Here is a 57,671-nt window from a genome sequence, read left to right on the forward strand (position 1 = left end):
TTTAAAAAGAACTGGTATGACTGGTGAGGTAATGCAAATTAAATGCAGAATCCTCGATGGTAGAGATAAAGGAAGAATTTTAACAAGAAACATTATGGGACCTGTAAGAGAAGGCGACATCTTAATGTTACTTGATACAATTAGAGAAGCTAAGGAAATTAAGACTCCATAAGAAGGTGTAAATACATGAGAACTTGTTCATTCTGTAATAAAGAAATTGAAGAAGGTACAGGAAAAATGTACGTCAAAAAAGATGGATCAATATATTTCTTTTGCAGCAGTAAATGTGAAAAAAATATGATTAAACTCGGAAGAGTTCCAAGAAAAGTTAAATGGGTTAAAGAATGATTCAAAAAAGTTTTGTAATGATGAAACCAGACGCTGTTCAAAGACGTCTTATGGGTAAAATATTATCTCGTTTTGAAGAAAAAGGTCTTCAAATCGTTGCTTGTAAATTAATTCAAATTGATGAAGATTTAGCAAAAACTCATTATGGAGAACATGCTGAAAAACCATTTTTCCCAAGTTTAGTAGAATATATCACTTCATCCCCATCATTAGCTATGGTAATTGAAGGTGAAGAAGCTATTACTACTATTAGGAAATTAGTTGGTGCAACTAATCCTTTAGAAGCAGATCTTGGAACTATCAGAGGAGACTTTGGTATGGATACCGGTAGAAACATTATTCATGCTTCAGATGCTCCTGAATCTGCAGAAAGAGAAATTGCTCTTTTCTTTAATGAAGATGAAATTTGCGATTACAAAATCGTTGACAATGATTTAATTTACGAATAAATTTAAATTATAAACATTTATTATACTGAAAAGATACTATGAAAATCAGATCCCCAATTGTATCCGTTTTAGGTCATGTAGACCATGGTAAGACTACCTTATTAGATTATATCAGAGGAAGTACAATCGCTGATAGAGAGGCTGGCGGTATTACTCAACATATTGGTGCTACAGAAATCCCAAACGATACTATTGAAGAAATCTGTGGAGATTTTATCTCAAGATTAACTATCAAGGATTTAATTCCCGGATTATTCTTTATCGATACTCCTGGTCACGCAGCATTCACAAGTTTAAGAAAACGTGGTGGTGCTTTAGCTGATTTGGCAGTATTGATTCTTGATATTAATGACGGATTTAAACCGCAAACCTTTGAAGCATTAAATATTCTTAAGATGTATAAAACTCCGTTCATTGTTGTTGCAAACAAAATCGATATGATTTTTGGTTGGGAATCACATGAAGGCGCTTCCTTTAGAGAATCTTTCTCAAAACAGGCTCAGAGTGTTCAAACAGAACTGGATACTAAAGTCTATGAGATTGTAGGTACCCTCCACAAGGAAGGCTTCCAGTCTGAAAGATTTGACAGGGTAAGCAATTTTGCTTCACAAATCACAATTATTCCGGTCAGTGCAAGAACAGGAGAAGGAATTATAGAAGTTTTAGCAATGCTTTTAGGTCTTGCTCAGGAATATTTAACAGAACAGCTTGAAATCAATGAAGATGCACCTGCAAAAGGTACAGTTCTCGAAATCAAGGAAGAAGTTGGTTTAGGTCTCACTATTGATAGTATCATTTATGATGGTGTTTTGCGAACTAATGATGAAATAGCTTTAATGACTTCTTCAAATGAAGTTTTAACAACTAAAATCAGATCTATTTTAAGGCCTCTTCCTTTAGAAGAGATGAGGGATTCCAAAAAGAAATTCCAGAAATTTGATGAAGTGGTTGCAGCTGCAGGTATTAAGATAGCAGCTCCTAATCTAGATAATGTTGTTTCAGGTTCTCCTCTTAGAGTATTAAGCGATGAGGAAAACGTTGAAGAAGAAATCTTAAAAGAGATTGAAGATATTACCATCAGTACAGAGGATGAAGGTATTTTAGTTAAAGCAGATACATTAGGTTCTCTTGAAGCTATTGTTAAACTGTTAAGGGAATTGAAAATACCTATTCGTGAAGCAAACATAGGTGATGTTAATCGCAGAGATATAATTAATTCATCAATTGCTTTAAATGAAGATGATGCACACGGTGCAATCATTGCGTTTAATGTAGATGTTCATCCTAACTCTTTAGAAGATCTTAATAATTCTGATGTTAAACTTTTCAAAGGTGATGTAATCTATCAGATTATTGAAGAATATGAAGCTTGGATTGATGAAATAGAACAAGCTAAGAAGAAGGCATTTTACGATGCAATCGTTAAGCCTGCTAAATTCATGGCTTTACCAAAACTTGTTTTCCGTCAAAGTAAACCTGCTATTGTAGGTATCGAATCATTAAGTGGTACAATTAAGCAAGGTCAAACTTTAATCAATAAAAACGGTGAATATGTTGGTGTAATAGCAAGTATGGAAGATAAAGGTGAAACATTGCCTGATATTCCAAGAGGCCAAAGGGTGGCTATGGCTATTAAAGATGCCGTTGTTGGAAAACATTTCGATGAAGGGGATGAATTATATATTGATGTTCCTGAAAAACATTATAAATTCATTGAAAGGGAATTTAAAGATAAATTAACTGAAGATGAATTTGAAACTTTATATGAATTTGTTGAAATTAAACGTAAACAAGATCCAGATTGGGGTAAATTTGGTCTTTTTGAATAATAAATAAGGGTTAAAAAAATTAAGGAGGAAAACCATGGCATTCAAAGTAGTTGTGTCTGAAAAAGCTGATTCTTATCAAGTTGAAATCGATGAAACTAAAGCTTTAAATGGTTTAGTCATCGGAGATGAATTTGATGGTGGAATTGTTGGTTTAGACGGTTACACTTTAAAAATTACTGGTGGTAGTGACAAAAACGGTTTTACCATGAAAAAAGATGTTTCTGGTACTAGAAGAATTAAAAGTTTATTAACTGGTGGTATCGGTTATCATCCTAAAGCAGATGGTGTTAAAAGAAGAAAAACCGTTAGAGGAAACACTATTGCTGAAGATATTGTACAAATCAACACTGTAGTTACTAAAGCTGGAAGCAAATCAATAGCTGATATTCTTGGTGCTGGTGAAGAAGAGGAAGAATAGTTTTACTATTTTTCTTATTTTACTTTTAAGTTGAATTAAAAATTAATAAAAAGGTGGTTATCTGTGAATGTTCAGTCAGATGTTAACATAGGTTTGGTTGGTCATGTAGACCATGGTAAGACTACTCTTACTAAAGCATTATCTGGAATTTGGACTGATACCCACAGTGAAGAAACTAAAAGAGGTATTTCAATTCGTTTAGGTTACGCAGACATTGAATTCAGAAAATGTCCTGAATGCGGAGAACCTGAATGTTACACTACTTCTGAAAAATGTGAAATCTGTGGAAGCGAAACCGAATTAATCAGAAAAGTATCTTTTGTTGATGCTCCAGGTCACGAAACTCTTATGGCAACTATGTTATCTGGTGCTGCAATTATGGATGGTGCAGTGTTGGTAATTGCTGCAAATGAGTCTTGTCCACAACCACAAACTAAAGAACATCTTATGGCACTTGATGTAATCGGTGTAAAGGATGTTATTGTAGTTCAAAATAAAATTGATATTGTTTCAAAAGAAAGAGCTATTGAAAGTTATAATGAAATTAAGGAATTTGTTAAAGGTACTTGTGCTGAAGATGCTTTAATAATACCTGTATCTGCTCAACAAGGTGCAAATGTAGATATTTTAATAGAAGCAATGCTTAAACAAATTCAACCTCCAGAAAGAAATGTTGATGATACTGCATTAATGCATGTTGCAAGATCATTTGATATTAACAAACCTGGTTCAGGTGCTGATAAGATTAAAGGAGGAGTTATTGGAGGAACCTTAGTTCAGGGTAAATTCAAACTTGGAGATACCATTGAAATAAGGCCTGGCCCTACTAACAACGGCGAAAGACTCACTTTAAAATCAGAAATTATCGGTCTTGAAGCTAATGGAGAACAAGTTGAAGAAATTGGTCCTGGTGGACTTGTAGGTATTGCAACTAAATTAGATCCGTCTTTAACTAAATCAGATTCATTATCTGGAACTGTTGCTGGTGAAGAAGGTACTTTACCTGATGTTTTAGACAGTTTCACTATGGAAGCTAATTTACTTGACCGTGTTGTAGGTACTAAAGAAGAACGTGATGTTGCTCCGATTAAAATTAAAGAACCTTTAATGATTAACTGCGGTACAACAACTACCATTGGTGTAGTTACTTCAACCAAGAAAAATGTTGTTGATGTTGCTCTTAAATTGCCGGTTTGTGCAAGCGCCGGTGATAGGGTTGCTTTAAGCCGTAGAGTTGGAGCTCGTTGGAGATTAATAGGTTACGGTATTATTAAATAGAGGGCAAATAATGAACTCTAAAGAAGTTGTAATAGATACCAATTTTTTTATGGTTCCTTTTCAGTTCAATGTGGATATTATCACTGAACTTGAAAATTTATTACCTTCTTATAAATTAACTACTCCAAGCTTTGTTATCAATGAATTGAAGGGTTTGAAAAATAACAATAAAGGAAAAACAAGGTTAAATGCGAATTTAGCCCTAAAATTAGCTAATTCTTCAAAAGTTGAAATAAAGGATATTTCATTACTGGAAAATGAAACTGTGGATGATGCGTTACTTAGAGTTTCAGAAGTTTTAGCTACAAATGATATTGAATTAAAAAATCGTGCAAAAGATAAAGGAATAACTGTTGCATATTTAAGGCAAAAAAAATATATTGCTGTTGAAGGCAAAATATAATATTAATTAACTTATCAATAAAATGAGGGATTATTTTGTATTATAAAACAAAAATTGAGGATACTGTAAGAATTCCACCTTATGAATTCGATAATCCTCTTGAAGAAGTTGCTATCAAGACTTTAAATAAAACCTATGAAGGACGTTTAGATAAAAAACTTGGTTTACTCATCTGTGTTAATGGTATTGACGACATCAGTGAAGGTAGACTCATTATGGGTGATGGAGCTTCATATCATAATGTTGTTTTTGAGGCTATATTCTTCAAACCGGAACAACATGAAATTTTCGATGGTGAAGTAATTGATATTGTCGATTATGGTGCTTTTGTAAGAATCGGACCTATGGACGGTCTTATACATGTTTCTCAAGTAACTGATGATTATATTAATTATGATGCTAAAAGAGGCGCATTACTTGCAAAAGAATCTAATAAAACATTAGATGTTGGCGACTTAGTCAGAGCTAGAGCAGTTAGTGTATCTATTAAAGATGAATCTACTAATAATATTGAAAATAACAGGAATTCCAAAATTCCACTCACTATGAGACAAACCAATTTAGGTAGATTCGAATGGATTCAAGAAGCAAAAGAAAAAAGCAGGAGAGCTAAACAATGAAAGCATGTACTGTTTGTAAAATGATTACATCAAAAGATCATTGTCCAAGTTGCGGAAATCCTACTTCTGATAACTGGAGCGGTCTTTTAATTATAACTGACCCTGAAGAATCTGAATTAGCTCGCGAATTAAATATAACTATTCCTGGAGAATACTGTTTAAGAGTAAGATAGAGGGTTTTTCGTGTTAAGATTAGATGCAGAATTAAATAAAGATATAATAATTGAGCTTAAAAAACCATTAGGTAAATTATATCCTGACTTTGAAGATGCTATTGATGAGATTAAATCTTCCGAGTTTTTAATTTCTGTTGGTGATGCAACTTTTGAAAATCTTACAAAAAATGAAATATACCCGAATATTGGTATAATTGATAATCTTATTCAAAGAAAAAATCATACTCATGAAATTATACGTGCAAATCACATTTTAAAAGCTGACAATCCGGCAGGATATATAACTGATGATCTATGGGAAACCATAGGCCAGGCTCTTGAATTATCTGACAATGGCGAATGTTATGTAATTGAAGTAGCGGGGGAAGAAGATCTTGCAGTTCTTCCTTGCATCATCATGGCAAATCCTGAAACTGTTATCTTGTACGGTCAACCGAATGAAGGATTAGTGCTTTTAAAAGCTGGTGATTTAGTAAATAAAGCTCAAAAGCTTATTAACGGATTTATTGAAGAATAAATTGAATAGAGGTTTAATCATGGAAATCGAATTTATTGAAGAAAAAGAAAATAAATTATTTAACAGAAAAGAAATTAAATTTTATGTTGATTATGAAGGAGAAGCAACTCCTAAAGCTTTAGATATTAAATCTAAATTAGTTGCTTTATTAAATACTAAAAAAGAATTACTCGTAGTCGACAACGTACAACCACACTACGGTGAACCTAAAGCATTAGGTTATGCTAAAGTCTATGAAACAGTCGATGATTTAAAATACATCGAAACTGAACATGTTATAGCTAAAAACGCAGAACCTGAAGAAGAACCTGCTGAAGAAGAAGCAGATGAAGAATAGGTGATTTTAATGGTAAGAAAATCTGATTTATATGAAGTAGATGGCGACAAAATTGTTAGAAAAAATCAAATTTGTCCTCGTTGTGGTGAAGGTGTATTCATGGCTGACCATGGTGACAGAGTTGCTTGTGGTAAATGTGGATACACTGAAATGAAAAAATAAGATTGTTTAAATCTTTTTTCTTTTTTTTATTATTTTTAATTTTTAACTGATTTTTTTAGAAGGGATTTTTTTGGATAATATTAGAAATGGTCGTTTTAAAACTGGAATGACTGATGAAGCAGCCGAGTATACTTCATCACTTGAAGCAGACATGCTTCTTTTTGAAGCTGACATCAAAACTAATTTTGCACATACTTCAATGTTAAAGCATGAAGGAATTATCGATGAAGAAATTGCTGATAATATTTTATGTGCTCTCGATAATCTAAAAGAAGAAGGTTATGAAGCTTTAGTATTCGATCCTTCAGTTGAAGATGTGCATATGGCAATAGAAAATTATGTAACTTCTAAAATTGGTCCTCAGGCCGGTTTTATGCACACTGCCAAATCTAGAAATGATCAGGTTGCATGTGATGTCAGACTGGTTCTTCGTGGAATGATTGAAGAGATGCAGATTGGTATTCTGGAATTTATTGAAGGCTTAGTTGAAATGGCCGGAGAACATCTGGAAGATATTTTCATTGGTTTTACTCACCTGCAGCATGCTCAGCCAATTACAATTGCTCATCATTTAATGGCTCATGTTCAGGCACTTAAAAGGGATTATGAACGTTTGGAAGACACTTATAAACGTGTTAACATAAATCCGTTAGGTTCTGCTGCTATGGCTACCACCAGTTTTCCAATAAACAGACAGTTGACTACTGATTTGCTTGGATTTGATTCATATATGGAAAATTCAATGGATGGGGTCTCTGCACGTGACTTTATTACAGAAACAGTCTTTGATTTAGTGTCTTTATCATCAACTCTTGCAAAAATATGTGAAGAGCTGGTTTTATGGAGTACTTATGAATTCGGTGTTATTGATATGGCTGATGAATATTCATCAACTTCTTCTATTATGCCTCAAAAGAAAAATCCTGATGTAGCAGAACTTGCAAGAGGAAAAACAAGCATTGCTACAGGTGAGCTCATTACTATTTTAACAATACTTAAGGCAATTCCATACACATATAATAGGGATTTGCAGGAAATTACTCCTCATTTATGGAATGCCGTTAAAGTAACAAGAGAAACTTTATCAATTGTAACTAAAATGCTGCTTTCAGTTGAATTTAAAGTTGACAGATGCGCTGAACTTGCAGGCAAAAACTTTGCAACAGCAACTGATCTTGCAGATATCATGGTTCGTGAAAAACAGATTCCATTCAGAACCGCTCATAAAATTGTTGGAAGAATTGTTAATGAAGCTACTTCCAATGATATGGCAGAAGAGGATATCACTTCCAAATTCATTGATGATATAGCTGTTGAATTAGGTTTTGATGAATTGAATCTTGCTGATGAACTGATTCAAAAAGCTTTAAATCCTGCTGAAAATGTAAGAATCAGAGCTGTTCCTGGAGGACCTGCTCCGGAAATGGTTGAAATTGCACGCAGCAAAATTAAAGTATTCTTAAATGAAGAATTTGAGAAAAAAGGAATTTAACTAATTTTCCTTTTTATTTTTTTGTGATTTTATGAATTTAAAAAATATTTTTGTTATTTTAACTATTTTGATTTTAATTTTCAGTGCTTCAGCTGTTTTTGCTGAAAGTTTCAGTTTAAAAAACACTACTTTTGAAGTTCCTCAGGGTTATTCCATTAACAAAACTGGCGATCTTTCTGTAAGACTTGTTAACAATAATAATACCGAGTCCACTATTTTTGTTAGCGTAACTAACTTCACAGATACCAATGCTTCAATTTCAAGCAGGCAGGTTTCAGGTTTTAAGTTTTTAGCTGAAGAAAATTTCCTTACAGATAATAATGTCTCTGTAAATCAGCAGAATTACATGAAAAATGAAACTTATTATTCCTATTATTCATTTGAGGTAAATGGCACAGGTTATCAGATAGGTTATATTTTCCCTGTTCATGGTGATTCCGTTCAGGGTGATGGAAATCCGGTCATGAAAATAATTGAATCAATTTAGTTTAGGTATGCCTAAACTTTATATACTCTAACGAACAAAATATTATTGTGGATATGATCTTCGGATTATTGAAGCAAGATTTTAAAAATAGTGATGTTTTTAGGATACTTGTTAATAGTTCCTCAATGAATTCAATAAGTAAGCTCAGCTCCTATTAATATCACTATTTTAATTTTATCTTCTTTTTTTAGAGCTAGCTTTATTTAAAAATAAGTTAATAATTTCTATTTTGTTTTATAAAAGCTCCAGATTAAATCCAATGCTTCTCCTGGCTCCAGGGCTCCTGAACGTGTTTCTCTTAAAATTCTTTGTATTGAAAATTTTTTCATATGTGGAAATTTCCTGTGAACTTCATAAAGCAGCGGACAGCCGAATCCTTTGAATGTCTTTAAATCATAGTTTTTGATTAAGGATTTTATCTCTTGCTTGCCAACACTTAAACTTGCGGGAAGGTTCAGTCGATATAATGAATCATCCTGAAGATTGATGCATTGACTGCCTGTTGCAAGCATATCTCCGAAGATAATTATAGGAATTTCTTTATCTTTCGCATATCTCTTGACCAGTTCACCTGTGTTTTTGGAACATCTTCCGCAGGGATGGAGTTTTCCTGTAAAGGATTCCTGGATAACGTCTGAATAGTCGGATGAGATATATTCATGCTCAACATCCAGTGAATCGATTAATGTTTGAATATTTTTTTTAAACTGGTTGGGCAGTATTATGGTTCCCGGATCAACGGTAACCGCAACAGGATTGAAACCCAGTTTTTTAGCTAAAATAAGTGAAAAACTGCTGTCAACACCTCCTGAAAGTGCAACAACAGCTTCAGTATCTGGAGATTCATCAAAGATGTTTTCATTAAAGTAATTTTCAAAGTTAAAACTGTAGATATTTTCCAGTTTATTGTCTATAACTTTCCTGAGGTTTTCAAGGCCTGTCAAATTCAAATCAAGATTGTCTATTGTCTTTCCGGAGAGTTTAAGTTTGTAGTTTTTGTTTAAAAAGTCCCCGTAAGATTCGACATGTATACTTTCAAGACCTAACTTTTCTCTGAGTTTGCCAACTACCCAGCCACCTTTACCTATAATGGCTGACTTGTCAGGTCTGTCTTCAGTTATAATCCATAATTCATTGTTTTTAAAGTAAATCTCTTCAATGAAAATGTTTACTTTGTCATGACCGATATCCTCACGGATTCTGTTTACTTCATCTAAAATGAATTCCTTTGTATACATTATAATTAATTATGATACAACTACCTTAAATAATAAACTTTTTAGAAGCTTAACTTCCTCTTTAGTCATATTTGATGTAACTTTTATTTCCCAGTCGTTTATTATTTTAATAAGTTCATCAGTCTTTTCAACACCCTTGTCTGTAAGCTCAACTATCTTCTGGCGTCTGTTGTCAGGATTTTCATGTCTTGTTATATATCCTAAATCTTCAAACTTTCTTAAAAGTTTAGCGGTATAACCTTCGCTGACCTTGAATAATTCCACCAGTTCCTTCTGGGTTGTTTTTTCGCTGAAACGGACTCTTATTAAAAAAGGGATTTCTGCACGGGTTATTTCTGTTTCATCTAATATTTCCTTAATATATCTGCCGTAATTTGCAATCATTTCTTCCACGTAGTGGTAAATGAAGATGTTTTCTGTATTTTCCTTTTGAAATTGCTCGGGTAATGTCATTTTTATCCCTCAATAGTGTATCTGTTTGTTCTAATAAATATTAATATCAAATCGATTATCATAACTGCTATTGCTGCAAGCATCACATACTGAACGCCCATTCCTGCAACAACTGCTCCGGCTATTGTTGTTCCTAAAGTGACCCCTACATTTCCCATACTTAAAAATATTCCGTTTGCAAATTCCGGTGCGTCCGGTGCTGCTGATACCATCCAGTACTGGGCAATGTCGTTTCCGATACCCGCAAGCAGTCCCCAGAATATCATAAGTATTATTATAGGTATTTTAACTCCGCTTAACATAAACACTCCAACCATCAATATTGAAAATATTATAGGGAATGTCAGTACTGTAGTTTTAGTTTTTGAATTGAGCAGTTTGGCTCCAAGCCAGTTTCCGACTATTGAAGCAACTCCGTAAATGAATAATACCAAACTTAATTCAGTTCCGATTATATTTGTCAGGCTGTTTAAAAACTCTGAAATGTATGAGTATGCAGTATACATTCCCCCATTCAGGAATATGACTCCTAAAACGGATATGATAAATACTCCTGTTGTTGCCACTTTAACCTGATTTCCGTAAGACTGCTCTTTTCCTGGAAGTGCCGGGAAGAAAATTACAGTAGCTATAAGTGCAATGAATGTCACAAGAGCGAACCAGAGCATTGAAAACTGATATCCGAAGTTTGTTGCAACAAATGTGGTAATAGGAACACCAACAATCATCCCTGCAGACACTCCCATTATGACTTTGCTTACTGCATCCTGAGCTTTTTCAGGCTCTACTATTTCTGCCGCTACGGTCAGGGCAAGACCGCAGTAGATCGGATGGAAGATTGCAGGAATTATTCTGCATATTAACGCAATGTTAAAGTCGGATACAAATGCTCCGACTGTTGAAAATACTGTAAACACGGCCAAAACCAGTATGAAACTTTTTTTGCGGTCAAACTTTGAAAAGACCAGGGGCATGAATATTCCGCAGACTGCTATTGTCAGTGCAAAGAGACTTACAAAGAGCCCTGCCTGTGTGATGTCTACGCTGAAATACTCTGCAATCTGAGGCAGTATTCCCACCACTCCCATTTCGGTACTTAAAACTCCAAAAGTACCTAACATCATAATGTATATTATTAAATTTTCATTTTTCATTTATAATCTCCAATACTTTCACTAGATAACTCTTTCATTAGGAAAGATTTATATACTATAATTTATAATTTACTATTATATAAAAGTTTAGGTGAAATCATGGAATATGTAAAATTATCAAACGGTGTTGAAATCCCTCAACTAGGATTCGGTGTATTTCAAGTACCTCCTCAGGAAACAAAAGAAATAGTCAAAAAAGCAATTGAAGCAGGATACAGACACTTTGATACCGCACAGGCATACTCAATGAAGAAGGTGTAGGTGAAGCAATTGCTGAAAGCGGAATTGACCGTGGCGAATTTTTCATAACCACAAAAGTATGGCATTCCCATCACGGATATGAAAAAACAAAAGAAGCATGTGAAGAATCCCTAAAAAAACTTCAGACTGACTACATTGATCTGTATCTGATTCATCAAAACATTGGTGATGTATTCGGAACATGGAGAGCAATGGAAGAGCTTTATGAAGAAGGTAAAGTAAAAGCTATTGGTGTGTGCAACTTCACAGAAACCCGTTTTACAAATTTAGCTATTCACAACAAAGTCAAACCGATGGTAAATCAGATTGAAATCAATCCGTTCTACCAGCAGCAGGGAACCGAAGATTTCCATGAAAAATTTGGTGCAAAAATAGAGTCATGGGGGCCTCTGGCTGAAGGAAGAGACGGCATATTTAAAAATCCTGTTTTATCCGAAATCGGTGAAAAATACAATAAATCCGTTGCACAGGTAATCATAAGATGGATCATTCAAAGAGGAATAATCGTATTTCCTAAATCCGCAAAACCTGAAAGGATGGCAGAAAACTTTAATGTATTTGACTTTGAACTGACTAGCGAAGATATGGAAAAAATTAAAGAACTTGAAACCGGTGAGCCGATAGCATACATTGACACACCGCAGTTTATAGAATCAATTTCACAATTCGGGGTATAAAAATGAATTTCGATTTAAATGACAATAAGGAAGTAGTTGTGCTTTTAGGCGCAGGAGACATGGGACTTGCAATAATCAAAAGAATTTCAGCAGGTAAAAAAATACTGCTTGCTGATATCAATGAGGAAAAACTTAAAACCTTAAAACATGACATGATCTATTCCGGTTATGATGTGGAAACTCAGCTAACAGATGCAATGGATAGAGATTCCATCAAAGCATTGGCTGAAAAGGCAGCTTCCCTTGGTCCGGTAATGTATTTCATTGACACAGCAGGCGCATCACCTAACCAGGCAGCTCCGGAACATATCATAAACCTTGATTTGATCGGAACATCCTATGCGCTTGATGAATTCGGAAAAGTGATGGCAAGAGGAGGTTCAGGACTGATTATATCTTCCATGACAGGTTACATGCCTTCACCTCTTACAAAAGAGGATGAACGCCTCCTTAGAGTAACACCAACAGATGAACTCAAAGATTTGGACTGTCTAAGTGAAGAGGTTATTGTAAATTCAGGCGTTGCATACGTTGTATCCAAAAGAGCAAACCACCTAAGAGTACAGTATGCATCAGCAGACTCATGGGCAGAACGTGGGGCAAGAATCAATACAATCAGTCCGGGAATTATTGTAACTCCTTTAGCTTACGATGAATTTGAAGCTAACGGTGAAGGATATCAGGCTATGATTGATGTTTGCGGAGCAAAAAGAGTCGGAACATCAGATGAAATTGCATATGCTGCAGAATTCCTGTTAAGCGAAAAAGCAGGATTCATTACCGGAATGGATTTGCTCATTGACGGCGGTACAATCGCTGCAATCAACAGTGGAAAAATGGATATTCAAATCCAATAATTTTTCCATTACTTTTTTTAATTTTAAACTCCTAATATTTAGTTAAGGAGATTGATTATGGAATATCGTGAATTAGGAAACACTGGCATCAAAGTATCAGAAATTGCTTTCGGTGCAGAATTTTTAGTAGAAAGACCTTATGAAGATACAGAAGAATTGATTAAGGCATGTGAAGCTAACGGTATTAATTTTGTAGACTGCTGGATGAGTGAACCTGATGTACGCTCACATTTGGGCAGGGCAATTAAACCTAACCGTGAAAACTGGGTCATACAGGGACATATCGGAGCAACCTGGCAGAACAACCAGTATGTCAGAACCCGTGAAATGGATAAGGTAATTCCGGCATTTGAAGATTTTATGGAAAGATTTCAAATAGACACACTTGATTTCGGTATGATTCACTATGTCGACCAGATGGAAGACTATGATGAAATAATGAACGGTCCGTTTATTGAATATGTCAGAAAACTGAAAGAGGAAGGTACAATTGCACACATCGGACTGAGCACTCACAATCCTGACATTGGAATTTTAGCAGCTGAAAATCCTGAAATTGAACTTTTGATGTTTTCAATCAACCCTGCATATGACATGTTTGGTTCAATGCCAGATATCGAAGAATACAGAAAGGATGATGCATATGATGAATCATTCTTTGGTTTAAATCCTCAAAGAGCTGAAATTTATGAGTTATGTGAGAAAAACGGCACTGCAATAACAGTAATGAAAGGATTTGCCGGTGGGAATCTGCTTTCAGATGAAACTTCCCCGTTCGGGGTAGCATTAACTCCAGTTCAGTGTATACACTACTGTCTTGAACAGAAAGGAGTTTCAAGCATATTTGTCGGTGTAAAAACAGTTGAAGAACTTGAAGAATCCCTTAAATATTGTGATGCAGGTGAAGCTGAAAAGGATTATGCTGAAGTATTGAAAAATGCTCCGAAACACTCCTTTGAAGGGCAATGCACCTACTGCGGTCATTGTGCACCATGCACTTCTGAAATCGATATTGCAATGGTTAACAAGTTGTATGATCTGGCTAAAAATAAGGATGAAGTTCCGGCAAGTGTTCAGGAGCACTATAACAATTTAAAATTCAATGCAACTGAATGTATCGCATGCGGTGACTGTGAACCGAGATGTCCGTTCAATGTTCGCATTGTTGATGTGATGCTGGATGCACAGGATTTATTTGGCTTTTAATATTATTGTTAATAGATTATAATGGGATATCCTCATAATCTATTTCCATTCCCATCATATGGTATAATGCATAAACTGCATCTTTGCCCTGCATTGGAAAAGTTTCTTTAAAATCTTTAACAATTTTATCTATTTCCTCCAAATCATTTATTCTTTTTTTTACATGTGTATTCAATACTTTTTGTCATGGTGATACTCCTTTTTGGTTAATTGTATAGAATTTAGTTTTTTTATCGTTAATATATTTTGATAATAATTTTCCATATATTTCATCGCATTCATCGTCAATTTTTTGAATATTATCGAATTTTGAACGTGCTTCTGTTAAAGCAATCTTAAAATATATTTTTGAGATTAATTTCAATTCAAAGGTTAATGTTTCATCGTTAATTTTTCCTTTCAAAATCCACAAACAATCTTTCGCAGCTATCAATTCATAATCTTCCCATTCTCTTGAAAAAATTCCGAAGTTTTTATCTGATGGTGAGTGTACATATATTTTGTAGGGTTATGATTTTAAAATGCTCCAAAACATTTATTTAAGACCAATGCACTTTTTGTGGTCATTGTGCTCCGTGTACTTCTGAAATTGATATTGCAATGGTTAACAAGTTGTATGATTTGGCTAAAAATAAGGATGAAGTTCCGGCAAGTGTTCAGGAGCATTATAACAATTTAAAATTCGATGTAACTGAATGTATAGCTTGTGGTAACTGTGAACCTAGATGTCCGTTCAATGTTCGCATTGTTGATGTGATGTTGGATGCACAGGATTTATTGGGAAATATTATTGCTTTCTTTTTTTTAATTATTAACCTTGTAGAAACCATTTTTAAAATACCTGAATTGCTCTGTAAACGTTATATAATACATCTTTGAGTTTTGTTTCTTTATTTTGAAGTTTTGTGCTTCTACTATAGTTTCCTCCGTTGAATCTTCTTTTGATTACCGATATAACACTTTCTACATTCATTCTTCTAGCATATACGTCGTGCCAGAAGATTGTTGAACTATTTAGCCTATAATGTCCAGTTTTTGCTCGTGTTTTTAATGGAATTTGGTCGAATGCACCTACTTCTTCATTTATGCATTTTCTTATCGCTTCTGTATCATATGCTCTGTCTGCTAGTATGTAATGTGGTTTATAGGGTTTTAATTGTCTTATGGATGCTATTGCGAATTGTGTATCATATTTTGGACCTCTATTTGCTGTGTAATTTAGGATCATTCTTGTGTCGACATCAATTGCAATATGGTTTTTTATGTAGCTTTTTCGGCATTTGCCTCTTATTTTTGCGTAATAATGGTCTGCATAGTCACTTGTGTGTCCTGTTCCATCCATTGCTACCAATTCACAATCAATAGGATGTATAAATAATAATAAATTGTTTAAATCTTTTAATTTTGTATCTGACATTCTTACAAAGAATTTTTGGATTGTAGTGTAGTGAGGTAGCTTGTTAAGTTTCAAATATTTGGTTATTTTATCAGAAACATCCAAAATTTCAATTATTTCGCGATAAGTTGTTTTTAAATAAGTTTTCAATGCCAAAATAGTGAATAATTGATGTTGATTATAAAAATGATTGCTATAATCACAGGAATACCTTGGAAATATCCATCTTGCATAGTTAAAGGTTAATTCAACAAAGTTAAGCAACCTATTTTGATTTTGACCAATTTTAAATAGTTTTTCTTCTTGAGTTTTTCCACCAAGTTCAAGTCCAAAATCCAAAAGGTTTAAATGTCTAGAATTCAAATAATAATATGGAGAATAGTTTATTTTAGCGTACATATTAATAATTATTCTCCATTCTACTATTTATAAATTATTATCGGGTTTTTTAATCAATAGCAAGTGTTATTTCAAGTGTAAAAAAATTAAAGACATTAAATCGATTAAAATTAAAATCCAAGCATTTTACTAAAAATTTTTTCACGAAGAACAAAATCAACTGTAAAATAAAAAGAACAAAAAACATGTCAAAATCAAAAATAAGGAAAATATATGAGTTATTTAGTCAAAAACAGCAAAAACATCGATATTCACATAAATTTTGACATGGTTTCTACAAGATTTAATTATTCATTAAATAGTTCATTTAAACTTATATTAATTCCACTAAATTTAAAGATATCTTGAATTTCTTTTTTTAATTCTAGTTCATAGTTTTCCCCAATGTTTTTATGGAATTCATTTAATTCTTCTTGAGAAAGTATTCCTTTTTTAAATGGAATGCATTCGACAGTTATTTCAGTCATGTTCATACTCCTTTTTAGTTAATTGTATTTTATTTATGTTTTTATTATTAATATATGTAGATAGTAGATATCCATATTTTTCATCACAAATGTCTTCTATTTCTTGTATATTTTCACTTTTTGTTTTTGAATAATTAAATGCAAGGTTAAATAGTGATTTTGAAATTACCTTTAATTCAAAATATAATTTCTCATCTTTAACCTTTCCTTTTAATATCCATAATCCATTCCATCCGGCTATTAGTTCGTAATCTTCAAAATTCCTTGGAAAATACTAAAGTTTTGAGGTGATGGCGGAGTATAAACAGATTTGTGATGATTATGAATTGAAGCAACATTATGGCCTTTAAATTCATTTTCTTTTAATTCAATTTTCACTTTATTTATTTCGCCTATTTTACATTTCAGAATTTCTCCTGTTGTATAATCAAAATACAGCAATATTTCATAGTTTAAATCAATTGTTTTTCTAATAAATTCATCAACAACTTTAAATGCTTCATCACTAAATTCTGGGGGTAAATCTGATTTTTTAATTAATGGTGCATCGTTTAATTTTAATTTAACATATTTTTCGCAGTCAGTCTGTTTAATCAGCACTAATACCAATATCATCATTAAAAATATTTTTTTAAATTTCATATCTTTAAATTAGTTTTAATAAGATATAAATCAGTATTTTTTAAATTAAATAGAAATTAATTTAATAAATGAATTTTTGATATCAATTTAACTAGTTTAATGCAATTTTACTTAGTTATTACAATTTTCATTTGTGTTAAGAAATGCTTTAATATTATGTTGACATAACTATTAATGATTATTATGGCATATGAATTTAAAAACAAAAAAAATATATCAACAATTGGTGTGCATGCAGGCCAGGAAGAAGTGGATGAAACCGGCTCAAGAGTAACTCCGATTTATCAAACAACATCTTATGTATTTGACTCACCTGAACAGGCTGCAAACAGATTTGCACTTACAGAAGCAGGAAACATTTACACAAGACTGAACAATCCTACTACTGAAGCATTTGAAAAAAGAATGGCTGCAATTGAAGGGGGATCAGCAGCTTATGCGACTGCTTCAGGAATGGCCGCTATTTTTTATGCAATCATTAACCTGACCTGTGTTGGAGACAATATCGTTTCAGCAGATAATCTCTACGGGGGAACATATGAGCTATTTGAAAATACTTTAGAAGAACTTGGCCGTAGCGTAACATTTGTTGACTCACAGTCTCCGGAACTCTTTGAAGAAGCTATCAATGATAAGACAAAAGCAATTTATGTCGAGTCAATCGGAAATCCTAAACTGGACATTCCGGACTTTGACAGATTGGCTGAAATCGCACATTCTCACGGTATTCCATTAATTGCTGATAATACTGTCGGTATCGGTTCTGTAAGACCATTTGACCATGGTGCAGATATCATAGCATCATCTGCAACCAAATACATTGGCGGTCATGGTACTACATTAGGAGGAATTGTCATTGAAAAAGGTGACTTTGACTGGACGGGTGGCAAATTCCCGACATTGTCCGAACCTGATGACACCTACAATGGATTAATTTTTGCAGAAACCTTCGGTGAAGCCGCATTTACAACAAGACTTAGAACAGTTGTCGGAAGAGATACTGGTGCTGTTCCTTCTCCGTTCAATTCATTTTTACTGATGCAGGGCCTTGAAACTTTAGGTTTAAGAATCGAAAGACATGCTTCAAATGCAATGGCTGTAGCAGAACACCTTGAAGCTCATCCTAAAGTGGCATGGGTAACCTATTCCGGTCTGGAATCATCTCCAAACCATGAAGTGGCTAAAAAATACGCTGAAAAAGGTTATGGGGGAATTGTTTCATTTGGTCTTAAAGCAGGTTATGACGGTGCGCTGAAATTCATCGAAAACGTTGAACTGATTTCATTTTTAGCAAATATCGGAGATGCAAAATCTCTTGTAACTCATCCTGCATCAACTACACATTCTCAACTTACTGAAGAGCAGCAATTGTCAACCGGTGTTACACCTGATTTAATCAGGTTTTCAGTTGGAATTGAGGATATTGAAGACATTTTAGCCGATGTTGATCAGGCTTTGGATAAAATTTAATTATTTTATCCTCTTTTTTTTAACTAAAGTTTTCACTTTATTTGAATTATATATTATTCGCTCCATATTTTTATTTATAAAAACTTTGGAGGAGTAATTATTTTTAAAAAAATTCTTTTCATATTGCTGATTTTAATTTGTGCTGTTTCAGCTGTCAGTGCTGAAGATTTAAATGATACTGTAATATCTGATGATAAGACAAGAGACATTAGCATTGAACCCGTTACAGTTGGAGGACCATGTGATTATGTGGGAGAAACAAATCTTTCACAGTCCAATTCAAGCGTAATAGTTCTTGATAAAATTCCTGCAGACATTCAGATTAAGGAATCCGGACAGTATTTTGGAGATAAGAAAGTGACAGTTAAGGTCATGAACTATTTCAATGATACGCTCTATCCTGTTCCTGTAACCCTTAAGTTTTCCAACGGAAAATCAGTCTGTGTAATTACTGATTCGAAAGGCAAGGCAACTTATAATTTGCCTTTCAACCCAGGCAAATACAGCGTCAAGGCAAGCATTGATTCAAACTATCTTGATGTAAAAAAATCAACATTGAAAAATATCGTAATTAAAAAGGCAGATGCCAAAATATCCGTAAAAAAGCTTAAAACTTCATATGGCGCCAGCAAATACCTGGAAATTAAAGTGACCAACACTAAAACCAAAAAGGGCATTGTCGGAGTAAAACTGCTTTTAAAGGTTTATACTGCAAACAAATTCAAAAAAGTCTATCTGACTACAAACTCAAGGGGCATTGCAAAATATAATGCCAAAAACTTGGATATCGGACTTCATAAAGTTAAGGTAAGTGAAGTTTCTGCCGGTGTAAATGCTAAGGCTAAAACCGCTCAGATTGAAGTAAAAAAAGCTTCAACTACATTTCTTGATGAAGTTGATGCTGTTTACATCAAAAAAGCAAAAACATATAATATTGCACTTTTCAACAAAAACAATGAAAAAGTAATCAAGGGCATAAAACTCAATGTAAAAATCTATGATGGCAAAAAATGTTATTCATATACTGTAAAGACCGGAAAATATGGAAGTGAAATAGATATTTCTCATTTAGGACTAGGATTATATGATGTTGTGGTCACTTTTGAAGGAAATTCAAGATATAAAAAATGCACTGGGAAAGGAAGTATTGATGTTATTAGAAGTTCAGGGCGTGTAATTTTTGTTTAATTTAAATTCTTATTTCTCATTGAAAGTTTTTTCTTTATCTGACTTATCTATGAGGGTATTAATATATAAAAAATAGGATTTAAATCCTAAAATTTTGGTGAAAACATGGAAAGAAAAGGGAAAATTATTATAGGTGTAATAATTGTCATTGTTGCGGTTATTGCAGCAGGAGTATTGATTCTGGCAAATTCAGATGTAACTCTGACTGCAAATGATGCTACATTAACATTGCCGAATAAATATGCTTTGGATAATAAGGGTATTGCATCTGCAGATAATGTGGGTGTATTATTTACTCCTGTATCTGGATCATCTTCAAGTCAGGAAAAAGATTTCTTCCAGGCCATTAAGGACAACGGTAAGGATGCCGGTTATAAAAATATAACCAATACTACTGTAAACGGATATACTGTCTATGATTATGCTGCAAATCCTGATAAACTGGAAAACGTTTCTTCCAACAAGGAGTATAGCGGTGACACAACAACCTGGATGACTTATCCGCCATATCTGGCATATGAAGGTGTAACAACTATGGATGTAGATCACTTTAGAATGGTATCCTATATAAAAGGGGATGACGTCTATTATTTAACATTATTTACAGATAACCCAGATACCAGTCTTTATTCATCTGAAATCGACCAAATCATCAACAGTTTCACTGTTGGAAATAGTTAAATTTTAATAGATGTATTTGCATCTATTTTTTTTATTTTTTTTGTAAATTTCTTTTTGTTAACTTTTTTTAATCTGATATTACAAATATAATCCTAGGTGGGATTAAAATTAATCATTCTCAAAAGGAAATTATTGACATGGCTAAACATCACAATGACTTGCAAGTCCGCTGTGATATGGTCCAATTTATTGATGATGAAGATATATTAAAGGATATTTTTTTAAATGATGATGTTGCTCGTGTATGCATATGTGCAATGAGTCAAATTAAAGACACGGATTTTCTGACGGATGAATGTTTAAACAATCCTAATTCTCATTTACGCTTAGCAATTCTAAACAGGATATTTGATGAATCCTTGCTGAGTGAAAATGAATTATCTCAACTATTAGAAAAAATCCTATTGAATGACCCTGACAGTTATGTTTTAAAAACCGCACTTGAAAAAGCAAAATCAGTTAATCATGACGTTTTGGTTAAAATTTTAAAGGCGAATGATGACGAAGTAATCATAAAGGAAGCTCTTAAAAAACTGGCCGATGAAAAATTACTTGCTGATTTTGCACTTAACCATCCAACCTCACATATTCGCCTTGCAGCAATTCAAAATCCTAATCTGAGAGACATTAACACAATATATAAAATTATTGTCTGTGATGAAAATGAATTAAACCGGATGATTGCAACAGGTAAAATTGAAGATGCGGACAGTCTGGTAAAAATAATCTATAAGCCAGATTCATATCCGTTTTTGGGCGAAATATCTCGAAATATCCTTATTCCTTTAAACGATTACTTTTTAAATCATTTTAATGAAACCGGATGTTACATTGATGTACTGTTTATTGAAGATGAGGACTTTCTTGATAAATTGGTTTTAAATGAAAATGATGCAAAAATCAAAGCATTTGCCATTAAAAATAAAAACTTCCGAAACGATAAACTCCTTGAAAATCTTATTAAAAATGAAAACAGTCCTGAAATTCTTCTGGAAGTCGTATCCAAGATTAAAAATGATGAATTATTGAGGCAATATATTGAAAATCACTTAAAATATGAAGATGTAACTGTTAAAGCGGTTTCACAGATAAATGATTTGAAATTTTTAGAAAAGTTAAGTGAAGATAATGATTCCAGGATACGTTTTGAAGCTGTAAAAAGGATTTCCGACATGAAAAATACTGAAGATTTGCTTCACAAAATTGCATTGACAGAATCTGATGAAAAAATAGCTGTAACTGCAGTTGATGCAATTGAAAGGCGAAATAATCTAATCAACATAGCGGATTTCAGATGTGAAAAAAACATTAGAGTAGCTGCACTTGAAAAAATGAAAGTCAAAAGGTTATTGAAAAATTTCTTATATTCTCTTCCTAAAACTGTTAATGATATACCTTTTGAAGAAGCATTGGCTGAAATTGCTTTAAATGATAAAGATATTGAAATTAGAAAAATTGCCACTTCAAAACTTAATGATAAGGAAGTTCTGGATGAAATTAGGGCTAAAAATGATGATACTTCTCAGGTAGCCCAAAAGAGACTAAATACTCTTTTCGATGATATAAAATCCCTAAACAGCATTCCTGCTTTGGAAAAACTAATCGATTCGGATAATCGTGATGTTTCAAAAGTTGCTAAAATCACTCTTGAAGATTTAAAAACATGGAAAAGTCGTATAGCACAGATTAACGAAATTGATGAGATAAATGCATTAAAAGACATTGCTGTGAATGATTTTAACTATTTTGTTCGAAGTGAAGCTGAAGGCAAACTTGAAAAACTGCTTTTTAATGTTCGTCTGAATAATATATATACAAAAGAAAATCAGGATAAATTCAAATCCATTTACCTAGATAAAAGCTTTCCTGATGAAATTCGAAAAAAGGCTCTTTTAAAAATCAGTGATAAAGATTTTCTAAAAAATAACTAATTCTCAGTTTAGATTCATTTAGGCAAGTATAAATAATAATAGCAATAAATTTCTATTCAATGACTTATTAGTTATAAGTTAAATTTTAATGAGGTTAAACTATGGTAAGTGTAAACGTAGAAGCTAAAAAAACCGTAGATGTAATGATTGAAAAAGCAGATGAATTAAACATCGCTGTTGAAACTTTAGGCAATGGCGCTACTGTTATTGACTGTGGTGTAAATGTCGATGGAAGTTTTAAAGCAGGAGAACTTTATACTAAAGTTTGTCTTGGTGGACTTGCAGACGTTGGAATTTCAATTCCTGGAGATTTATCTGAAAAATTCGCACTTCCTTCAGTAAAAATTAAAACTGACTCACCTTCTATTTCAACCTTAGGTTCTCAAAAAGCAGGTTGGTCTGTATCTGTAGGAGATTTCTTTGCATTAGGTTCTGGTCCTGCTAGAGCTATTGCATTAAAACCAGCTGAAACCTATGAAGAAATTGGTTATGAAGACAAAGATGCTGATTTAGCAATCTTGACTTTAGAAGCTGATGTATTGCCTGGTGATGAAGTTGCACAATACATTGCAGATGAATGTGATGTTGATGTTAAAAATGTATACTTACTCGTAGCTCCTACATCATCCCTTGTTGGTTCCATCCAGATTTCCGGAAGAGTTGTTGAAAACGGAACCTACAAAATGCTGGAAGCTATCAAATTCGATGTAACTAAAGTAAAACATGCAGCAGGTATTGCACCGATCGCACCTGTTGACCCAGATGGACTTAAAGCAATGGGTAAAACCAACGATGCGGTTTTATTTGGTGGAAGAACTTACTACTATGTAGAATCTGATGAAAACGATGATATTGCAGATGTAGCAGCAAAATTACCATCTTCCGCTGCTGACGGATATGGTAAACCATTCTTTGACGTATTCAAAGAAGCTGAATTTGATTTCTACAAAATCGATAAAGGAATGTTTGCTCCTGCAGAAGTTGTCATCAATGACTTAACTACTGGTAAAATTTATAAAGAAGGATTCGTAAACGCTGATTTACTTAAAAAATCCTTTGGTGTAGATGAATAATTTTCATCTTATTTCTCTTTTTTTTAACATTTTTTTCACTATATTTAAATACTATTAGATTTAATAATATTATTGCTCTTTAAAAAATAATTTATAAATTTAATAGGTGAAAAAAATGGGTTTAGGCGATATCATATCAGACTCAGTACAATATCCGTTTTCAGATATTCAAAAATTTTTAATCGTAGGCGTAATTTCATTGTTCTCCGGTTTATCCAGTCTTTTTGGAAATTGGGGTGTAGATAGTTTTATCTTAATTACATTGGCGGGCATTATCGGATTGATATTTACATTAATGCTTTCAGGATACAGCATTAGTGTAACCAAATATGCGATAAATCATTCAAGTCAACTTCCTGATCTGGATTTTCAAAATAATTTAATTGACGGTATTAAAGCTCTAATAATAAGTATTGTTTACTTTATAATTCCGATTATTATTACATTAATTTTTGCTATTATTACCGGAGCTATTGGTGCTGGATTAAATCAGCTGGTGGCTGGATTAGGCGTATTTGCAGTTATTGCTGTTATTGTCTTTATATTCTTTGCCATATTCGAAATTGTTGCTCTTGCTAGATTTGCAGACACTGGCGAACTCGGTGAAGCATTAAATATTGGTGAAGTAATTGAAGATGTTAAAAAAATAGGTATTGGTAAAATTATTCTATTCGCAATTGTTTCAGTAATAATTATAATTATTGCATCTTTAATTGTTTCATTATTAGGCATTATTCCATTTATCGGAATATTAATTGCACAATTGATTATAGGGGCATTTATAACACTTTTCTATAGTAGAGCTATTGGTTTATTGTATGCGGAAGCATAAATAAATCATTATTTTACTTTTTTTTAGGATTTCTTAAAATTAAAAAAATTTTTAAAGTATAATTTTAATATATATTATTATTCTATATAGAATATCAATTCAACTTTTTAGTTGTAATGGAGATGTAAAAATGGCAGATTTAAAAGGTACAAAAACTGAAGCAAACTTACAAGCAGCTTTTGCTGGTGAGTCCCAGGCACATACTAAATACCAATACTTTGCTGCAAAAGCAAAAGAAGAAGGTTACGTTCAAATCCACGATATTTTCATGGAAACTTCCAAAAATGAAAGAGAACACGCTAAAATTTGGTTCAAACTTTTACACGATGAAGAAATCCCAGATACTGTAGCTAACCTCAATGCAGCAGCAGACGGTGAAAACGAAGAATGGACTGAAATGTACAAAGAGTTCGCAGAAACCGCTAAAGAAGAAGGTTTCCCAATGATTGCATTCTTATTTGAAAAAGTAGGAGCAATCGAAAAAGAACACGAAGAAAGATACAGAACTTTACTCGCAAATGTTGAAAACGATGCTGTATTCAACAAAGAAGAAGACATTGAATGGAAATGTGAAAACTGTGGATTTGTTTTCTCAGGACCTAACGCACCTGAAAAATGTCCTGTATGTGGACTTCCTAAAGCACATTTCGAAGAAAGAGCTACTAACTTTAAATAAGCTCTCTTTTTTTTCTTTTTTTAACTAAATACTTAATTTTAATTTTGAGGTAGATAATATGGCAGATTTAAAAGGAACTAAAACTGAAGAAAACTTAAAAGCAGCACTCGCTGGTGAATCCCAAGCACGTGTAAAATACGAATTTTACGCATCTCAGGCTAAAAAAGATGGTTATGTGGAAATTAAAGAAATCTTCCAAGAATCATCTGATAATGAAAAAGAACATGCTAAAATTTGGTTCAAATTATTAAACGGCGGTAAAGTGCCTGACACTTTAACCAATCTCGCAGATGCAGCAGCAGGCGAACACGAAGAATGGACTGAAATGTACAAAGAATTCGCTGAAACTGCACGTGAAGAAGGCTTTGATGACATTGCAAACTTATTCGATGCTGCAGGCGCTACTGAAAAAGCACACGAAGACAGATACAATGCTTTAACTGATAAAATCAAAGCAGACAAAGTATTTAAAAAAGATGAAGAAATTGCATGGAAATGTAATAACTGTGGATACATCCATTACGGTAAAGAAGCTCCTGAAGTTTGTCCGTTATGCGATCACCCACAGGCACACTTCAGAAAACAAGATACTAGTTACATCTAGACTCTTTTTTTCTTATTTTTTCTTTTTTTAGTAAATCTTATATTTAATAACAATCTAATATCAATTTAAAAGTGATATTATGATTGAAAATAATATTTGTCTTTTAACAGACAGCTATAAGGTAACTCATCACTATTTTTACCCGAAGGGCACTGAAAAAATCTATTCATACCTTGAAAGTAGAGTTGGTGCTGAGTTCAACAAAACAATTTTTTACGGACTCCAGTATATTATTAAAAAATATCTTGAAGGAAGCGTAGTAACACAGGAAAAGATTGACGAAGCAGACAGGCTTGTCTCAGCCCATATTGGAGAAAACATTTTCAACAAAGAGGGATGGGAGTATATTCTGGATAAACATGGCGGAAAACTGCCTATTGAAATTAAGGCGGTGGCTGAAGGAACACCTGTTGATGTCAACAATGTTTTAATGACTGTTGAAAACACAGACAAGAAATCCTATTGGTTGCCTAATTACCTTGAATCATTGCTGTTGCAGGTTTGGTATCCTTCAACAGTAGCTACACTTTCTGCAGAAGTTAGAAAACTTGCAAACTTTTATTTAGATGTTACTGGTTCAGTTAAGGATAATCTAGATTTCATGTTGCATGATTTTGGATATCGTGGAGCAACTTCCACAGAATCATCAATGTTGTGCGGTTCAGCTCATCTGCTTAGCTTTTCAGGTACTGATACAATTCCTGCACTCACAATACCTGAAAATTATTACAATGATTCAAATTTATATGGTTTTTCAGTTCAAGCAACAGAACACAGTGTAATGACTTCACTTGGTCCTGAAGGTGAAATAGATCAAATTTTAAATGTCATTGAAAATGCGAAGGATGGGATATTATCAATGGTTATCGATTCATATAACTATAGAAACTTTTTAACAGAAGCAGGAAAATCTGGCAGTGAGTTAAATGATGCTATTTTAAACTTTTTAGATGGTGAAGCAAATAAAATAGTATTTAGACCTGACAGTGGAGAACCAGTATCCACAACAATCGATTGTTTAAATTTATTATCTGACTGTTTTGGAAGTCATTTGACTGATAAAGGATATAAGGTGTTTGATTTGAACATTGGTCTTTTATGGGGTGACGGTTTAAATTACCAAAAGATAAGAGACATATTATTTGCAATGAAATCCAATGGATGGGCTGCTCAAAACATTATCTTTGGTATGGGTGGAGGACTTCACTCATCAGTAACCCGTGACACCCAAAGAAATGCATTTAAATGTTCAGCGCAGCTAAGGGATGGTCAATGGCATGACATATTTAAAAATCCACTTGATTCAAGTAAAAAGTCAAAAACTGGAAGATTTAAATTGATTAAAGATGGTAAATCTTTCAAAACAGTTTCAATTGATAATGAACATGAAGATTATCTTCGTACTGTATTTAAGGATGGAAAACTAATCGTTGATGATCTATTTGGAGATATTAAATCAAGAGCATTAGATTATTCAAATTATAGGTGATAGTATGTGTACAGCTAGTAATTACATAACAGACAAACATTATTTTGGCCGTAATTTTGACTACGAAATTTCATACAATGAAAGGGTTACAATCACTCCAAGAAATTATGAGTTTAAATTCAGAAAGATTGATGACATTAAAACACATTTTGCAATAATTGGAATTGCCGCTGGTATTGATGGATATCCATTATATTATGATGCATGCAATGAAAAAGGATTGGCAATGGCAGGTTTGAACTTTGCAGGAAATGCAGTCTATAGAGAATATGAAGAAGGCATGGTGAATATCACTCCTTTTGAATTTATCCCATATATACTTGGATGTGCTGATTCAGTAATTGAAGCTAAGAAATTGTTGGCTGAAATCAATTTGGTTAATATTAACTTTGCTGAAGAGCTTCCGTTGTCTCCTCTTCACTGGATGTTATCCGATAGTAATGGAGATGCAATAGTTGTTGAACCTATGGCCGATGGGCTTAGGGTATTTGATAATCCTGTTGGTGTTTTAACAAATAATCCTCCTTTTGATAAACAATTGTTTTCATTAAATAATTATAGGCATTTATCAAACAAGAATCCTGAAAACTCTTTTGGCGGAGATATAAATTTGGATGAATATTCAAGGGGTATGGGTGCAATGGGTCTTCCGGGTGATTTATCTTCATCTTCAAGATTTGCAAAAGTTGCATTTACTCGTGCAAATTCATATTCCGATGCCGATGAGGCAAGTAGTGTTGGACAATTTTTCCATATTTTGAAATCAGTTGAACAACAAAACGGGTGTACTTTCATTAATGATCCTAATTTATATGAATACACCATCTACACTTCATGCTATAATACTCAGGATGGAATCTTATATTATAATACATATATGAATTCTCAAATTTCAGCTGTTGATTTGACAAAAGAAGACTTGGATTCATGTGACTTGATAAATTATCTGTTAATTAATGAGGAACAAATTAATTTCATTAATTAATTATTTTTTATTTTTTTTATTCATTTTTGTAATATCTATTTTTCATTTTTTTAATTTTTTTTATTAAATTTATGTTTTGTTCAATTTTTTATTTTTATTAATGCAGAATTGTACTTAAATACTAAAAATATTTTTCATGTTTATTACTTTTTTCATGATTTTTTTTTAAAAATTACATAAATATATATATTTTAAAAAATAGATATCCTAATGAATAATAATTTATATGCCTGTTATTATTCTATTTTTATAAATTGACTGGACCAGGGGGTGAAAACGCAAAATGAAAGGCAAAAAGTTAATCGTGATAATGGCTATAGTTATTCTTATGTTTACTATTCAGGCGTCTTGTGCGCTTGAAGATGATAATAACTTTAATTTAACACAAACTGTTGATATTGAAGATAATAAAGTTCAAATAGATGATTTGGGAAAAGAACTTGTTGTGTCTCAGGAAAATGTTTCCAATGAGGTTAGCGTGAGCTCTCAAAAAGAAGTTTCTAATGGCCGTGAGGTTTTAGGTGCTTCTGATGATGAAGAGTTGCAGGTTTCTAATGATAATGAAGTTTTAGGAAGACCTATTTATGTAACTGATAATACATTAAATGGACTTAAAAACGCAATTACTAGTGCTAATAATGGTGATTCTATTTTCTTGAATGGGTTAACCTATACTGGTTCATTTAGTACTCTAGATATTGGAAAAAGAATTACTATTTATGGAGGCAGTTCTCCGAATGATGACACAAGAGCAACTATAGATACTTCTAAATTTAATTATGCAAAAAATAGTAACAGATTTCTGATTTCAACATATCCTGTTACTTTAATTGGGATTAATTTTGTAAATCATCCTGTTTCTCCTACAACTGGAAATGAAGTGTATAGAGGTCATTTCCTGAGAGTTATGAGTGGACTTACAATGAAAAACTGTGATTTTATTAATATTGGTGTATTCCAAAAAAGTTATTTAATTGATTTTTCTGGTTTTAGTTATCCTACTAGAATTGATAATTGTCAGTTTATCAATAATTCTGCTTCTATTTTAATTGCTACTGGAAGCTCTACTTCATCTTTCACTGCAAATAATAACAGATTTATTAACAATTCCGGTACAATTAATGATGTAAATACAACTAATTCATTAGGTTTATGTATTAAGGTTCAGACTAGAGGATCAACATTTGACAATAATACATTTATCAATAACACTAATGCTGTGCACGGTGCTGCTTACTGTGTAAATGCTAAGGATGTTGTAATAACTAATAATCACATTGAAAACAATCAGGCATCTTATGGTGCAGGTATTGAATGTCATTTAGGTTATGTAACAGTAAGAAATACAACTTTCATAAATAATGAGGCTTCAGGATATAATGGTAATGCTCCTGGAAGAAGTGGTACTGGTGGTGCTATCGCATTTACTGGGCCATATAACTACCTGGATAATTGTACATTCATCAACAACACTGCTGAAAATTATGGTGGTGCAATGGATATTCATAGAGTAAATAAGGGTACTGAAGCACATTATACTACTGTTGTAAACAGCAGATTTGAAAATAATGTTGCTCAAAACAAGTTTGCTGGTGCAGTATATATTGAAGGTGATTATGCAACTATTGACGGATGTAACTTTACAAACAATTCCGCACCTACAGGTGGTGCTATTCAGTTAATAGGTAGTGATGCTCAGATAATTGATTCAAATTTCATTGAAAATGAAGCAATTACTGGTGGAGCATGTTATGTTAATGGTTATGGTGCAAATGTTATTGGTTCCAAATTTGAAAACAACAGGGCTACTCATGATTTGGATAGTTCAATTACAGATGATCCTTCCAAAATGACTTGCGGTGGTGCAATGTATGTTGAAAGTAATGATGTAAGTATAATTGACAGTTCTTTCAGTGATAATATAGCTCATGGTAATTTTTCCGATAATACTGGTTTAGGTGGTGCTTTATACATTTTAGGTCAAAATCCTAACTTCCATAATGATAACTTTACCAACAATGATGCTATTCGTGGTGGTGCAGTTTATATTGAAGGTAACAATATTGGCGCTAGTGTAATAAACCTTAACAACAACACTGCTATTGAAGGTGGTGCAGTATATATTAAGGGTAATGACATTAATCTTGACTATTTCAATGCTACTGCAAACAATGCTATTCAGGGTGGTGCTATCTATATTGAAGGTGAAAACACTGATGTAACTAATTCAATATTTGAGAACAATAACGTTACTCGTGATATTGATTTATCTAAAACAGGTGCTGAAAGCCTATTTACAATGGGTGGTGCTATCTATATTGAAGGTAATCATGTTAATATTTATGATAACAATACCTTTAGACGTAATATAGCTTATGGTACATCTAGTAATGGTGGTCTTGGTGGTGCTATTGCAGTAAATGGAAATAATACCAATATCTATGATGATAAATTTACTTTGAATGAAGCTACTCGTGGTGGTGCTATATATGTTAGAGGTACTAATGCTACTGTTAAAGACATGTATTTCACTACAAATAATGCTATTCAGGGTGGTGCTATCTATATTGAAGGTACTAATGCAAACATTACTCATAATACATTCTATGATAATAATGCTACACATGATTTATCATTCCCTCAGTCTAGTGAACTACAGAATTTACCTACTAAAGGTGGTGCAATATCTGTTAGTGGTGATTATGCTAATATAGTTGATAATAACTTCACATATAATGCTGCTATAACTCAAAATCCTACAGGAGGTCAAGGTGGTGCTATTGCTATTGATGGTTATCATACTAATATTTATGATAATATATTCGATGATAATGAAGCTATCGTGGGTGGTGCATTATATATCACAGGTACTAATACTACTATTGATTTAGTTAACTTTACTAGAAATAATGCTATTCAAGGTGGTGCTGTATATATTAGAGGAGTAAACACAACTGTTGTGAACTCTGAATTCATTAATAATAATGCAACACATAACTTGACTTACAGTTTAACTCCTGAGATATATTCCATACCAACTATTGGTGGAGCAATATCTGTTGAAGGTAATAACACAGTACTGAAAGACATTAACTTTTATAACAATACTGCTATTGGAATTCATTTGGATGGTGGTTATGGAGGTGCTGCTTCATTAAATGGTTATGATACTGAAATAATCGATGTATTTTTCGATGGAAACCAGGCAATTCGTGGTGGTGCTGTATATGTTAACGGTACTCTAAATACCTTAAATGATACTGACTTTATCAATAATGCTGCAATTCGTGGTGGTGCTGTATATAATAGCGCATCAAGTACTACTATTGTAAATTCAAAATACATCAACAATACTGCAACTCATGACTTAAGGTTTAAAGTTAATGATGTATTATATAATTTAACTACTATGGGTGGTGCTGTTGCAATTAGAGGATTTTCAGTTAATGCAACAACATGTGAATTCATTAACAATACTGCTATTGGAATATTCGAAAATGGTGGTCTTGGTGGTGCGATTGCTGTAAATGGATCAGACAATTATATCTTTAATTCCACATTCAAATCTAATGAAGCTGTAAAAGGTGGTGCTTTTTATCTACTTGGTAATTCCACAACCATTTTAAATTCAAGCTTCTATGACAATAATGCTATTATTGGTGGGGCAGGATATATTGATGGTAAAAACAGCCGTATTGAAGATTCAATATTTGATGACAATGACGCAAGACATGACTTAAGGTTCCCTTTATCAGATGTATTAAAAGATATAACTACTGCAGGTGGTGCTATTTACATTATTGGGGATAATATTAATGTAACTTCAAGTAATTTCACCGACAACGATGCAAAAGCATACAATGAAAATGTAACTCGTGGAGGTGGAGCAGTTTACATTGAAGGAAACAACGCAAATATTTCCAGTTCATACTTCTCAAACAACACTGCTTTAAAAGGTGGAGCTGTATTTATCACAGGTAACCATACTCAAATATACGACACTGACTTTATTGAAAATTCTGTAACTAACTTTACTGTTATGGAAGGATTTGGTGGTGCAGTATATTTGGAAAAAGCACATGACAGTGATATTACCAGATCTAACTTCATAAATAACACTGCTTCAATAAATGGTGGTGCAATTGACTGGCACGAAGGTGCAACTGACGGTCAAATTGTAGATTGTGTATTTGAAAACAATACTGCCGGAGCAAATGCGGGTGCGGTATTCTGGTTTGGTACAGGAGGTATTATTAAAGGTTCCAATTTCACAAACAACAAAGCTAACGGAACTGTTGCTTGTATAATGGGTAACTTCGGAGACGGAGGAGCTATCATGTGGACAGGTTCTAACGGTACTGTGGATGACTGTAACTTTATAAATAATACTGCTGCCCAACGTGGTGGTTCTGTATTCCTCAGAGGTGTAGAAGGTCGTGCAATATGTGATAACAATACATTTAAAAACTCACACTTTGAGAATAACTCTGCAGGAACCAATGGTGGTGCAATTGACTGGTATCAAGGAGCTACCAATGGTGCTATAGAAAATTCAACATTTGAACATAACGTTGCTAACAGATCTGCAGGTGCGGTATTCTGGAACGGTGATACTGGTAAAATTGTAAGTTCCAATTTCACAAACAACTATGTTACTGGTACCAATATAAATCCTGATAACAATAATACCAGTAATGGTGGTGCAATCATGTGGTTAGGTTCTAACGGTCTTGTAGATGATTGTATCTTTGTAAATAACACTGCTCCAAGATTAGGAGGTGCAGTTTATTTGGAAGCTTCAAGTTTCGGAAGTGCTGAAAATACTACATTCAGTAATTCTTACTTTGAAAACAATACTGCTGGTATTAACGGTGGTGCTATTAACTGGCACGAAGGTGCTAAAGACGGTAGAATTGAAAACTCAACATTTGTAAACAACACTGCAAAAGCTAATGGTGGTGCTGTATTCTGGTTTGGTAATAACGGTAACATTATAGGTTCCAATTTCACTGAAAATAAAGCATTAGGATTAGTCAACGGAACTCACTTAGATTCCGGTTGTGGTGGTGCTGTTATTTGGACTGGTTCCAACGGTACAGTTGATAATTGTAACTTTATCAATAACAATGCTTCCAAAAACGGAGGTGCAGTATACTTACGTAATTTAACTGCAAATGGATGTGATAATACAACATTCAGCAATTCTCACTTTGAGGATAATACTGCTGGTATTAACGGTGGTGCTATTGACTGGTATCAAGGAGCTACCAACGGTAGAATCGAAAACTCTACTTTGGTTAACAATACTGCTCGTGCTAACGGTGGTGCTGTATACTGGTATGGAAATAATGGTAACATTATAGGTTCCAACTTCACTGATAACAAAGCATTAGGTGAAGTCAACAGTACATTTAACATAAATACCGGTTGCGGTGGTGCACTTATTTGGACTGGTTCCCATGGTACTGTTGATGGCTGTAACTTTGTGAATAACTCTGCTGCTCAAAACGGTGGTGCTGTATTTTTACGTGCAGTATCTTCAGATATTTGTGATAATACTACATTCAGTAATTCTCACTTTGAAAATAACACTGCTGGTATTAACGGTGGTGCTATTGACTGGCATAAAGGTGCTAGAGATGGTAGAATTGACAATTCAACATTTGTAAACAACACTGCAAAAGCTAATGGTGGTGCTGTATTCTGGTATGGTACTGATGGTACAATCACAGGCTCCAACTTCACAGAAAACAAAGCTTTAGGTACTGCTAAAGGTACTTATGGACGTTCAGGTGATGGTGGTGCTGTTATTTGGACCGGTTCCAACGGTATTGTAGATGACTGTAACTTTGCAAACAACTCAGCTGCAAATCGTGGTGGAGCTGTATTCCTTGATGATATCAACGAAGGTGAAGGTAATAATACTACATTCAGTAATTCTCACTTCGAAAACAATGTAGCTGGAACAAACGGTGGTGCTATTGACTGGCATGAAGGTGCTACAAATGGTAGAATCGAAAATTCAACATTTGAAAACAACACTGCGAACAGAGCAGGTGGAGCTGTATACTGGAATGGTTTAAACGGTACAATTGTAGGTTCTAACTTCACAAATAACGAAGCTACCGGTTTAAATAAAACCGATACTGGAAAAGGCGGTGACGGTGGTGCTGTTATTTGGATTGGATCTAACGGTTTAGTGGATGATTGTATATTCGAAAACAATACTGCTAGTGAAAACGGTGGTGCTGTACACTTAGAGGAATATCACAATCAATGTGACAATACAACATTTAAAAACTCCAAATTCATTAATAACACTGCTGCTAAAAACGGTGGTGCTATTGACTGGAATGAAGGAGCAACCAATGGTGCAATAATTAATTCCACATTTGAGAAAAATAATGCAACCAATGGAGGAGCTGTATCATGGACAGGACATAACGGTAAAATTATAGATTCTAATTTCACTGACAATTATGCTTCTGAAAATGGTGGTGCTGTTCTTTGGTCAGGAATTAACGGTGAAATCGATAACTCAAGATTTGTGAATAACACTGCTTTAAACGGTGGTGCTATATACTTACAGAACTGTGCTCATGGTGATAAGACTAACGTTACAATTAAAGATTCTTACTTTGAAAATAACTCAGCTATTGATGGTGGTGCTATTAATTGGCATAAAGGTACCAATGCAACTATAGATAACACTGAATTTGTAGACAACTTTGCAAATCGCGGTGGAGCTGTATTTGTAAATGGTACAGACGGAACCATTAAAAATTCAAACTTCACATTAAACGAAGCTGTATTAGGTGGTGCTGTATATGCTAATAATGAAGAATTAACTATTTCAGAGTCTACTTTTGAAGAAAATGCAGCTATTCAGGGTGGTGCAGTATTCATGGAAGCAGCGAATAATTACATTAAATATTCAAACTTCACATTAAACAATGCTACATACACTTTAAGAAAAGTAAACACTACTGGAAACAATAATAAAACAAAAGGTGGTGCAGTATTTATCAACGGAACTGGCAATGTCATAGAAAATTCCAAATTCATGAATAACACTGCAGTTACTGAACGTGAATACAACAACAAAACCAATAATCCTTCATTATCAGATGATGGATTTGGTGGTGCTGTATATGTTGGTGCAAATAATGCAAAAATAACCTCAAGTGAATTCAACGATAACAAAGCATGTAACGGATCAGCTTTATACAATGATGCATCAGGCACTGATTTAACCGGTGACAAATTCATCAAAAACCAGGCTTGGTCATACACTTTAGATGTAAATGCTACTCCAAACAGTACTTACTATGGACATAACATTACTATTGAAATAGCAAACTACACTGGAGGAGACAACATCATAAACGGTATTTACAATGCTAAATCAGTTAATGATATTACATTTACTAATGTAAACTATCTTATCAATGATACTGAAACTAACGTTGGAACTACTAGTGAAGCACATCCTGTTTCTGGTGTTGAAAACAGTAATGATGGTGCTTTATTATATCAAGATTCTCTTGAAAGATACCAGACTATTGTTTTAGAATTCATCAGCAACGAAACCGGAAAAGTTGTACGTACTGTATCTGTAAAAACTGATGCATATGGTAATTACACATTAAATGTAACTGGCTTTGCACCAGGAAACTACACAGTTAAAGCATACCACCCAGAAGATAGGAACTACAAATACATCGGTGATTTAACTTCATTTGAGATTTTACCTTATGTGGACATAAACATTACAAAAACAGTTGACAGTTATTACACAATTGTTGGAAATAATGTGACTTTCACAGTTACTGTAAGTAATGCAGGTAATGCTTCAAATGCTTCAAACATTAAAGTCAAGGATGTTATTCCTAGAGCTGCAAACTTGGAATTAGTAAAATCAACTGTAACTAAAGGTACATTCTCACAGGCAGATTGGTCATGGACTATAGATAAATTAGCTAACGGTACAAGTGAAACTTTAACTTTAGTATTTAAAACTACCACTTTAGGTAAATTTAACAATACTGTTAATGTAATCTGTGCTGAAGATGAATGGAATTATACCAATAACAATGCTTCTGTATTATTTGAAGTTGTTATGCTTAATTTAACTATTAACAAAACAGCAAATGTTGAAAGTATTTATGTAATGGAAAACGTTACATTCACAATCAATGTTACAAATAATGCTAAAGTAAACGCAACCAATGTTGCTGTAACTGATATGGTTCCAAAAGGATTTGAATATGTCAAAACTAATGCAACCGGTTATAACAGTAAAACTGGTTTATTAATTATTGATTTAATCAAACCTGGCGAATCTTATATATTTACACTTACCCTTAAAGCTGTAACTAACGGTACTTTAACAAATTATGTCAATGTGACATGTAAGGAAAACAGTACTGTTAAAAAAGCAAATGCAAGTGTTTATGTGATTCCTGTAGTTAATTTAACTGTTGTTAAAACCACTGACTTCAAGAATTATATTGTCGGAGATACTGTTGTATTTACAATTACTGTAACCAACAACGGACCTTCAAATGCTACAAATATCAAAATTAAAGATATACTTGAAGCTGAAGGTTTAGCATTGCTTGAAGGCGATTTAGAACAAACTATTCCGTTCTTAGCAAACGGTACATCTAAATCTATTACAATTAAAGCAAACATTACTAAAATGGGTGACGGTAATTGGACTAATGAAGTAAATGTGACCTGTGATCAAAATGACACAATTAAAACAGCTAATGTTACTGTACATGTTTACAATGTGGATTTAAGAATCGATAAAACTGCAAATGTTACTGATGTTCCTGTAAACGGTTTAATTAACTTCACAATAACTGTTAAAAATCATAGTGATAAGGATGCTCATAATGTTATTATAATGGATACATTAAATAGTGTATTTGAAATAATTCGCGGCAATAATAATATCACTGGTTCAATATTTGACAACAGTTGGATTGTTGAAGTAGTACCTACATTAAACGCTGGAGAATCTTATTCAATATGGTTTGTTGTAAAGGCAAAAACCAATGGAACATATGAAAATACTGCAAAAGTTAACTGTAATGAGGAAAAAACACCGAAATATGATACTGCAACTGTTGTTGTTTATCCTGTTGTGGACTTGAAAGTTAACAAAACTTCCAATGTCAAAGTGGGTGAAAACGTTACTGTAAGCAATAATGTTGTATTTACTATCAATGTAACAAATGACGGAATCTCCAATGCTACTGGTGTTAAAATTACAGATGTCGTTCCTGAAGGATTTGAATTTGTAAGTTCAAGTACTGATGATTATGATAATGCTACCGGTTTATTAACTATCGATTTAATCAAACCTGGTGAATCATACATATTTACAATTACCTTAAAAGTCATTGCTAATGGTACTTTAACTAATACTGTTAATGTTACCTGTAATGAAAATAAAACACTAATAAGTAACAGTTCATCAATTAATGCTATTCCTGTCATATTAACTGTTAATAAAACTGCTAATGTAACTTTAGTTGGAAATAATACTCTTGTTAACTTTACAATTACTGTAAATAACACTGGTATTGCAAATGCAACTAATATTAACGTTACTGATGTTTTACCTGATGGATTTGTATTTGTAGATGCAAGTACTGGTTTCACAAATAAAACTCAGACAGTTAGCTGGACTATTGATAAGTTAAACGGAGGAAACGTAACTAAATTATGGATTCTTGCAAGATCAACTGCTGTAGGCAACTGGTCAAATGTGGTAAATGTAACTTGTAAAGAAAATAAAACTGTAGTTAACGACAAATTCAATGTAACAATCGGATATACCAATATAACTGTTAAAAAGACTGCTAATGTTACTGTAGTAGGTAATAATACTCTGGTTAAATTTACTATTGTTGTAAATAACACAGGTATTGTAAACGCTACTGGTGTGGTTATCAGTGATGTATTGCCTAATGGATTTGTGCTTGTTGGTGCAAGTGATGGTAATGTTACTGATGGTCAGAAAGTTAGCTGGACTATTGATAAGTTAGATATTGGTGATGTTAAAGAGTTCTGGATTGTTGCTAGGTCTAATGCTACTGGTAATTGGACTAATGTTGTGACGTCCTGTTGAATACACTGTTAATAAGACTGTTAATGTTACTGTGGTTGGTAATAATACTTTGGTTAAATTCACTATTGTTGTGAATAATACTGGTGTTATGAACGCTACAAATGTGGTTGTTAGTGATATCTTACCTGATGAATTTGTATTCTACAAAGTAAGTGAAGGAAATGTTACTGATGGTCAGAAAGTTAGCTGGACTATTGATAAGTTTAATACAGGTGATGTTAAAACATTCTGGATAATCGCAAGAACTATTGCAACCAATGCAACTACAAATGTCGTAACTGTAACATCTAAAGAGAATAAAACAAATGTAACAGGCAAAGCTGTTGTCAATGTTGTTGAAATTAACGCAACAATCAATAAGACAGCTAATATTACTGTAATTGGTAATAATACTCTTGTCAACTTTACAATTGTTTTAAATCACACAAGCATTATTAATGCTACTAATGTGACTATCTGTGATGTTTTACCAAACGGATTTGTATTTGATAGGGCAATAGATGGTTATACTCGAACTGGTCAGGAAATCAAATGGCATTTCGACACAGTTAAATCTGGTGAAGTTATTGAACTCTGGATTACAGCAAGATCAAATGCTACCGGCAAATGGAACAATACAGTATCAGTTTCATGTAATGAGAATGCTACAATTATCAGTACTAATGCTACTGTAGATGTTGTTTCTGTTAATGCAACAATTAATAAGACTGCTAATGTTACTGTGGTCGGTAATAATACCTTGGTTAACTTTACAATTGATGTAAACTACACTTCACTTGTAAACGCTACTAATGTAACTATCTGTGATGTATTGCCTGATGGTTTCACATTTGTTGACGCTTCAGAAGGTTACAACCAGACTGGTCAAAAAGTAGAATGGTATTTCGATACTTTAACAAAAGGAGTCTATCAGCTATGGATTGTTGCCAAATCAAACGCTGTTGGCAAATGGAATAATACAGTTTCCGCATCATGTAATGAGAATGCTACAATTATCGGTGATAATGCTACTGTTGATGTTCTTCCGGTTAATGCTACAATTATTAAGACTGCTAACGTTACTTTAATAGGTAATAACACTTTAGTTAAATTCACAATTGGTTTAAACCACACTTCCAGTGTGACTGCTACTAATGTGACTATTCGTGATGTTTTACCTAACGGATTAGCATTTATCAATGCTACTGGAGATAAAATTGTAAATGGACAGGAAATTACATGGCATTTCGATACTTTAACAAAAGGATACTATGAATTTGAAATAGTTGCTAAATCTAATGCTACAGGTATTTGGGATAATACTGTAACTGTATCTTGTAATGAGAATAGTACAGTTATTTCAGATAATGCTACTGTTGAAGTCGCTCCTGTAAATTTAACAGTTATCAAAGAGGTTGACGTCAAATCTGTTGACGTTTTAGGTCTTGTTAACTTCACAATTACTGTAACTAACATTGGTAAAATAAATGTTACTGATGTATCATTTACAGATATCATGGATCTCTCAGCATTCGAAATTAAAGGTTACAATGGAACATTCAAACCAGATGGAAATGAACTTCTATTTGAAATCGGTTCCTTAAAAGTTGGTGAAACATACAAAGTTTGGATTCAGGCTAAAGCTTTAACAAACGGTACTTTCACTAATGTTGTTAATGTGGCTTCTTTCGAAAATAAGACTGCAGGTTATGATAATGTCAGTGTAAAAGTGATTCCTATAGTTAATTTGACTGTTGTAAAAACTGTTAATGTTAAAAAGATTGGTTTAAATGATCTGGTTGTATTCACAATCAATGTAACTAACAAAGGACCTTCCAATGCAACAAATGTTGAAATTCATGATGTTCTTCCAATAGGATTAGAATATTATGATTCAAGTGAAAGTAACTATGTAGATGGTGAAGAATTCATCGTTCCATTATTGTTACCAGGTAAATCATTTGTATTCGATATTATTGCTCTTGCTGAGAAAGTAGGTAACTTCACAAATGAAGTTTACGTTACCTGTGCTCAAAATGACACTGTCAAAGAAGCTAATGCAAGCGTGGAAGTTGTTGTTGTTAATGTAACTGCTGTCAAATATCCGGATAATGCTGTTGTAGGAAACAATTCATTGGTTAACTTCACAATTGAAGTTACAAATGAAGATGTTCTCAATGCTACATACCTGTTTATCTATGATATGATACCTGGCGGCTTTGAATTTGTCAATGCTACTGAAGGTTATTATAAAGAAGGAAACATGGTATTCTGGCAATTTGAAAGATTATCCAATGGTTCAAGCATTAAACTTTGGATTGTTCTAAAAACAAAAGAAGTTGGTAATTTAACTAATGAAGTTGAAGTTTACTATGCTGAAAACAGTTACAGAGTTTATACAAACAGTACTGTAGAAGTAGTTCCTGTTAATTTAACAATTAATAAGACTGCTGGTGCTGATGAGATATATCTAAATGAAGAAATCACATTCACTATAAATGTTACAAATAATGCTATAGTTAATGCAACTAACGTAACTGTAATTGATGTTGTACCTTACGGATTTGAATTTGTCAAATCAAATGCAACAGGCTATGATAATAAAACTGGTAGATTAACAGTTCCTGTTATTGAGGCTGGTAAATCATACATATTTACAATTACCTTAAAAGCAATAACTAACGGCACTTTAACAAATTATGTTAACGTAACATCTAACGAAAATGTCACTGTTGTAAATACTACATCAGATGTAAATGTTCTTCCTGTGGTTAATTTAACTGTCAATAAGACTGTTGATGTGACTGTAATTTATGTTAACGATGAAGTTACTTTCACTGTTAATGTGACTAATAATGGTCCTTCTAATGCTACTGGTGTGAAAGGTTATGATAATGTTACTGGTGTGTTAAACATTGATTTAATTGAAGCTGGTGAGTCTTATGTATTTACTATTACTCTTAAACCAATGACTAATGGTACCTTAACAAATGTTGTTAATGTAACATCTAATGAGAATAAAACCATTAAAAACAGTTCAATTTCAGTTAATGTTACTCCTGTGGTTAATTTAACAGTTAATAAGACTGTTGATGTGACTGTAATTTATGTTAACGATGAAGTTACTTTCACTGTTAATGTGACTAATAATGGTCCTTCTAATGCTACTGGTGTGAAATGTTATTCCTAGTGGTTTTGAATTTGTTAGATCTAGTGTAAATGGTTATGATAATGTTACTGGTGTGTTAAACATTGATTTAATTGAAGCTGGTGAGTCTTATGTATTTACTATTACTCTTAAACCAATGACCAATGGTACTTTAACTAATGTTGTTAATGTAACATCTAATGAGAATAAAACTGTTAAAAATAGTACAATTTCAGTTAATGTTCTTCCTGTGGTTAATTTAACTGTTGTTAAAACAGTTGATGTGACTGTAATTTATGTTAACGATGAAGTTACTTTCACTGTTAATGTGACTAATAATGGTCCTTCTAATGCTACTGGTGTGAAAGTTACTGATTTTTGAATTCGTTAGTGCTAGTGATCGTGGTTATGATAATGCTACTGGTGTGTTAAACATTGATTTAATTGAAGCTGGTGAGTCTTATGTATTTACTATTACTCTTAAAGCAGTAACTAACGGTACTTTAACTAATGTTGTTAATGTGACTTCTAGCGAAAATGTCACTGTTGTAAATACTACATCCGATGTAAACGTTCTTCCTGTAGTTAATTTAACTGTCAATAAGACTGTTGATGTGGCTGAGATTAGTGTTGGTGGTGAAGTTACTTTCACTGTTAATGTGACTAATAATGGTCCTTCTAATGCTACTGGTGTGAAAGTTACTGATGTTGTTCCGGCAGGATTTGAATTCGTTAGTGCTAGTGATCGTGGTTATGATAATGCTACTGGTTTATTAACTATTGGTTTAATCAAACCTGGTGAGTCTTATGTATTTACTATTACTCTTAAAGCAGTAACCAACGGTACCTTAACAAATGTTGTTAACGTGACTTCCAGCGAAAATGATACTGTTGTTAACTCTTCAATCAGTGTAGATGTAACTCCTGTAGTTAATTTAACTGTTGTTAAAGTTGCTGATATGGATGACGCTACTATTGGTGATGTTATTACATTCACTATTACTGTAACCAATAACGGTCCTTCTAACGCTACTAACATTAAAGTCATTGATGTATTGGATTATGGCTTAACTTTAATTAGTGGAGAGTTAGAATCAGTTATTCCGTTCTTGGCAAGTGGTAACTCTACAACTGTTGTTGTTAAAGTTAGAACTACTGCTAAAGGTGATTACATGAACTGTGTAAATGTATCCTGTGATGAAAACAGCACTGTTAAATCTGCAAACGCTTCTGTCCATGTATTCGAAACCGACATGAAAATTAATAAGACTGCTAATGTCACTTCTGTTGATGTAAACGGCCTTGTTAACTTTACTATTGTTGTTAAAAATCATGGTAAGTCTAATGCTACCAATATTCATGTTACTGATGAATTAAAAGGCGCATTTGAGTTTGTTGATGCTAGTGCAGGTTACACAAGAGATGGCCAGACTATTGTTTGGAACATTCCTAAATTGGCTAATGAAATTGAATACAGTCTTTGGATTGTTGTTCGTGCATTGACCAATGGTACATTTGACAATATCGCTCATGTAAACTGCAGCGAAGAGGAAACTGTTAAAAACAGCACTTCAACTGTAAACGTTACTCCTGTAGTTAACTTAACTGTTGTAAAAACAGTAGATGTGACTGTAATTTATGTTAACGATGAAGTTACTTTCACTGTTAATGTGACTAATAACGGTCCTTCCAATGCTACCGGTGTAAAAGTCAGTGATGTTGTTCCTAGTGGTTTCGAATTCGTTCGCGCTAGTGATAGTGGTTATGATAATGCAACTGGTGTATTAAACATTGATTTAATCAAAGCAGGTGAATCTTACGTATTTACTATTACTCTTAAAGCAGTAACCAACGGTACTTTAACAAATGTTGTTAACGTGACTTCCAGTGAGAATGATACTGTTGTTAGCTCTTCAATCAGTGTAGATGTAACTCCTGTAGTTAATTTAACTGTTGTTAAAGTTGCAAGCACTGATGATGCTTTAGTTGGTGATGAGATCACTTTCACAATTACTGTAACCAATAACGGTCCTTCTAACGCTACAAACATTAAAGTCCTTGACATCCTTGATGAAAAAGGCTTTGAATTAGTAAGTGGTGATTTAGAAAATGTTATTCCGTTCTTGGCTAGTGGTGAGTCAGCTACAATAACTGTTAAAGTTATAACAATCGCTGAAGGTTCATTCATGAATGTGGTTAACGTATCATGCATTGAAAATGAAACTATCAGGTCTGCTAATGATACTGTGAATGTTTACACAACTGATATGAAAATTAATAAGACTGCTAATGTCACTTCTGTTGATGTAGAAGGCCTTGTTAACTTCACAATAGTTGTTAAAAATCATGGTTCTACTAATGCAACCAATGTTCATATTATTGATGAGCTAAGTAGCGAATTTGAGTTTGTTGATGCTAGTGCTGGTTACACAAGAGATGGTAAAACCTTTGTTTGGAACATTCCTAGTGTTGCTAGTGAAGATTCATACTCAGTATGGATTGTTGCTCGTGCATTAACCAATGGTACATTAAGCAATATCGCTCATGTGAACTGCAGCGAAGAGGAAACTGTTAAAAACAGCACTTCAACTGTAAACGTTACTCCTGTAGTTAATTTAACAGTCAATAAGACTGTTGAAGTGGCAGAAGTTAGTGTTGGTGGTGATATTACTTTCACTGTTAATGTGACTAATAACGGTCCTTCTGATGCTACTGGTGTAAAAGTAACTGACGTTGTTCCTGAAGGCTTCGAATTTGTAAGTTCAAGTACTGGTGATTATGATAGTGAAACTGGTTTGTTAACCGTTCCGGTTATTAAAGCTGGTGAATCTTACGTATTTACTATTACTCTTAAAGCAATGACCAATGGTACTTTAACTAATGTGGTTAACGTAACATGCGCTGAAAACGATACTGTTGTTTCCACTTCAGTTGATGTTGATGCAGTATATGACGTTAATTTAACTGTTGTTAAAGTTGCTGACACTGATGATGCTGCTGTAGGTGATGAAATTACATTCACAATCATTGTAACCAATAATGGTGTTTCCAATGCTACAAACATTAAAGTCAAAGACATCCTCGATGAGGAAGGATTTGAATTAATAAGCGGTGATTTGGAAAGTGTTATTCCGTTCCTGGCAAGCGGTGATTCAGCTAATGTTGTTGTTAAAGTCAGAACAATCGCTAAAGGTACTTATATGAATACAGTTAATGTGTCCTGTACTGAAAACGATACTGTTGTATCTGCAAATGCTACTGTGAATGTTTACACAACTGATCTCAAGATTAATAAGACTGCTAATGTCACTTCTGTTGATGTAGGTGGCCTTGTTAACTTCACAATTGTTGTTAAAAATCATGGTAATTCTAAAGCAACTAATCTCCACATTAGTGATGTTTTAGATGATGCATTCAAATTCGTAGATGCAAGCGGTACCTACACTGTCGACGGACAAAACATTGTCTGGACTATTGACAGTCTTGACGGTGAGGCTACATCTGCTGTTTGGGTAGTTGTTAAAGTATTATCTAACGGTACATTTGAAAACGTTGCACATGTAAACTGCAGTGAAGAGGATACTCCTAAAAACAGTACAACAACCGTAAACGTGTTAGGTTCAAGCATGAACATTACTGTTAAAGCAAACGATGAATTTGTTTACTCAGGTAATCAGACTTCTTTCACAATTACAGTTACAAACGCTGGCGAAACTGTGCTCAATGGTATATCAATTAAGGAAAATATTCCTGAAGGTTTAATTTATGACCATTTCACTGGCTCTAACTGGACTTATGATGGAGAATTCCATTATAATGGTTCTTTAGCTGTTGGTGAAAGTGTTGATTTAATCGTTGTCGTAAATACTACCAAATCCGGTGATTTCTTATTTGAAGCTACCGCAAGCGCAGACTATACTGATGATGTCAGTGACAGTGACAATGTTTTAGTCTACACTCCGGCTTTAACAGTCCGTGAAATATCTAATAATCCACGTGCTGTAGTTGGTCAAACTGTAAGCTTTACAGTTGTAGTTACTAACACTGGTGATTGTGATTTAAGTGGAGTTTACACAGTAAACAACTTCCCAGAAGGATTAATCTACACTGGATATGATGGTGACTCATGGAATAAGTTAGCTAGTGGTCTTTTAGGCGCTGAAATGCCTAGCTGGACTCAAGACGGTGATAAATTCATATACTCTGGAATCTTAAGAGTAGGTGAATCCGCTAACTACACACTTTACTTCCAGACCACCAGAACAGGTGTATTCACTCCTGAAGTTGTTGCTAACTCTGACTTGACAAGTGGTGCTTATTCAAACAACACTACTGTTGTAGTCGCTCCTGAACTTGAAGTAAAACAGGACATCGATAAATCCAAAGTTGAAGTAGGTGAAAAAGTCAAAATTACAGTTACTGTAACTAATACAGGAGGCTGTGATTTAGGTGATGTATATGTAATTGAAAACGTCCCTGAAGGCTTAAAATACAACTCTTTCACCGGTGACGGATGGACCAAAGTAGGTGATAAATTCATTTACAACGGTGTATTAGGCATTGGTGAAAGCGCAAGCTTTACTATGGAATTTACTGCTGTTAAAGAAGGTAATGTAAATAACGGTATTTCTGCAGGATCAAATATGACTGAAGAGGTTGACGATGATGTTGATGTGGAAATAGTCAACAAGACTAAACCTGCTCCAGGTCCTGAGCCAACTCCGGGTCCAACTCCGGATCCTACTCCAAGTCCTGAAAATGAAACTGTAGAAAAAACAGATGAATTTAACAAACCTGTTGTCATGAGAGAAACTGGTAACCCAATAATCCTGTTATTATTGGTTATTCTTGCACTCATACCTTTAAAACGAAGAAAACACTAAAATTTAATATTTAAATTGGAGTTTTTAAAACTCCTACTTTTTTTAATTTTTTTATATACAAATTATTTTCAATCTAACTATTTTTTAAAACTTATTTCCATTGAGTATTTATAGTATTAAGACTATAATATTAATACATTATAACATTTTACAATTTTAAATTGTACAAATCATTAAAATGGAGGTAAATATTTTGTCTAAACTGAAATTTATTGCGATATTGTTAGTATTGATATCTTTTTTATTTATTATTCCAGCAAGCTTTGCTGAAGATAATCAGACTGATATTGCTTTAACTGGAGGTGATGTTGACATTTTAGCCAATGATTATTACTTTGATGCTAATATTGACAATGATACAGGTGATGGGACAAAATTGAACCCTTATAAAGAGCTGACTCTGTCAAGAATCGAAGATAATTCGATTATTCACTTGGCAAATGGAGGGTATTCTCTAAAATGGAATGGTTATGCGAATAATGTAACTATCATTGGTGAGAGTAGAGAAAGCACCGTTATTAATGCACAGGGTACTACTCTATCTGCCAGTTCATTAACTCTTTGTAATCTAACTCTTATCCGAGCTCCTATTTCAGCCAGTGGCAATCTGACCGCAATTAATTCAGTTTTTAAGGATTCAGCAAAAAGTGTTATTACTTCATCAGGCAACAATTGCTACATAAATCTTATTAACTGTACTTTTAACAATAATAACTATCTGTCAGGCACTGGCTCTGCAATCAATATGAAAGGCGGTTATTTAAAGATCAATGATTCAGTATTTTCCAATAATTATGCCCATTACTCAGGTGGGGCTATTTATGCAGATGGAGTTAATGCAACTGTATCCAATTCCAAATTCATTAATGATACTTCCCTAAATGATGCTGGAGGCGCAATATTTATAATTGATTCACCGCAGTTTGCATGCATTAATGTGGAATTTAATAATTGTATGGCTCTTTTTGGAGGAGCTGTAACTTCATTAAGTTCAAATTTGAATCTAACTAAGTCAACAGCAAAAAACAACAAGGCATCATACTATGGAGGTGCTGTTTTTGCAATGTATGATACTTTCACAGTTGATTCTTCTGTTTTTATAAATAACTCCGCTCATGATGCCGGTGCATTATATGTTGATGCAGTGGACATTTTCAATATTTATTCTAACCTATTTGAAAATAATTATGCATCCGGAACTGCAGGTGCGGTATATTCAGTCTTAAGCGAGTACTTCTATGATTCAATTTTTGATGAAAAACTCAATAACACATTCATCAATAACTCTGCAGCTTTTGAAAATGACGTTTATGCAAGTTCTATGATTAACTTAACAATCGGTGACAGCAATTATAACCTTGTACGTTATAATGCATCATTTAACGGGACATTGCCTTCAAGTTATGATTTAAGAGATTACAATCAGGTAACTTCTGTTAAACATCAGGACAACGGAGGTAACTGCTGGGCATTTTCAGCAATTGCAGCCCTTGAATCAGCAATCCTGAAAGCAAGCGGAATAAATTATGACTTATCCGAAGAAAATATGAAAAATATAATGTCTATGTATTCAGATTATGGTTGGGCTATGACAACTAATAAGGGCGGATACGATAAGATGGGTGTAGGATATCTGACAAGCTGGCTGGGTCCTGTAAATGAAACTGATGACGTTTATTCCGGAAGCTCATTATTGTCTCCTGTTCTGCACAGTTTTTATCATGTTCAAAACATTTTGTTCTTTACAAGGTCAAATTATACTGATAATGATGCAATTAAAAAAGCAATCATGGATTATGGGGCTGTTTCAACAAGTATATACTGGGGCAATTCTATTCCTAATGGAAAAAGCTATTATTATTCAGGCTCTTCAGGTGCAAACCATGCAGTAGCTATTGTCGGATGGGATGATAACTATTCTGCATCCAATTTCAAAAATCCATCCAATTCCAAAAACCTGCCTGAAGGGGATGGTGCATGGATTATTAAAAATAGTCACGGAACCACTGGTGGAGATAAAGGATTTTATTATGTGTCTTATTATGATACCAAACTGGCACAGTTAGGAAAAGTTGTTTCATATGCAATCGTTTTCAATGACACTATAAGATTTGATAAAAACTACCAGTATGACATTGCAGGAAGAACAGATAACTTTTTCAATACTACAGACACTGTATGGTATAAAAACAAGTTCATTGCAACTGACAATGAATATTTGGCAGCTGTTTCCACATATTTTGAAAAAGAAACAGACTGGGATTTGTCCGTTTATGTGAATAATGCTTTAAAATTAACACAGTCAGGTCATTCACTTCCAAGCTATTCCACAATTAATTTGGACAAGGTTATTCCTCTAGAAATCGGAGATATCTTTGAAGTTGTATTCAAAATAACTGTAAAAGGCGATGCGGGTGTACCGATTTCAGAAGCGGTATCTCTAAATCATGAAATATATTCTGAAAATATTTCATTTGTAAGCTATGACGGTAAAACATGGTCTGATTTTTATGATTTGCCGTGGACATATCCTGATCATACTTATGCATCTCAGGTTGCATGCATTAAGGCATTCACTGTTTTGGAAAAACTCAATACTTACGTCGATTTAAAAGTTCTAAATACATATAATCCTTGTGAATTTTCAGCAACAGTCTATACTCAGGATGGAGCTGTCGTAAAATCAGGTTTCGTTACTTTCAATATTGAAGGAAAAGACATTAAAGTTAATATTGAAAATGGAGTTGCTAAATTAACATACTTATTTAATGATTTTGACAACAACACTGTAACTGCTTCTTTTGCAGGTGAAGGATATGTTTCCAATTCCACAACCACCACATGTGACGTAAATTATGTAAATCTGACTGCAAGTGATGTGGAAGTGTATTTTTTATCAATTATTTCATTTTCCGCAAAGCTGACTGACAGATACGGAAATGCAGTTGCAGATAAGGAAATCATATTTGCAGTTAACAATAAGACTTACAGCGTCAAAACCAACTCAAAAGGTATGGCAACCATTAATCCGTATTTGGATTTAGGATCTCACACTGTTGTTATAGGCTTTAATGATACTTTAGGTAAATGTTTCAATAATTTGACAAAAACTATAACTGTTAAATCCACTATAACCCTTCCTAGTATAGCAAAATATACCTACAATTCCATTTTCTCACCAGTACTTCTTGATTCAAATGGAAATGTATTGAAAAATAAAGAAGCGGCAATTATCATTGACAATGAATCATATCCTGTAAAAACAGATGCAAATGGTGTTATTGACTTCAATGTTTTACTGGTACCTGGCACTTATGAGCTAACAGTCATAAATCCGTACACAGGCGAGTTCAAAACCCAGACAATCAAAGTTGTTAAAAGAATCACAGAAAATAAAGCACTTACAATGTATTTCGGTTCAGGCTCAAGCTATAAAGTAAGGGTTTATGATGATAATGGAAACGTTGCAAAAGGTGTTAAAGTCACATTCAAAATCAATGGCAAGACATATACTCGAACAACAGATTCCAATGGTTATGCTGCTCTTAAAATTTCTCTGCAGGCAAATACATATACAGTTGAAGCAAGTTATAAAGATTTCAATGTTTCCAACAAAATAGTCGTAAAACCTACACTGATTTTAAAAGACAAATCAGTTAAAAAGTCAAAAACTTTCTCATATACTGTAAAACTGCTTTCAAATAAAGGCAAAATCTTAAAAAACAAGTATGTTAAAGTGAAATTCAAAGGTAAAACCTATAAAGCCAAAACCAATTCAAAAGGAATTGCAACATTCAAAATTAAAGTAAATTCAAAAACAGGCAAGTTCACATTGACTGCGACTTACGGTTCTGCAAAAATAAGTAAAAAGATAACAGTTAAAAAATAAGGTTAAAAATAACCTTATTTATTCGCTTTAATTAAATTACGGGCTGCTTTTAAGTCAGTATTATATATGTGGCCGGAGGTTGAGTGGTAGTGAACTCCGCCGAAGTTTAATTTTTCACCAACAATTTCCTTGTTGACTTCTTCTTTCATTTTAAGTCCTAAATATGCTATGAAAAACATGTTTGAGTAAAATGCGCCGAATATATCGTTACTTCTGAATATGCAGTGTATTGTCAGTTCATTGTCACGCACAATACATTGAAGGAACTGTAAACATGGAATATCTTCTCTGTCAGCATCCAATTGCGGGTCGATTGTTACTGCAACTGCTCTGTTTGATCCTGTAGCGGTCAGTATTCTTTGTTTCATTGTATTGAACTGGTCAACATCAAAATGAGCATATATACGGTTAGGGTATGTGTATACAAATCCCTGGTCATCAGGATTTTCAGCTGATTTTACATATTCGTATAATGCATCACTTTTTATAGGACAGCCTTCCATATCGAATTTTCCTGCTTTAATGTCTTTTAAAAGCATTTCAGGAGTGTAATGTTGATATTTGGCTCTGAATTTCAAATCAAACGGATCATCAATTATATAAAAATTTCCTAAGCTTTCAATTAGGTGGTGGTTTGAGTCTTTATAAGTTTCTTTTCCCTGTTTTAGGATTTTATCTACAAAATCTAAATAACATTGATTAATATTTAACATAAAAAAACACCCTTAAATTAAATAAATTTATGTTATGTTTGATATATAAAATTAGTTATGGGTAATTGATATTTATTAATTGCAGTTGTTTTATTGTTTATTCTAGTCGTTGCCGGTGTTGCGATTTAAATAATAATTAATAATCAGTTTAAAGAACCTGATAAAATATCTGATAGTGGTAATGTGAATATATCCTGAAAAATGGCGATATTTTATTTGCTGTGAATGATGATGCTATGTAATCATATGGATTTTTATCAAAAATTATGTATTTTTATTTTTTCATATACATTTACATTTTTTATTTCTAAAAATTAGTTAACTACTTTTATTATTTTAACTGTAGCTATTATAATTTTAATGAAATTATAAATTAATTTTAATTTAATTAATCCTAATTTCATTTATTCGAGCACTTATTTTCATTGACTTTTCTTACAACTTTTGCAGGGATGCCTGCAACAATTGTGTTGGCCTCGACATCTTTTGTAACGACTGCACCTGCAGCAATAATGGCACCGTCACCGATTGTAACTCCCGGCAAAACTGTCACGTTGGAACCTAACCATGCTCCGGTTCCGATTTTAACAGGTGCAGGTAGTAAATTTGCTCTTTTTTCAGGATCTTCCTGATGGTTCAATGTTAAAATGCATGCATTATGTCCTATCAATACATTGTCTCCAATATAAACTCCTCCCTGATCCTGCATTGTACAGTTTGAGTTTATAAAAACATTCTCTCCAAGATGGATGTTTTTTCCGCAGTCTGTGTGGAAAGGCGGAATAAGCCTTAATGACTCGTTTACAGGCTGTGAAGTAAGTTCTGAAAATATTTCTCTGATTTCATCTTCTGTGTGATATTCACAGTTTAACTTACTTTTAATTCTTGTGGCTTCAAGAAGCAGTTCATCAAACATTTCCTGAATTTCAGATGGACTTTCAACTTCTTTTCCGCTATTAACATAATCTAAAAAATCTTTTAAATCCATTATATCACTATTCTAGTATTTGTTGTCATAACTTATTATAATTGTTGTGATTTTGTAAAATTGTTCTAAGTTCGTAAAATTGCTCTTATTTAGTTAATTATGCTTGGAATATCTTTTGGATAAGTTTAGGTCAAGTTTGGGAAAAAATTTTTATATTATTTTATTCAATTTGAATATATATGAATTTTAGGTGGTTTTCATGAATTTAAAATATGATGATGTGGGATGTCTTTTGCAGGGAATATATGATTTGTCCCTGGATGAGATTGAACATGAGTTTGTGGCCGGAAAATCAAAAAGAAGGCATGATATCTTTGAAAAGTATAAGTATCACCTTAATGAAATAAAAGATACAAATTGCTGTTTGAATCATTGGATTGATGGGAGTTTTGTTACTTTAAAGGAAAATCCCGATGATATTGATACATTTACAGAATTTGATGGTGTTAAGGCCAAAAAATTAGGAATTCTTGATGAAATAGATAATATTATTTATGATGCTCCTTTTAGAACAAATAATTTTTGTCATTCTTTTAGAGTGTTTAAGGTTCCTCAATCCTGGAAGAAGGATTATGATGAGTATATAAAAATTAAATCAAGGATATTATTTATATTATTTCCTTCGGATAGTAGAACAGGTAATGTAAAAGGGTTTTTAAAATTAAAAATGGTGAGTTAAATGTTTTTCAATACTATTAAGGAATATGATGAAGAATTAAAAGATATTGAAGACATGTTAAATGATATGGAAAAACGCATTGAGCTATATCCTGATAGGGTATTAACAAAAGGAAATTACCGAACATTAAAAGAGATTTATAATATCATTCTCAATGATAAAAATGATTTTCTCGCGATGATGGAAGAAAGCATTAATCTCCACATTTCTGGTGATGAGGTGAAAAATCATAACATTTCTCTTCCAATCATTATGGGTCTTTTTGGTAACTTTCAGGATTTAACTACTCTCCTGTCAAATTTTCTGAAAGATTCCAGAAACTATGCTTTCGAAAGTCATGACTTAAAACTTGAAGAAGTTTCCAGCGGATCCATTCAGATACTATTTTCAATGGATGAGAATATAACTAATCTGGAGGAGGTCTATTTAAATCATCAGGTCTTTGAGAAGCTTTTGGATTTGGTTGACTGTAATATTGATGATTTGGATAAACAGATTGATGTTATTGGCACTGACTCCCTGATGGCATATAAAAAATTCCTTAAAATTCTCATTGATAATGAACTGGATTTTACTCTTGAGAATAATTCAAGAAAAGTGGGTCTGACACATGAGGAGGCTTTGAAAGTATATAAAAAAATAGATGATGGTATTTAATTGCAAGCGAATTTTACCATCAAATCAAATAATTCTTTAGCTTTATCAGTTGAATCCTGCTCTGTAATGTCTTCAGGGATTTCATAAACGAAAGTAGGATATCCTCCCTGAGCTATTGGTTTTGATACCAGAACAGCAGAAGTGGATTTGTACTCCTCATTACCTGTTACAGGATAATAGTTGAAATCACTGCTTTCATTAACCTTTTTGGCAATATCAACTGAAGCGTTATCCATTTCAGGGGTAGCCAGATAAAATCCTTCACCGTAAGTCGGCATATGTGAATGGCTTATGATTACACAGTCAGCATCGGATTTGGTCACATCAGGATTTACAAAATCATGAACAAGGCTTTCACCGTTTGCTCTTCCTTCGTTATAGTCCTGTGGATTTTTTGTCACGTTTGTCTGATAATGGATAATTTTAACGTCCTTGTGATTTTGAACATACTCTTTTGCTGCTTTAATTTCCGGATCAATTGACAGCGGTTCTCTTGGGTGGATTCCTGTAATTAAAGCTATAGTCTTATCGGCGCTTGCATCACCGTAAATGAACTTTTCAACAGTTCCGTTTGTGGTGTTTCCCAATACGCTGCCTTGAGTCGGTGTAGTTATCGGATTGGATTCAAATAGAATTAATCCTGCAAGAACTATCAAAATTGCAACAATAATTATTATTTTTGTATTTCTCTGCAAAGTTTCACCTTGAATTAGATTATAGTTTCATTCATATATAATTTTTAACAATAATCCAATTCTAAAAAAGTTTATACTTTAAATTTCAAAATAGTATTTGATGTATAGTGGCAGTGATTTATCTGTTTTATGGTTAAAAAAAATTAAAAATCTGGATTCCAAAAACCGTCTTGTCCATGGTGAAATATATTCCAAAGATGGCAGTATTCTGGATTTTGAAATCGAGGGAAATTCTGTTTAAGCAAAGGTTGAGGGGCTCCCGGAGATATTTTTGATGTTGAAATTGCCTTTAGACAAATTTCCAATTCAGACAGAGAGTTTATCACTGATTATATTTTTAAAAATTATTTCTTATTCTCTGAACTTTTAAACGATAACATTCCTGAGGAGTTATTTGACACTAAGGTTAAATTGCTGCAGGATTCTTTAAAAGACTTTAAAATTATTGAAAATTATCTTTCCGAATACTGGTCAATATTTGATTTTATTAATAAAGGTTATCTGCTTTCCTTAAAGGAATTCAAAAACAGGTTCATGAAACCTATTGAAAATGATCGGGACATGGAAGTTTTAGAGGACTTCAAAAAGATTACTTCTCCCTTCATTTTAAGAAGGCATAAAAGTGATAAAGCTATTATTAAAGATTTGCCTGAAAAGGTCATTAATGATGTCTACTGCAATTTGACGTTAAAGCAGGCTTCATTATATGATGAAACTCTCAACGCACTGATTCGTGATGTTGAAGATAGTGTTGGCATTCAAAGAAAAGGGCTTGTTTTAAAATTAATCAATTCACTTAAACAAATCTGCAATCACCCTTCACACTATCTGAAACTGGATGAATTTGAAATTGAGGAATCCGGAAAGATGCAGGTTCTCATGAATATTTTAGAAAACATAATTGATTCGGATGAATCGGTACTGATTTTTTCACAGTATGTTGAGATGGGTAAAATTATTAAAAGACTTGCGGAGGAAAAATTTGGCCGGGAAGTTCTTTTCCTTCATGGAAGTGTTCCACATCGCAAAAGGGATGAAATGATTGACAGATTCCAGAACGGCGAAGCAAATATTTTCATACTGTCTTTAAAGGCTGGAGGCATTGGTCTTAATTTAACTGCTGCTACAAATGTTATCCATTATGATTTATGGTGGAATCCTGCTGTTGAAAACCAGGCAACCGACAGGGCTTACAGGATTGGTCAAAAGGATAATGTAATGGTATATCGATTCATAACAACTGGAACGCTTGAAGAACGCATCAACCAAATCCTTTTGGATAAACGTGAACTGGCTGAAATCACCATAGAATGTAATGAAAAGTTCATAACTGAAATGTCAAATGAAGATTTAAAGGAAATGCTGAAATTAAGGGAATAGTTTAGAGAGGTTCCTTGTTTTGGGTGTTTAATGTATGATAGTAATATCCCTTTTGAGCCAATAGCTCTTCATGGGTTCCGGACTCGATAATCTCTCCGTTTTCAATGACTATGATTTTATCGGCGTTTTTGATTGTTGACAGTCTGTGAGCTATTATAAAGCTTGTCCTATTTTCCATTAATTTATCCATTGCCCTTTGAATAAGCTTTTCGGTTCTAGTATCAACACTTGATGTTGCTTCATCCAGAATAAGAACCTCTTTTTTCGAAAGAATTGTTCGGGCAATTGTTAGAAGCTGTTTCTGGCCGTGTGAAATGTTGTCCGAATCCTCATTTAAAACGCTTTCATAACCTTCAGGGAGCTGTTTAATAAAATTGTCGCTGTAAACCTGCTTTGATGCATCAATAACTTCTTCATCTGTCGCATCAAGATTTCCGTAGCGGATATTGTTTGCAATCGTATCTGAAAAGAGCCATGAGTCCTGAAGCACCATGCCGATAAGTGATCTTAGAGAATGCTTGTCGTATTCCTCAATGTTTACACCGTCAATTCTAATCTCGCCTGAGTCAATATCATAAAATCTCATAAGCAGCTTGACGATTGTAGTTTTGCCCGCTCCTGTTTCACCGATGATAGCTATTTTTTGGCCTTTTTTAACGGTAAAGGACAAATTCTTAATGATTTTTTCGTTAGGAGTGTATCCGAAGCTTACGTTTTCAAAGGTTATCTCATCCCTGATTTCTGTAATCTGTTTGGTGGATGGATTTTCCTCATCTTCAAAGTCCAGAAATTCGAAAATTCTCTCGGATGCAGCCATTGCAGTCTGAATAAGGTTCATTACACGTGTAATCTGCTGAATTGGTCTTGTGAAGTTCTGGACATACTGGAAGAATGCCAGAATATCTCCGACAGCTATTGCTTTTTGAAGTACGAATACTGCGCCTAAAACGGCTATTGCAACATATGCGAAGTTGGATATGAAGTTCATCAGAGGTCCGTTAAGGCTTGAAAAGAACTGTGATTTCCATTCCTGGTCAAACCACATGTCATTGTCCTGGTTGAATTTTTCTATAGATTCATCCTCCTGGTTGAAGGCACGGATAATGTCATGTCCGCTGAATGTCTCCTCAATCTGCGCATTCAGAGACCCTTTAAACACAAGCTGTTTTAAAAAATAGCTTTGTGAGTGTTTTGTAATGAATCTGATAACCAGAAATGCTATTGGAATTAAAACAATTGTTGCAAGGGTCATCCAGATATTTATGGTAAGCATCATCAGGAATACTCCGACAATGGTTATTATTGCAGTCAGCATCTGAAGGAACGTCTGTGTTATTCCGTTTTGAAGGGAATCAACATCGTTTGTAATTCTTGATAGGATATCTCCTCTTTTATTCTCATCAAAGCTGTCCATGGGAAGATGAGTAATCTTTTCCATCAGCCTTTCCCTTAAATCGTAGCTGATTTTTGTTGATATTTCTATCAGCAAATAGCTTTGAAGGTATGAAAATACTGCACTGGTGATATACAGTACTACAACGATTGTCAGTGTGTTTATAAGACTTTCAAAGTCAATTGAACCTGTATTGTGAAGGATATTGTTGATTCCGTCAAATATTATTGTTGTTGCATATCCAATCATCAGAGGCGCAATAATGCTGAAAAGCGTTGAAAGCACCGCACATATTACAGTTATCGCCAATTTCAGTTTATGGTCTTTAAGAAGACCCAATATATTTTTAATGGCCTTTCTGTTGTCAACAGGCTTTTCCGGAGGCTTTCTTCTTATAGGTCTCGGACTCATAATGTCGCCTCCATACTGTCAATTTGGGTTTTTACAATGTCCCTGTATATATCGCAGCTTTCCAAAAGCCCGTCATGTGTTCCTCTGTCAACAATCTCTCCGTTGTCAATCACTAAAATCTCATCTGCATCCATGATTGTTGAAATCCTTTGAGATACAATCAGTATGGATGAATCATTAAGGTCTTTGAGATTGTTTTTAACCTTGCGTTCGGTATTCATGTCAAGTGCTGAAAAACAGTCGTCAAAAAGATAAAAGTCATGACGGCCGATAATCGCCCGTGCAATGGAAAGGCGCTGTTTCTGGCCTCCTGAAAAATTGGAACCTCCCTGTGTTACCTTCTCTTCGAGATTATCTACAAAATCGACCTGAGCTAAATCAAGTGCATTTTCGATTTCCTCATCTGTCGCATCGCTTTTTCCAATCTGCATATTTGATTTGATATCTCCCTGGAAAAGAATTGCCTTTTGAGGTGTGAAACTGATTTTGGACCTTAATGTCTTCAGGTTGAAATTTTTAA

48 protein-coding genes and 3 pseudogenes (1 of these 51 running past the window's edge) are annotated in these 57,671 nt (G+C 33.5%); 38 read left to right on the forward strand and 13 right to left on the reverse strand.

The window, feature by feature from the left end:
• The 14 genes from QZN33_RS08395 to QZN33_RS08460 all read left to right on the forward strand — a co-directional run.
• Window positions 1–172 (forward strand): 30S ribosomal protein S28e (locus QZN33_RS08395; protein ID WP_296791126.1); only part of this gene is annotated, 172 nt, incomplete at its 5' end.
• A gap of 14 nt (window positions 173–186) precedes the next feature.
• Window positions 187–348 (forward strand): 50S ribosomal protein L24e, encoded by a 162-nt coding sequence (locus QZN33_RS08400; protein WP_004034240.1) that lies wholly within the window; start codon window positions 187–189, stop codon window positions 346–348.
• The gene (gene ndk / locus QZN33_RS08405) at window positions 345–797 is read left to right on the forward strand and encodes a nucleoside-diphosphate kinase (protein WP_292747301.1); all 453 of its coding nucleotides are present in this window, start codon (window positions 345–347) and stop codon (window positions 795–797) included. Before QZN33_RS08400 ends, ndk begins: the two co-directional genes overlap by 4 nt.
• 38 nt (window positions 798–835) lie before the next feature.
• Complete coding sequence (gene infB, locus QZN33_RS08410; RefSeq protein ID WP_296790952.1) at window positions 836–2,626, forward strand: translation initiation factor IF-2; 1,791 nt, start codon at window positions 836–838, stop codon at window positions 2,624–2,626.
• A 34-nt stretch (window positions 2,627–2,660) separates the two neighbouring features.
• Window positions 2,661–3,044, forward strand: coding sequence for a 30S ribosomal protein S6e (locus QZN33_RS08415; RefSeq protein WP_296790954.1), 384 nt, complete (start codon window positions 2,661–2,663; stop codon window positions 3,042–3,044).
• A gap of 63 nt (window positions 3,045–3,107) precedes the next feature.
• On the forward strand, window positions 3,108–4,322 hold the full coding sequence (locus tag QZN33_RS08420) for a translation initiation factor IF-2 subunit gamma (RefSeq protein ID WP_296790956.1): 1,215 nt from the start codon (window positions 3,108–3,110) through the stop codon (window positions 4,320–4,322).
• A gap of 10 nt (window positions 4,323–4,332) precedes the next feature.
• Complete coding sequence (locus QZN33_RS08425; RefSeq protein ID WP_296790959.1) at window positions 4,333–4,725, forward strand: PIN domain-containing protein; 393 nt, start codon at window positions 4,333–4,335, stop codon at window positions 4,723–4,725.
• A gap of 35 nt (window positions 4,726–4,760) precedes the next feature.
• The gene (locus QZN33_RS08430) at window positions 4,761–5,345 is read left to right on the forward strand and encodes a DNA-directed RNA polymerase (protein WP_296790961.1); all 585 of its coding nucleotides are present in this window, start codon (window positions 4,761–4,763) and stop codon (window positions 5,343–5,345) included.
• On the forward strand, window positions 5,342–5,518 hold the full coding sequence (spt4, locus tag QZN33_RS08435; protein ID WP_296790963.1) for a transcription elongation factor subunit Spt4: 177 nt from the start codon (window positions 5,342–5,344) through the stop codon (window positions 5,516–5,518). The genes QZN33_RS08430 and spt4 overlap by 4 nt, the downstream gene beginning before the upstream one ends.
• 10 nt (window positions 5,519–5,528) lie before the next feature.
• Window positions 5,529–6,038, forward strand: coding sequence for a GTP-dependent dephospho-CoA kinase family protein (locus QZN33_RS08440; protein ID WP_296790966.1), 510 nt, complete (start codon window positions 5,529–5,531; stop codon window positions 6,036–6,038).
• A gap of 19 nt (window positions 6,039–6,057) precedes the next feature.
• A complete protein-coding gene (locus QZN33_RS08445; protein WP_296790969.1) occupies window positions 6,058–6,375 on the forward strand; it encodes a 30S ribosomal protein S24e in 318 nt (105 codons plus the stop codon).
• Window positions 6,376–6,384: 9 nt separating this feature from the next.
• A complete protein-coding gene (locus tag QZN33_RS08450) occupies window positions 6,385–6,537 on the forward strand; it encodes a 30S ribosomal protein S27ae (RefSeq protein WP_067042875.1) in 153 nt (50 codons plus the stop codon).
• Window positions 6,538–6,607: 70 nt separating this feature from the next.
• On the forward strand, window positions 6,608–8,029 hold the full coding sequence (argH, locus tag QZN33_RS08455; RefSeq protein ID WP_296790972.1) for an argininosuccinate lyase: 1,422 nt from the start codon (window positions 6,608–6,610) through the stop codon (window positions 8,027–8,029).
• A gap of 31 nt (window positions 8,030–8,060) precedes the next feature.
• Window positions 8,061–8,516 carry a hypothetical protein gene (locus tag QZN33_RS08460; RefSeq protein ID WP_296790975.1) on the forward strand — a complete coding sequence of 152 codons (456 nt, stop codon included), beginning with the start codon at window positions 8,061–8,063 and terminating at the stop codon, window positions 8,514–8,516.
• Between the two features lie 224 nt (window positions 8,517–8,740).
• Here the strand turns inward: QZN33_RS08460 and QZN33_RS08465 are convergent, their stop codons facing one another.
• From QZN33_RS08465 to QZN33_RS08475, 3 genes are read right to left on the reverse strand one after another with little or no spacing between them, the layout of a single operon-like run.
• The gene (locus QZN33_RS08465; protein ID WP_296790977.1) at window positions 8,741–9,754 is read right to left on the reverse strand and encodes an ATPase; all 1,014 of its coding nucleotides are present in this window, start codon (window positions 9,752–9,754) and stop codon (window positions 8,741–8,743) included.
• Window positions 9,755–9,763: 9 nt separating this feature from the next.
• Window positions 9,764–10,207 carry a MarR family winged helix-turn-helix transcriptional regulator gene (locus QZN33_RS08470; RefSeq protein WP_296790980.1) on the reverse strand — a complete coding sequence of 148 codons (444 nt, stop codon included), beginning with the start codon at window positions 10,205–10,207 and terminating at the stop codon, window positions 9,764–9,766.
• A gap of 2 nt (window positions 10,208–10,209) precedes the next feature.
• Window positions 10,210–11,361, reverse strand: coding sequence for an MFS transporter (locus QZN33_RS08475; RefSeq protein ID WP_296790983.1), 1,152 nt, complete (start codon window positions 11,359–11,361; stop codon window positions 10,210–10,212).
• Between the two features lie 99 nt (window positions 11,362–11,460).
• Here QZN33_RS08475 and QZN33_RS08480 point away from each other — a divergent pair.
• From QZN33_RS08480 to QZN33_RS08490, 3 genes and pseudogenes are all read left to right on the forward strand, one after another.
• Window positions 11,461–12,299: pseudogene (locus tag QZN33_RS08480) on the forward strand (aldo/keto reductase).
• Between the two features lie 2 nt (window positions 12,300–12,301).
• A complete protein-coding gene (locus tag QZN33_RS08485; RefSeq protein WP_296790986.1) occupies window positions 12,302–13,156 on the forward strand; it encodes an SDR family oxidoreductase in 855 nt (284 codons plus the stop codon).
• A 57-nt stretch (window positions 13,157–13,213) separates the two neighbouring features.
• Window positions 13,214–14,362, forward strand: a complete 1,149-nt coding sequence (locus QZN33_RS08490) for an aldo/keto reductase (RefSeq protein WP_296790992.1) — start codon at window positions 13,214–13,216, stop codon at window positions 14,360–14,362.
• A 16-nt stretch (window positions 14,363–14,378) separates the two neighbouring features.
• On the opposite strand, the gene QZN33_RS08495 is transcribed toward QZN33_RS08490, so the two are convergent.
• Window positions 14,379–14,504 carry a hypothetical protein gene (locus QZN33_RS08495; RefSeq protein ID WP_296790995.1) on the reverse strand — a complete coding sequence of 42 codons (126 nt, stop codon included), beginning with the start codon at window positions 14,502–14,504 and terminating at the stop codon, window positions 14,379–14,381.
• A 42-nt stretch (window positions 14,505–14,546) separates the two neighbouring features.
• Window positions 14,547–14,765, reverse strand: coding sequence for a hypothetical protein (locus QZN33_RS08500; protein WP_296790999.1), 219 nt, complete (start codon window positions 14,763–14,765; stop codon window positions 14,547–14,549).
• Between the two features lie 155 nt (window positions 14,766–14,920).
• On the opposite strand from QZN33_RS08500, the pseudogene QZN33_RS08505 reads away from it, so the two are divergent.
• Window positions 14,921–15,241: pseudogene (locus QZN33_RS08505) on the forward strand (4Fe-4S binding protein); the annotation flags it as partial.
• On the opposite strand, the gene QZN33_RS08510 reads toward QZN33_RS08505, so the two are convergent.
• The 3 genes from QZN33_RS08510 to QZN33_RS08520 all read right to left on the reverse strand — a co-directional run bounded on the left by QZN33_RS08510 (window position 15,195) and on the right by QZN33_RS08520 (window position 17,266).
• The gene (locus QZN33_RS08510; RefSeq protein WP_296791001.1) at window positions 15,195–16,157 is read right to left on the reverse strand and encodes a transposase; all 963 of its coding nucleotides are present in this window, start codon (window positions 16,155–16,157) and stop codon (window positions 15,195–15,197) included. The pseudogene QZN33_RS08505 and the gene QZN33_RS08510 sit on opposite strands and share 47 nt — an antisense overlap.
• Before the next feature lie 287 nt (window positions 16,158–16,444).
• Window positions 16,445–16,624: a hypothetical protein gene (locus QZN33_RS08515; protein WP_296791003.1), complete on the reverse strand. Its 180-nt coding sequence runs from the start codon at window positions 16,622–16,624 to the stop codon at window positions 16,445–16,447.
• 240 nt (window positions 16,625–16,864) lie between these two features.
• Window positions 16,865–17,266, reverse strand: a complete 402-nt coding sequence (locus QZN33_RS08520; RefSeq protein WP_296791006.1) for a hypothetical protein — start codon at window positions 17,264–17,266, stop codon at window positions 16,865–16,867.
• A 183-nt stretch (window positions 17,267–17,449) separates the two neighbouring features.
• Between QZN33_RS08520 and QZN33_RS08525 the strand changes: the two genes are divergently transcribed.
• The 16 genes and pseudogenes from QZN33_RS08525 (at window position 17,450) to QZN33_RS08600 (ending at window position 50,235) form a co-directional block, all read left to right on the forward strand.
• Window positions 17,450–18,736, forward strand: a complete 1,287-nt coding sequence (locus QZN33_RS08525) for an O-acetylhomoserine aminocarboxypropyltransferase/cysteine synthase family protein (protein ID WP_296791008.1) — start codon at window positions 17,450–17,452, stop codon at window positions 18,734–18,736.
• 123 nt (window positions 18,737–18,859) lie between these two features.
• Entirely contained in the window at window positions 18,860–19,924 is a 1,065-nt protein-coding gene (locus QZN33_RS08530; RefSeq protein WP_296791012.1) for a phage tail tube protein, read from the forward strand.
• A gap of 105 nt (window positions 19,925–20,029) precedes the next feature.
• Window positions 20,030–20,605: a hypothetical protein gene (locus tag QZN33_RS08535; RefSeq protein WP_296791016.1), complete on the forward strand. Its 576-nt coding sequence runs from the start codon at window positions 20,030–20,032 to the stop codon at window positions 20,603–20,605.
• A 137-nt stretch (window positions 20,606–20,742) separates the two neighbouring features.
• Complete coding sequence (locus QZN33_RS08540; RefSeq protein ID WP_296791019.1) at window positions 20,743–22,536, forward strand: hypothetical protein; 1,794 nt, start codon at window positions 20,743–20,745, stop codon at window positions 22,534–22,536.
• Between the two features lie 101 nt (window positions 22,537–22,637).
• Window positions 22,638–23,609 (forward strand): methenyltetrahydromethanopterin cyclohydrolase, encoded by a 972-nt coding sequence (gene mch, locus QZN33_RS08545; RefSeq protein WP_296791023.1) that lies wholly within the window; start codon window positions 22,638–22,640, stop codon window positions 23,607–23,609.
• 115 nt (window positions 23,610–23,724) lie between these two features.
• Window positions 23,725–24,441, forward strand: a complete 717-nt coding sequence (locus tag QZN33_RS08550; protein WP_296791034.1) for a DUF4013 domain-containing protein — start codon at window positions 23,725–23,727, stop codon at window positions 24,439–24,441.
• Between the two features lie 130 nt (window positions 24,442–24,571).
• Window positions 24,572–25,117, forward strand: a complete 546-nt coding sequence (rbr, locus tag QZN33_RS08555) for a rubrerythrin (RefSeq protein WP_296791039.1) — start codon at window positions 24,572–24,574, stop codon at window positions 25,115–25,117.
• A 58-nt stretch (window positions 25,118–25,175) separates the two neighbouring features.
• Window positions 25,176–25,721 carry a rubrerythrin gene (gene rbr / locus QZN33_RS08560; protein WP_296791041.1) on the forward strand — a complete coding sequence of 182 codons (546 nt, stop codon included), beginning with the start codon at window positions 25,176–25,178 and terminating at the stop codon, window positions 25,719–25,721.
• Window positions 25,722–25,800: 79 nt separating this feature from the next.
• Window positions 25,801–27,210 carry a nicotinate phosphoribosyltransferase gene (locus tag QZN33_RS08565; protein WP_296791043.1) on the forward strand — a complete coding sequence of 470 codons (1,410 nt, stop codon included), beginning with the start codon at window positions 25,801–25,803 and terminating at the stop codon, window positions 27,208–27,210.
• A gap of 4 nt (window positions 27,211–27,214) precedes the next feature.
• Window positions 27,215–28,195 (forward strand): choloylglycine hydrolase, encoded by a 981-nt coding sequence (gene bsh, locus QZN33_RS08570; RefSeq protein ID WP_296791047.1) that lies wholly within the window; start codon window positions 27,215–27,217, stop codon window positions 28,193–28,195.
• 283 nt (window positions 28,196–28,478) lie between these two features.
• On the forward strand, window positions 28,479–38,336 hold the full coding sequence (locus QZN33_RS08575; RefSeq protein ID WP_296791051.1) for a right-handed parallel beta-helix repeat-containing protein: 9,858 nt from the start codon (window positions 28,479–28,481) through the stop codon (window positions 38,334–38,336).
• A gap of 19 nt (window positions 38,337–38,355) precedes the next feature.
• Window positions 38,356–41,343 (forward strand): annotated as a pseudogene (locus QZN33_RS08580) (CARDB domain-containing protein); the annotation flags it as partial.
• 33 nt (window positions 41,344–41,376) lie between these two features.
• A complete protein-coding gene (locus QZN33_RS08585) occupies window positions 41,377–41,505 on the forward strand; it encodes a CARDB domain-containing protein (protein ID WP_296791128.1) in 129 nt (42 codons plus the stop codon).
• Complete coding sequence (locus QZN33_RS08590) at window positions 41,498–41,845, forward strand: hypothetical protein (protein ID WP_296791131.1); 348 nt, start codon at window positions 41,498–41,500, stop codon at window positions 41,843–41,845. The genes QZN33_RS08585 and QZN33_RS08590 overlap by 8 nt, the downstream gene beginning before the upstream one ends.
• A gap of 43 nt (window positions 41,846–41,888) precedes the next feature.
• Window positions 41,889–46,346 carry a DUF11 domain-containing protein gene (locus QZN33_RS08595; protein WP_296791056.1) on the forward strand — a complete coding sequence of 1,486 codons (4,458 nt, stop codon included), beginning with the start codon at window positions 41,889–41,891 and terminating at the stop codon, window positions 46,344–46,346.
• A 193-nt stretch (window positions 46,347–46,539) separates the two neighbouring features.
• Entirely contained in the window at window positions 46,540–50,235 is a 3,696-nt protein-coding gene (locus QZN33_RS08600) for a C1 family peptidase (RefSeq protein WP_296791061.1), read from the forward strand.
• A 14-nt stretch (window positions 50,236–50,249) separates the two neighbouring features.
• Here QZN33_RS08600 and QZN33_RS08605 read toward each other — a convergent pair whose 3' ends face one another.
• Window positions 50,250–50,948 (reverse strand): thymidylate synthase, encoded by a 699-nt coding sequence (locus tag QZN33_RS08605; protein WP_296791064.1) that lies wholly within the window; start codon window positions 50,946–50,948, stop codon window positions 50,250–50,252.
• Window positions 50,949–51,348: 400 nt separating this feature from the next.
• Window positions 51,349–51,939, reverse strand: coding sequence for a sugar O-acetyltransferase (locus QZN33_RS08610; protein WP_394347054.1), 591 nt, complete (start codon window positions 51,937–51,939; stop codon window positions 51,349–51,351).
• A gap of 196 nt (window positions 51,940–52,135) precedes the next feature.
• Between QZN33_RS08610 and QZN33_RS08615 the strand changes: the two genes are divergently transcribed.
• Complete coding sequence (locus QZN33_RS08615; protein WP_296791070.1) at window positions 52,136–52,615, forward strand: DUF6932 family protein; 480 nt, start codon at window positions 52,136–52,138, stop codon at window positions 52,613–52,615.
• Window positions 52,616–53,272, forward strand: coding sequence for a hypothetical protein (locus QZN33_RS08620; RefSeq protein ID WP_296791073.1), 657 nt, complete (start codon window positions 52,616–52,618; stop codon window positions 53,270–53,272).
• Here QZN33_RS08620 and QZN33_RS08625 read toward each other — a convergent pair.
• Entirely contained in the window at window positions 53,269–53,967 is a 699-nt protein-coding gene (locus tag QZN33_RS08625; protein WP_296791075.1) for a hypothetical protein, read from the reverse strand. The genes QZN33_RS08620 and QZN33_RS08625 overlap by 4 nt on opposite strands.
• Window positions 53,968–54,067: 100 nt before the next feature.
• On the opposite strand from QZN33_RS08625, the gene QZN33_RS08630 reads away from it, so the two are divergent.
• Both QZN33_RS08630 and QZN33_RS08635 read left to right on the forward strand, forming a co-directional pair.
• Window positions 54,068–54,208 carry a hypothetical protein gene (locus QZN33_RS08630; RefSeq protein ID WP_296791077.1) on the forward strand — a complete coding sequence of 47 codons (141 nt, stop codon included), beginning with the start codon at window positions 54,068–54,070 and terminating at the stop codon, window positions 54,206–54,208.
• 170 nt (window positions 54,209–54,378) lie between these two features.
• Window positions 54,379–55,347 (forward strand): DEAD/DEAH box helicase, encoded by a 969-nt coding sequence (locus QZN33_RS08635; protein WP_296791080.1) that lies wholly within the window; start codon window positions 54,379–54,381, stop codon window positions 55,345–55,347.
• Window position 55,348: 1 nt separating this feature from the next.
• On the opposite strand, the gene QZN33_RS08640 is transcribed toward QZN33_RS08635, so the two are convergent.
• Both QZN33_RS08640 and QZN33_RS08645 read right to left on the reverse strand, forming a co-directional pair.
• Window positions 55,349–57,151 carry an ABC transporter ATP-binding protein gene (locus QZN33_RS08640; protein WP_296791083.1) on the reverse strand — a complete coding sequence of 601 codons (1,803 nt, stop codon included), beginning with the start codon at window positions 57,149–57,151 and terminating at the stop codon, window positions 55,349–55,351.
• On the reverse strand, window positions 57,148–57,671 hold the final stretch of the coding sequence (locus QZN33_RS08645) for an ABC transporter ATP-binding protein (protein ID WP_296791088.1). Its footprint extends 1,183 nt past the window's final position; the window shows 524 of its 1,707 coding nt (coding positions 1,184–1,707); its start codon lies off the right edge, out of view — the gene reads right to left on this strand; its stop codon occupies window positions 57,148–57,150. The genes QZN33_RS08640 and QZN33_RS08645 overlap by 4 nt, the downstream gene beginning before the upstream one ends.

It is taken from the genome of uncultured Methanobrevibacter sp., assembly GCF_900314615.1.
GTDB lineage: Archaea > Methanobacteriota > Methanobacteria > Methanobacteriales > Methanobacteriaceae > Methanocatella.

What these genes read in the sequence shown, in the direction of transcription:
- rbr (WP_296791041.1), top strand. Translation starts at nt 25,176, where the DNA reads ATGGCAGATTTAAAAGGAACTAAAACTGAAGAAAACTTAAAAGCAGCA.
- QZN33_RS08640 (WP_296791083.1), bottom strand. Translation starts at nt 57,151, where the DNA reads ATGAGTCCGAGACCTATAAGAAGAAAGCCTCCGGAAAAGCCTGTTGAC.
- QZN33_RS08615 (WP_296791070.1), top strand. Translation starts at nt 52,136, where the DNA reads ATGAATTTAAAATATGATGATGTGGGATGTCTTTTGCAGGGAATATAT.
- QZN33_RS08515 (WP_296791003.1), bottom strand. Translation starts at nt 16,624, where the DNA reads ATGACTGAAATAACTGTCGAATGCATTCCATTTAAAAAAGGAATACTT.
- QZN33_RS08465 (WP_296790977.1), bottom strand. Translation starts at nt 9,754, where the DNA reads ATGTATACAAAGGAATTCATTTTAGATGAAGTAAACAGAATCCGTGAG.
- QZN33_RS08565 (WP_296791043.1), top strand. Translation starts at nt 25,801, where the DNA reads ATGATTGAAAATAATATTTGTCTTTTAACAGACAGCTATAAGGTAACT.
- QZN33_RS08620 (WP_296791073.1), top strand. Translation starts at nt 52,616, where the DNA reads ATGTTTTTCAATACTATTAAGGAATATGATGAAGAATTAAAAGATATT.
- QZN33_RS08510 (WP_296791001.1), bottom strand. Translation starts at nt 16,157, where the DNA reads ATGTACGCTAAAATAAACTATTCTCCATATTATTATTTGAATTCTAGA.
- QZN33_RS08470 (WP_296790980.1), bottom strand. Translation starts at nt 10,207, where the DNA reads ATGACATTACCCGAGCAATTTCAAAAGGAAAATACAGAAAACATCTTC.
- QZN33_RS08535 (WP_296791016.1), top strand. Translation starts at nt 20,030, where the DNA reads ATGGAAAGAAAAGGGAAAATTATTATAGGTGTAATAATTGTCATTGTT.
- QZN33_RS08575 (WP_296791051.1), top strand. Translation starts at nt 28,479, where the DNA reads ATGAAAGGCAAAAAGTTAATCGTGATAATGGCTATAGTTATTCTTATG.
- QZN33_RS08450 (WP_067042875.1), top strand. Translation starts at nt 6,385, where the DNA reads ATGGTAAGAAAATCTGATTTATATGAAGTAGATGGCGACAAAATTGTT.
- bsh (WP_296791047.1), top strand. Translation starts at nt 27,215, where the DNA reads ATGTGTACAGCTAGTAATTACATAACAGACAAACATTATTTTGGCCGT.
- QZN33_RS08415 (WP_296790954.1), top strand. Translation starts at nt 2,661, where the DNA reads ATGGCATTCAAAGTAGTTGTGTCTGAAAAAGCTGATTCTTATCAAGTT.
- ndk (WP_292747301.1), top strand. Translation starts at nt 345, where the DNA reads ATGATTCAAAAAAGTTTTGTAATGATGAAACCAGACGCTGTTCAAAGA.
- QZN33_RS08445 (WP_296790969.1), top strand. Translation starts at nt 6,058, where the DNA reads ATGGAAATCGAATTTATTGAAGAAAAAGAAAATAAATTATTTAACAGA.
- QZN33_RS08550 (WP_296791034.1), top strand. Translation starts at nt 23,725, where the DNA reads ATGGGTTTAGGCGATATCATATCAGACTCAGTACAATATCCGTTTTCA.
- QZN33_RS08605 (WP_296791064.1), bottom strand. Translation starts at nt 50,948, where the DNA reads ATGTTAAATATTAATCAATGTTATTTAGATTTTGTAGATAAAATCCTA.
- QZN33_RS08630 (WP_296791077.1), top strand. Translation starts at nt 54,068, where the DNA reads ATGTATAGTGGCAGTGATTTATCTGTTTTATGGTTAAAAAAAATTAAA.
- QZN33_RS08475 (WP_296790983.1), bottom strand. Translation starts at nt 11,361, where the DNA reads ATGAAAAATGAAAATTTAATAATATACATTATGATGTTAGGTACTTTT.
- mch (WP_296791023.1), top strand. Translation starts at nt 22,638, where the DNA reads ATGGTAAGTGTAAACGTAGAAGCTAAAAAAACCGTAGATGTAATGATT.
- QZN33_RS08485 (WP_296790986.1), top strand. Translation starts at nt 12,302, where the DNA reads ATGAATTTCGATTTAAATGACAATAAGGAAGTAGTTGTGCTTTTAGGC.
- QZN33_RS08520 (WP_296791006.1), bottom strand. Translation starts at nt 17,266, where the DNA reads ATGAAATTTAAAAAAATATTTTTAATGATGATATTGGTATTAGTGCTG.
- QZN33_RS08425 (WP_296790959.1), top strand. Translation starts at nt 4,333, where the DNA reads ATGAACTCTAAAGAAGTTGTAATAGATACCAATTTTTTTATGGTTCCT.
- infB (WP_296790952.1), top strand. Translation starts at nt 836, where the DNA reads ATGAAAATCAGATCCCCAATTGTATCCGTTTTAGGTCATGTAGACCAT.
- QZN33_RS08460 (WP_296790975.1), top strand. Translation starts at nt 8,061, where the DNA reads ATGAATTTAAAAAATATTTTTGTTATTTTAACTATTTTGATTTTAATT.
- QZN33_RS08540 (WP_296791019.1), top strand. Translation starts at nt 20,743, where the DNA reads ATGGCTAAACATCACAATGACTTGCAAGTCCGCTGTGATATGGTCCAA.
- QZN33_RS08525 (WP_296791008.1), top strand. Translation starts at nt 17,450, where the DNA reads ATGGCATATGAATTTAAAAACAAAAAAAATATATCAACAATTGGTGTG.
- spt4 (WP_296790963.1), top strand. Translation starts at nt 5,342, where the DNA reads ATGAAAGCATGTACTGTTTGTAAAATGATTACATCAAAAGATCATTGT.
- rbr (WP_296791039.1), top strand. Translation starts at nt 24,572, where the DNA reads ATGGCAGATTTAAAAGGTACAAAAACTGAAGCAAACTTACAAGCAGCT.
- QZN33_RS08400 (WP_004034240.1), top strand. Translation starts at nt 187, where the DNA reads ATGAGAACTTGTTCATTCTGTAATAAAGAAATTGAAGAAGGTACAGGA.
- QZN33_RS08490 (WP_296790992.1), top strand. Translation starts at nt 13,214, where the DNA reads ATGGAATATCGTGAATTAGGAAACACTGGCATCAAAGTATCAGAAATT.